We start from the raw sequence: 55,626 nt of genomic DNA on the forward strand, positions 1-55,626 counted from the left end.
TCGGCGAAGTCGTCGACGGACACCCGGGCGCCCAGCGGGCTGGGCACACCGACCACGAAGCCGACCTCGGCCTCGATGTCGAGGCGTACCGACGGGCCGGTGACCGGACCCTCGGCGGACGCCCGCTGGCCGGTGGGCCGGGTCACCGGCGTGCCGGAGACGACGACGGTGCCGGCCCGTCCGTGGTAGCCGATCGGCAGGTGCTTCCAGTTGGGCAGCAGCGGCGGCTGACCGGGGCGGAAGATCTGCCCGACGTTCGAGGCGTGGTGCTCCGAGGAGTAGAAGTCGACGTAGTCGGCCACCTCGAACGGAAGCAGCAGCTCCACGTCGGCCAGGGGCACCAGCAGCGGTTCGACCGCCGGCCGGTGCGTCGGGTCGGTCAGCAGCTCGACGATCCGCTGACGCACCGCCGTCCACTGCGGACGGCCCAGCGCCATGAAGTCGTTGAGGGTCGGCCGGCACAGCGCGCCAGCGGCCAGCACCAGCTCGGCGGTCTCGGCACCGGCCAGGTCGAACACCCACGACCCGATCCGTACGCCGATCCGTGGCCGGCCCCCACCCGAGGAGAACACCCCGTACGGCAGGTTCGTCACCCCGTACGGCGAACCGTCAACGCCGGTCACCCAGGTCATGCGTCGTGCCCCCGTTCACCAGCCCCAGCCGGATCAGATCGGTAAGTGGTTCCAGGATGCTGCACGAGCCGAAGCCGACCCAGAGTGGGCGCGGCGCGTCCAGCCGTTCGTTGGCGCGTTCGAGCAGCGGGCGCGGGTCGAGCGCGGTCAGCAGCTCGGCGACCACCCGCGCGCTCGCGCCGTCGGCGGCGGCGAGCGTCGCGGCCAGCACGTTGGCGTACCCGTGGTGGGTGAACCCGGTCTCCGGGTCGAGGTGACGCACGGCCTGGTGCAGCCCGGCGGTGAGCTTGAACGGCAGGTCCCGGTCCCGGCACGCGCAGATCACGGCGGCCAGCTCGGCCGGGGTGGGGAACAGCTCGGCGGCCAACCCGCCGGTGCGGAACTTCGCGGCGATCGGGACACCGTCGGCGCGGGAGGCGGCGATCGCGTCCAGCGCGCCCATCAGCCCGAAGGTCAACGGAAGCTCGGCGTACACGGCCTCGACGTCCGGCAGGTCCTCGGTCAGCCGCAGCAGCTCGGCGATGCCGGGCAGCGGGTTCTCGCCCCGCTTGGCGACGGCCACCTCGACCTGGCGTGCGGTCACGCCGTCGGGTGCCAGGAACGACAGCGCGAAGGGCAGAGGACCGATCCCGGTGTCACCGATCAGCCCGATCACCAGGCCCTCGGCCGGGTCGACGAGACCGTTCAGCTCGCCGGCCGCGACGGTCGAGGCGGGAACGAGCAGCGGGCCCACCAGGTCGGCGTACCAGGCGGCGCGGTGCCGGCGGTGGGCGGTCAGGGCGTCGGGCAGCGCGGCGCTGCCCGGAGGGAAGACGGCGGCGTCGTCCACCAGGCCGTCGAGGAGCGCGGGCACCTGCGTTGACACGGAACAAGAATGTACGGGACGCTACAAGGAACGGACAACAGCGTCCGATTATCGGACGCCTTCGGCCGGTGAACGGGATATATCGGGAGGCGAGATGCCGTACTACCGCAGCGTCGGCGAGGTGCCGCGCAAGCGCCACACCCAGTTCCGCCAGCCCGACGGCAGCCTCTACGCCGAGGAGCTGATGGGTCAGGAGGGCTTCTCCTCCGACTCGTCGCTGCTCTACCACCGGCACGCCCCCACGGCGATCCTGGCCGCCGACGAGTTCACCCCGCCGACGTTCACCCGGGCGCCGAACCTGCCGCTCAAGCCGCGCCACCTGCGCACCCACAAGCTCGACGCGGGCGGTGCCGACCCGATCCTCGGCCGGCAGTACCTGCTCGCCAACGACGACGTCCGCATCGGGTACGTCCTCGCCGACCGGCCCTCCCCGCTGTTCCGCGACGCCACCGGTGACCACTGCCTCTACGTCGAGGCGGGCACCCTGCGGGTCGAGTCGCCCTTCGGGGCGCTGGACGCGGTCGCCGGCGACTACGTCATCATCCCCACCTCGACCATCCACCGGCTGGTGGCCACCGGCGACCAGCCCGTGCGGCTGCTCACCGTCGAGGCGGCCGGGCACATCGGCCCGCCCAAGCGCTACCTCTCCGTCCGCGGCCAGTTCCTGGAGCACTCGCCGTACTGCGAGCGCGACGTCCGCGGCCCGGACGCCCCGCTGCTCGTCGACGGCGAGGAGGTCGAGGTGCTGGTCCGCCACCGTCGTGGCTGGACCCGCTACGTGTACGCCAACCACCCGTTCGACGTGGTCGGCTGGGACGGGCACCTCTACCCGTGGGCGTTCTCCATCCACGACTTCGAGCCGATCACCGGCCGCATCCACCAGCCCCCGCCCGTGCACCAGACCTTCCAGGGCCCCAACTTCGTCATCTGCTCGTTCGTGCCCCGCAAGGTCGACTACCACCCGGACTCGATCCCGGTGCCGTACAACCACCACAACGTCGACTCCGACGAGATGCTCTTCTACACCGGCGGGAACTACGAGGCCCGACGCGGCTCCGGCATCGAGCAGGGCTCCATCTCACTGCACCCGTCCGGCTTCACCCACGGCCCCCAGCCGGGCGCCGCCGAACGCTCCATCGGCGCGGACTACTTCGACGAGTTGGCCGTCATGGTGGACACCTTCCGGCCCCTCGACCTGTGCGACGGGGCGCGCGCCTGCGAGGACGAGGGGTACGCCTGGACTTGGGCGCGTTCTGTCTAGTCGCTGTTGTGGTGTTGCCGGAGGTTGGGTCAGCGGAAAGCTGTTCTGGTGAAGATGGCGAACTCGGCTATCGCGGTGGCGACGATCGCCAGCACCAGCGGCCACGGCGAGCCGACCACCGCGTACACGAGCAGCAGCGCCGGCGCGGCGGCCACCGCGTAGATCGCCAGGGCCATCGTGCGGTCCGCGTGCAGCATGGCGGGCAGGACGGTCCGGGTGAGCCCCGGCAGCCGCGCCGCGAGCTGCCAGACCACGACGCCGCCGGTAAGGGCCGCGAGCACCGCCAGGACACGGGAGAACCCGTCGCTCGTCGAGGCCGCGAACGCCACCACCACCGCGGCGACCAGTGACCAGCCCGCGCCATAGAGCACCAGGCGGTGCAGGCCGTACGCGAGGGTCCGCGGGGAGTCGATCCGGCTCGAGCCGATCGCCACCGCTTCCGCCACGTGCTCCAACGCCTCGGACCAGCGGCGCTGCTCCAGGTGCAGGACACCGACGTCGTGCCCGACCTCGGTGAGGCGCGGATCGAGCCGTAGCGCCTCCCGGTAGGCCCGCTCGGCCAGGTCGAACAGCTCCAGTCGGGCCGCGACCAGGCTGAGCACCAGGTGCGCCTGCGCCTCCTGCGGGGCCAGCTCAACCCCACGCCAGGCCGCGTTCAGCGCCGGCTGCCCGTTGCGCGAGTCGGCCAGGATCGCCGCCGCGCTGCGCTGGGCGTACGCGTCGGTCGGCCCGAGCGCCAGCAGCCGGTCGGCGGTGGTCGCCGCATCGGCGTAGCGCCCCAGGTCGACCAGTGCCATGGCCCGGACGACGAGCGCCGGCAGTGCCTCCGGCGCGGCGGCCACGGCCGCGTCGGCGGCGGCGAGCGCGTCGACCGGCCGGTCGGCGACGAGATGCACCCGGGCCAGCATGGTGAGGGCTTGCGAATCCGCGGGCTTCAGCGCGAGCCCTTCGGTCAGCTCACCGGCCGCCTCGTCGTGGCGTCCCAGCTCGGCGAGGAGCTGGGCGCGTTCGAGATAGCCGTCGCCGGCGAACTGGTCGGGAGCGGGTTCGGTGGACATCGCGGCGAGCCTAGGCGGCCGGCGCGTCGTACACCAGGGCCACCGCGATGCCCGCCAGACCTTCCTCCCGGCCGGTGAAACCGAGCCCGTCGGTGGTCGCGGCGGAGACGGTGACCGGGGCGCCGACGGCTTCGGAGAGCACCTGCTGGGCCTCGTCCCGACGGCGGCCGATCTTGGGACGGTTGCCGACGATCTGCACGGAGACGTTGCCGATCTCCAGGCCGGCCGCCCGCACCCGGCGGGCCGTCTCGGCCAGCAGCGCCACGCCGGACGCCCCGGACCACTCCGGCTGGTCCACCCCGAAGGCGGCGCCGAGATCACCGAGGCCGGCGGCGGAGAGCAGCGCGTTGCAGGCGGCGTGGGCGGCGACGTCGGCGTCCGAGTGCCCGGCGAGACCGTCCTGGTCGGGCCAGAGCAGCCCGGCGACCCAGCAGGGTCGGCCCGGCTCGAACGCGTGCACATCGGTGCCGATGGCGACCCGAGGAACGATCATGAACAGAGGTTACGCGTCAGCCGTCGGCGGCGAGCAGGTGCTCCGCCAACGCCAGGTCGAACGGACGGGTGATCTTCAGGGCGTACTCCGAGCCGGGCACGCAGCTCACGGCGATGCCCTGCTTCTCGACCAGGCCGGCGTCGTCGGTGAGCGGATCGCCGGCCGCGGCGTGCGCGGCGGTCAGGACGGACCGGCGGAAGCCCTGCGGGGTCTGCACCGCCCGGAGGGCAGCTCGGTCGACGGTGCCCAGCACCACCTCGTCGGCGCCGACTTCCTTGATCGTGTCGACGACCGGCAGGACGGGAATCACCGCGGCCCGGCCACCCCGGACCGCGGCGGCGACCGATTCGACCAATTCGGGCGGGGTCAACGCACGGGCGGCATCGTGCACCAGGATGATCGTCGGGCCGGCCGGCACCGCTGCCAGCGCGGCGGCGACCGAAGCCTGCCGCTCGGCGCCACCGGGCACCACGATCACCGGCGCCACCGGAGCCAGCAGCTCACGGACGCCCGCCACCTCGGCCGCGGGCGCGGCCACCACGATCGTGTGCACCGACGCGGCGGCGGCGAGCCGGCGTACGGCGTGCACCAGCAGCGGCTCGCCAGCGAGCAGGCGCAGCGCCTTGGGTCGGCCGGGACCGAGCCGTACGCCGGCACCCGCCGCAGGCACGAGGACCGCGACGTCACCGCGCGGGTTGAGCTGCGCGGTCACGTCGCGGTCCTCGGTGGTTTCTTCGCTACGAAGTGGGTACGACGATGCTGTGCGGACTAGGCCTCGGTGAGGACCTTGTCGAGCAGCGTCTCCGCCTCGTCCTTGGTGCTCTTCTCAGCCAGCGCGACCTCGCCGACGAGAATGTCGCGGGCCTTGGCCAGCATCCGCTTCTCGCCTGCGGAGAGGCCCCGCTCCCGCTCCCGGCGCCACAGGTCACGCACGACCTCGGCGACCTTCAGCGGGTTGCCGGAGGCCAGCTTTTCCAGGTTGGCCTTGTAACGCCGCGACCAGTTGGTCGGCTCCTCGGTGTGCGGAGCCCGGAGAACGTCGAAGACCTTACCGAGGCCCTCTTCGCCGACCACCTCACGGACGCCCACGATCTCGGCGTTCTCGGCGGGCACCCGGACCGTCAGGTCACCCTGCGCAACCCTCAGGACGAGGTATTTCTTAGGCTCGCCCTTGATGATCCGAGTCTCGATTGCCTCGATGAGTGCGGCCCCGTGGTGGGGGTAAACAACGGTCTCGCCGACACTGAAAACCATAGGTTCGAAACCCCTTTCGCTGTGTCTAGGGTAACACGCTCAGGCAACGATGTCTCACCGATGTCCTGACCGTTGGCGCAGCTCAGGGGCCCTGTGAGAGGTCTTTCTTCAGCTTGACAGGCGGTCAAACCGATGGTTTGAACACGCTCCGTAACGCACGGATTACTTCCCGATGCGGGTGAACAGAACGTCGAGATCAAGGGCTATGCGCTCCCCCATGGTATCCCGCCCAGCGGAAACGCGCCCAGGTGTAGCGGGAGCTGCCCCCGGTGCGGGACGCTGGAGTCCGAGTCACACGCCGCTCTCGAGACGCTTCCTGGGGGTCCGATGGGCAAGCCGGACGCAGAGGGCCACGGGCCGCCCGACGGCCTGCCCGACCTGCCACCCGAGTGGGGCCGCATCGTCGTCCCCGACGACGCCTCGACCCTGGCGAGTGAGGCCGCCGAGGTGCGCCGCGAGCTGCGCCGGGCGGCCGGCCACCACACCGGGCACCGCGCCCTCACCCTGCCGCTGCTGGTCCTGTTGGTGGCGGTGCTCACCACCCTGACCGGCCTGGTCGCCGTGACCTGGCCCCGCGCCGGCCGGGGCACCGACCGACCCACCCCGGCGCCCTCCACGCCACCCGTGGCGCTCGCCGGTCAGGCGCTGCCCGCGCTGGACCTGGTCGATGCCGGGCAGGCGCCGGTGCCGCTGCGCGGCCTGCTGCCCGCCATGATCATCCTCGTGGACGACTGCGGCTGCCCGGACGTCGTCACGGAGGCCGTGGCGGCGGCGCCCGCCGGCGTCACCGTCGTCACCGTGACCGAAGGACGGTCTGTCGCGACCGCACCGCCGGTCAACGGCGTTCGGGCACTGGCCGATCCCGCTGGTGGGCTGCGCTCGTTTCTCGGGCCCGGCGCCGCGAACGCGCTGCTTGTCGACCGCACCGGCGTGGTGACCCGGGTACTACCGGACCCGGGATCGGTCGAGGCGTACCAGGACGACCTGAGCGCCCTGGCCGGCTGAGCGGTCGTCCTACGACGGGGGCAGCGCGACGAGCTGCGCCTGGACGTCAATGGGCTTGTCACCGACGGCCGACAGGGACACCCGGAACGGCCCGTCGGTGGGCACCACCTCAGCGGAGGCGAGCGTGCCGTCGCAATCGATGCGCGGCGGGCCGGCGAGCTCGGCCCCGGTGCTCGTCACCGCCAGCGTGCCCGGCCGGGTGCACCGGTACTGCAGCAGATAGCGGGAGCCGTCGCCGGACGACTGACGCGTCAGCCCCTGGCCGGGGGTCAACTCCCGCTGCTCCCGCCAGATCGTGGCCCGGAACGAGGGCAGGTCACTCCCAGGAGAGAGCACGCCCTGATCGTCGCCGAGGTCGACGACCGTGCCCGTCTCCGGGTCGACCAGCGGGGGGCGGCCCTCCACCCGGACGGCCTCGCCCGTCTCGGGATCCACCCGCAGCGTCACCCGTCCCTCGGGCACGCCACGGGCCAGGACACGCTCCAGCTCGGTGCTGACGCTCGGCTCGGCGCTCGGTACGCCCACCGGCCCGGCCGCCGGGGTTGGCGCGGCGGCACGCCACCACCAACCGCCGACCGCCAGCGCGGCCAGGGTCACCCCGGCCAGCACCGCCGACCGCAGCCGGTCGTCCGCCGCATCCATGTGGTGAGCGTACCGGTCGGGTCGAGAGGCGCTCAGTCCTGTCGATCGAGCAGGGCGGCGTACAGGGTGAGGCCCGGACCGAACGCCAGCATGACGACCCGTCGGGGCGCCGGCGTCGAACGACTCAACCCGTCCAGGATCAACAGGACGGTCGGCGACGAGCAGTTGCCGTGCTCGTCGAGCGTCGCCCGGGACGCGGCCAACGCCTCCGGCGGCAGGGCCAACTCCCGCTCGACCACGTTGAGAATGCGCGGCCCACCCGGATGCACCGCCCAGCCGTCCACGTCGGAGCTGACGCCGCCGTGCCGGGCCAACAGGTCGTCCACCAACCCGCGAACGTGCCGGGAGAGGACCTGCGGCACCTTCGGCGACAGCCCCATCCGGAACCCCGCGTCGGTGACGTCCCAGGTCATGTGGTCGGCGGTCGAGGTGTCGGTGACCGACGTGACCTCGCGCAACGCGTACCCCCGGCCGTCGGGCACCACCACGGCGGCGACCGCGGCGTCCGAGAAGAGCGCGTGCGACACGATCTGCTGGGTGTCCACCCGGGCGGTGGACGGCTGGATGTGCAGGCTGGTCAGCTCCGCGCAGAGCAGCAGCGCCGGCCGGCCCCGGGCGGTCACGAAGTCACTCGCCGCCCCCAACCCCGGAAGCGCCGCGTAGCAGCCCATGTGGCCGACGAACATCCGCTGCGTGTCCGGTGCCATGCCCAGGTCGCGGGCGAGCAGGATGTCCAGCCCCGGGGTGGCGTACCCGGTGCAGGAGCAGACGATGAACAGCCCGATGTCGCTGGCGTCCAGACCGGCCGCCGTCAGCGCACGCCCCACCGCCTCCTTGCCGAGCGGCAGCGCCTCCACCTGGTAGCGACGCATCCGGCGCTCGGTCGGCCAGTCCGAGACGTCCTCGATCAGCGGGTTGACCGCGGCCTGGCGGCGGGTCACCCCCGAGTTCGCGAAGATCCGCTGAGCCAACGACCGGGTGGTGCCGGAGAAGTGCCGGGAGAAGAAGCCCTCCCACAACTCGTCCTGCGAAGCGGACGGCGGCTGCGCTGTCCCGAGCCCCGCGATCACTGGTACGGACACGATCCCCACCTCTCGTCAGACGCTGTCCTCCCCCTGGCCGTCCCACCAGCCACCTCGGCCGGCCCCTCCCCCGTACGTGTGCCGCCGCGCGGGCTCACCAACGCGGTGCCGATCCGTCGCGGTCCGGGTCCCCGCCCAGAGCGGCGATCCCCAGCCAGTCGGCGCAGACGTCCGAGGTGGCCGGGTGCAGTGAGCCGCAGCGGGCGTCCCGGTAGAGCCGCTCCAACGGATGACCGCGCCGGGTCGCCGACGTCCCCGCCGCCTCCAGCATCGACGCCGCCACCTCGGCGGCCGTGGTGCCGGCCAGCAGCTTCGCCCGCCACACCCAGCGGTTGGTCTCCGCGTCCCCCGGGGCGTCGTCGACCCGGCGGGCCGCCTCGGCCACCACCAGCTCGGCCGCCGCGGTCGCCGCGTCCGCCCGGCCCAGCCGCGCCCGCACCGCCGGCAGGCCGGCCAGGTTGCGGGCGTTGAGATGCTCGGCCGCCGCGTCGATCGCCGCCCGGGCCACCCCCACGTAGACGGCCGCGTAACTGGCCACCAGCCAGTGCGGCATCAGCTGGGCGACCACCAGCGCCAGCCCCTCCACCCCGCCGAGCAGCCGGTCGGCCGGGACGGTGACGTCCAGGTGCAGGTCGTGCGACGAGGTGGCGCGCATGCCGAGGGCGTCCCAGGTCGGCTCGACGCTCAGACCGTCACCGGCCGGCACCAGGAACTGCGACACCACCGACTGGTCGGCGGAGCTGCGCGCGGCCACCAGGTAGCCGTCGGCGTGCCCCGCCCCGGAGCAGAAGGTCTTGCTGCCCTTGAGGTGCCACCCCTCGTCGGTCGGCTCGTAGACCGTGCTCAACTGGGAGAGTCGGGCACCGGCGCCGCGCTCGCTCATCGCGACGGCGTACCAGGAGCCCTGCGCGGCGGCGGTGAGCAGGCGGTCCCGGGCGGCCAGTGCCTCGTCCGGCACACCCAGGGCCTCGGCCAACTCCTCGGTGACCGCGCCCAGCGCGCCGGTCACCGAGGCGTGCATGTTGAACACCAGCGCGGTCGCGCCGTTGCCCCGAGCAAGTTCGGTGGCCACCGCGGCGTACTCGGCGAAGCTGGCGCCCAGGCCACCCAGCGCGCGGGGCACCATCAGCCCGAACAGGCCGGCCTCCCGCAGGTCACGGAAGTCGTCGACCGGAAAGGAGCCGTCCCGGTCGTGCTCCGCCGCCCGCGCGGCGAACCGCGGCGCCAACCGGCGGGCCGCCTCAAGCGCATGCACCGTCATATCGCTCCCTTCTCGGCGTCCCATACCCCGCCACGAGCCGACTATCCTCTGCGGACCCCCTGGCCCTGGTACAGCACGGCGGTGGACCGGGTCGGCACGATGCGCGGGGCACGGCCCGTCGACGTCGCGCCCGGCGTCCGCGTCGCGCGCGCCCGGCGCACCAGCCAGGCGACCAGACCGCCGACCTGCGGACGGATGCCGCGCAGGCGCAGCTCGACACCGTGCCGGGCACACTCGGCCACCAGTGCGCGAGCGTCCACGAACAACCGTGGATCGTGGATGCCACGCGGCACCGTCGGCAGCCGCTCGGCGATCCGTACCGCGACCAGCCGGGCCAGCGCCGTGTCGTTGAGCGTGTCCAGCACCAGCAGGCCGCCCGGACGCAGCAGCCGGCACGCCTCCGCCACCGCGCGCGGCCAATCCGGCACATGTTCCAGCAGCTCACCGGCCGAGACGACGTCGGCACACCCGTCCGGCAGCGGCACCGCGGTGACGTCACCCTGGACCACGCGCACCCCGTGCCCGGCGGCCTGGGCCAGCGCCGAGCGGGTCAGGTCGACACCGACGTGCCGGTATCCCTTACCGGCGAGGTGCGGCGCGAGCAGTCCGGCGCCGCAGCCCAGATCGACCAGGACCGCATCCGGGCGGGTCGCCGGCGGCACGAGCGCCGCGCGGGCCTCGGCCAGCCAGTGCAGCATCGCGAACGCGCCATCGGGCCGCCACCACTCGCCGGCCAGGTCGTCGTACTGGCGCGGGTCGTTGCGCGGCAGCACCCGGGGACCGGTGGACGCCGCGGCCGCAGCCACGTCTCGCATGGCACCGAGCGTGGCACGACTGCTCGGTAACGACCAGACTTCCCTTATGTCGTCCAGGGTGTTAGGGCTGGTCAGAGCGAGCCATCCGGAACCGGCCGCCGCAGTGACCACGGTGTCCGGTCTGCTGGCCTGGGGGGTGGGGCACCGGGCGTCGGGAATCGTCTCGGTGGTGCTCGCCGTACTCGCCAGCCAGCTCGCCGTCGGCTGGACCAACGATGCGTTGGACGCCGAGCGGGACGCCACTGTGGGGCGTACCGACAAGCCGGTCGCCGCCGGCGCGGTGGGCCGGCGCGTCACGGCCTGGGCCGCGGCGGCGGCCGCGTTGGCCTGCCCGCTGCTGGCGCTGACCACGAACCCTCCGGCGGCGCTCTGGCTCACGGTCGCCCTGGTCTCCGCGCTGCTCTACGACTGGCCGCTCAAGGCCACCGTCCTCTCGGTGCTGCCGTACGCGGTGTCCTTCGGCGCGCTGCCCGCCTTCGTGGTGCTGGCGCTGCCCGGCGAGCCGACCCCGCCGGCCTGGCTGCTGGCGGCGGCGGCCTGCCTGGGGGCCGGCGCGCACTTCGCCAACGTGCTGCCCGACCTGGCCGACGACGCCCGGACGGGGGTACGCGGCCTGCCGCACCGCCTCGGCGCGGCGGGCAGCCGGGCGGCCGCGGCGGGGCTGCTCCTCGCCGCGACCGCCATCCTGGTCCTGGGGCCGCCCGGGCCGCCGTCGGCCCTCGGGCTGGCGGCGGTCGGCACGGCCGCCGTCGTGCCGCCACTGAGCTGGTACGCCGGGCGCTCGGCGGCCCGGGCCGGCCGGCGGCCGGTGTCCGCCTTCCGGGCGGTCATGCTGGTGGCCCTCATCGACGTCGTTCTGCTGGTGGCGAGCGGTCGGGTGATGTGAGGGGCACCCGGGACGGTGGCATTGCCGGGTCCCCGTGCGGGCCTCGATCAGCTCCAACTACCCTGGAGCGCGGTCTGCGCGGGTATGGCCACCGTGCCCGGCGTACGGCCGGGTGGGGATCGTAACGAGGAGGACCGACGTGACGCGCTCGATCAGGGGATCCCGGCGGGCGGCCCTGCTGCTGTCCGGGATGGCGGCGGCTACCAGCCTGCTCGCGTCCGGATGCGGCGCCGGTCAGGTCGCCGAGACGGCTTTGAAGGAGCCGTCGGTCCAGGGCGTCAACCTCACGACCCCCAACGGCGCCTACTCGGTGCGTGGTCTGCTGGTCACCTACCCGGGCACCGAGGGTTACCGGGCCGGCCAGGACGCCCCGCTCAACGCCGTGATCTACAACGACTCGAAGAGCACCGTGACGGTCACCGTCACCACCCAGAGCGCGCGCGAGGTGTTGATCTCGGGTGGCTCGGCGAGCCCGACGCCGTCGGCCTCCGAGTCGGCGTCCGCCACCCCGTCGGCGCCCGAGTCCCGCTCGGCCAGCCCGTCGGCGACCCCGTCCGAGACCGGTTCGTCGTCGGCGACGCCGTCCGCCCCGGAGTCGGCGCGCGCGTCGGGTTCGGCGAGCGCGGCCGCGCCGGGCCAGCCCGCCCGGATCGAGCTGGCTCCGCTGAGCTACCTCCAGCTCAACTCGGAGGCCACCACGCAGCTGCGGCTGATCGGCCTGACCGAGGCGCTGCGCTCCGGCCAGAACGTCGTCGTGACCTTCGACTTCGGCAACGGCAACACGGTCACCGGCCAGGCACCGATCGCCGTCCCGCTCACCCCGGCCGCGCCCCCCTCGCCGATCATCGAGCGTGAGGGCGGCTACGAGGGCGACGAGGGCGGCGCCACCCACGGCTGACCCGACCCCGACATCGACGAACACCCCGGCGTGGGAACCACCACGCCGGGGTGTTTTCGTCGTACGAGAGGGCTAGCGTCCTGATGTGACCACCTCCCGATCGACCTCTGGCCGTGCCGGCACGGCCGGTGCCGCCCGCGGCCGGTCCGCCACCCGCGAGCCGCGTCCGGCGTACGAGTGTGACGCCTGCGGGCACCAGCCGCCCAAGTGGGTGGGTCGCTGCCCGGAGTGCGGCGAGTGGGGCTCGGTGGTCGAGTCCACGGTGACCGGCCCGACCGTCTCCGGTCGGGTGGTGAGCTCACGGCTGCCGGCCGAGCCGGCCCGGCCGATCGCCACCATCAGCGCCGCTCCGGCCCGCGCCCGGCCCACCGGCGTGAGTGAGCTCGACCGGGTGCTCGGCGGTGGGCTGGTGCCCGGGGCGGTGGTGCTGCTCGCCGGCGAGCCCGGCGTGGGCAAGTCGACCCTGCTGCTCGATGTGGCGCAGCAGTGGGCGGTGGGCGCCGGCAGCCCTTCCCTGGTGGTCAGCGGGGAAGAGTCGGTCAGCCAGGTCCGGCTGCGTGCCGAGCGGATGGGCACCCTGCACGACCAGCTCTACCTGGCGGCCGAGAGCGACCTGGCCTCGGTGCTCGGGCACCTCGACGCGGTCAAGCCCGGCCTGCTGGTGCTCGACTCGGTGCAGACCATCTCGACCACCGGCACCGAGGGCGTGCCCGGTGGCGTGACGCAGGTACGCGCGGTCACCGCCGCGCTGGTCTCGGTCGCCAAGGAGCGGGGCATCGCCACCGTGCTGGTCGGCCACGTCACCAAGGACGGCCAGGTGGCCGGGCCCCGGGTGCTGGAGCACCTGGTCGACGTGGTGCTGCACTTCGAGGGCGACAAGCACTCCTCGCTGCGGCTGGTGCGCGGCGTCAAGAACCGGTTCGGCGCGGCCGACGAGGTCGGCTGCTTCGAGATGCACGAGGGCGGCATCAGCAGCCTGGCCGATCCGTCCGGGCTGTTCCTCACCCGCTACTCGGAACCCGTGCCCGGCACCTGCGTGACCGTGGCCATGGAGGGACGGCGGGCCCTCGTCACCGAGGTGCAGGCCCTGATCGGCGCGACGGTGGCCGGCTCACCCCGCCGTACGGTCTCCGGCCTCGACTCCGCGCGCCTGGCGATGGTGCTCGCGGTCCTGCAACGGCGCACCGAGCGGTTGACCCTGCACGATCGCGAGGTCTTCGCGGCCACCGTCGGCGGCATCCGGGTGGTGGAGCCGGCGGCCGACCTGGCCGTGGCGCTGGCGGTCGCCTCCGGCGGGCTCAACCTGGCGATCGCGCCGCACCTCGTGGCGATCGGTGAGGTGGGGTTGACCGGCGAGGTGCGCCGGGTCGGAGCGGTGCCGCGCCGGCTGGCCGAGGCGGCCCGCCTGGGGTTCAAGGTGGCGCTGGTCCCGCCGGGCTGTGGCCCGGCCAGCACTGGCGCCGGGCCCGACGGGATGCGGGTGACCGAGGTCACTGACGTCCGCTCGGCGCTGCACCATGCGGCCCGCGCGTCCGCCGAGTGACCCAGCGTGCCGACGCGGGCGGCGATACCGGACAGCATCGGCGCAAGTGGAAACGGTTGGAAGGGCGGCATCGTGACACATCACAGTAACCACGACAGCACCCACCGCACGGCAGTCCGTAGACTGTGCCCGTGCCGATCGACCGCGATACCACCAAGCCTGCCGGCGCGCCGCCCCAGGCCCGCACCGGCGCCGTGGGCTCGCCAGCCCGCCCGATCAGCGTGAGCGTGACCACCGCTGCCGGGAGCGCCGGCGATCCGCTGCGGGCGAACCTCGCCCTGATGGCACCCGGCACCGCGCTGCGGGACGGGTTGGAGCGCATCCTGCGGGGGCGCACCGGCGCGCTCATCGTGCTCGGCTACGACAAGGTCGTCGAGGGTCTCTGCACCGGCGGCTTCCCGCTGGACGTCGAGTTCTCCGCGACCCGGGTCCGGGAGCTGTGCAAGATGGACGGGGCCGTGGTGCTCTCCAGCGACGGCACCCGCATCGTCCGGGCGGCCGTGCACCTGATGCCCGACCCGTCCATCCCGACGGAGGAGTCGGGCACCCGGCACCGCACCGCCGAGCGGGTCGCCCGGCAGACCGGTTACCCGGTGATCTCGGTCAGCCAGTCGATGCGGATCATCAGCCTCTACGTCAACGGCCAGCGGCACGTGCTGGACGACTCGGCGGCGATCCTGTCCCGGGCCAACCAGGCGCTGGCCACCCTGGAGCGGTACAAGCTGCGGCTGGACGAGGTTTCCGGCACGCTCTCCGCGCTCGAGATCGAGGATCTGGTCACCGTACGGGACGCGGTGGCCGTGGTGCAGCGGCTGGAGATGGTCCGCCGGATCGCCGACGAGATCGCCGGTTACGTCGTCGAACTGGGCACCGACGGGCGACTGCTCGCCCTCCAGCTCGACGAGCTGATGGCCGGCGTCGACGCCGACCGCACCCTGGTCATCCGGGACTACCTCCCGGTCGGCCGCAAGTCCCGCACGCTGGACGAGGCGCTGGTCGAGCTGGACCTGCTCGGCGCCACCGAGCTGATCGACCTGGTGTCGGTCGCCAAGGCCATCGGCTACCCGGCCGCATCGGACGCGCTGGACGCCGCCGTCAGCCCGCGTGGCTTCCGACTGCTGGCCAAGGTGCCGCGCCTGCCGGTGGCCGTGGTCGACCGCCTGGTGCTGCACTTCGGCAGCCTCCAGCGGCTGCTGGGCGCGACGGTGGAGGACCTGCAGGCCGTCGAGGGCGTGGGCGACGCCCGGGCCCGGGGCGTCCGGGAGGGCCTGTCCCGGCTCGCCGAGGCGTCCATCCTGGAGCGGTACGTCTGACCCGGCTCAGCCGGTGATGGTGATCTTCACGGGTGCGCTGTACTTGGTGCCGACCCGCGCGAACACCTGATACGTCCCGGCCGGCGGGAAGGGGCCGGCGGCCAGCCCGGCGCCATCGCAGCGGGTGGTGTCCCGCCCGTTCCAGCCCACCTGGTAGGAGCGCTCGAACCCGGGCGTGAAGGACTGCACATCCGAGCCCTGGACCTTGCCGCAGGTGTCCGAGGACCACACCTTCTCGGCACCGGCCTTGATGAAGATCTCCTGCAGGTCGGCGCCGACGTTGCGGCTGCACGTCCGCTCCGAGGTGTTCTTGATCTTCAGTTGCAGGTCGACCACCGCGCCGCGCTGTACCGAGGTGGGCCGCGCCACCGAGGTCACGCTGATCTCCGCGTCGGTGCAGGTGCCGTCGTCGACCGACCCGGCCGAGCCCAGCGACGGGTCGTTGCTGGTGGTCTCGGGGCTCGGGTCCGTGGCGTTCGGACCGGCCGACCGGTCCGCATTCGGATCGGCGGACCCGGACGCCGACGGCACCCCGGTCTGCGGGCTCAACACCGGACCACCCGGCCCGGGACTCGCCGTGGACGTCGGAGTCGACGTCGGGCTCGCCCCCGCATTCGGTCGAGCGCCGGAGCGGCCCGAGCCGGTGCAGGAGTAGAGCAGGACAATCAGGAAGAGAAGCCCCGCTCCGAGTACGACGGCGCGACGCCGCCAGTACACGGCGGGTGGCAGGGGGCCGACCGTCAGACGCATGATGCCCCCCACCGTAGCCGCGCGGCGCCCACCCGCACGTCACGACGCGCCGGAACGCCACCGGCGCAGCGCGGCGAAACTCCACTGAGGACGGACGCGCCGACCTTCCGCCATCCGCTCAGAGGTAGACCTTGCGCTGGTAGACGGCGTGCGCGCCGGCCACCCGATCCAGGAAGAGCAGCCCCGCGCAGTGGTCGATCTCGTGCTGCAACGCCCGCGCCTCAAAGCCGTCCGTCACCAAGCGGACCGCCGCGCCGGTGCCCGGCAGGTCACCCTCCACCACCAGCCGACTGGCCCGCTTCACATCCCCGGTCAGGTCCGGCACCGACATGCAGCCCTCCCGACCCGGCTTCCAGCGGGTCGCCTCGACCACCCGGGCGTTGCAGAGCACGAAGGTGCCGTGCACGGTGACCGCCTTCGGATGCCCGGTCACGTCGACGGCGAAGACCCGGGCAGCCACACCGACCTGCGGCGCCGCCAACCCCACGCAGCCCGGCGAGACCCGCATCGTGGCGACCAGGTCGGCGGCCAGCCGGACCGTCTCCTCGGCCGTCGGATCGACATCGTCCCCGGCCCGGCTCAACACCGGATGCGGGGCCGAGACGACGGCCCGCACCTCGCCCACCACGGCCAGCGACTCCGGCGTCCAGTCCCCCAGACCGGCGTACGCCTCGACGTCCCGGCCGGCGTCCGCCCCGCCCCGCCCGTCACTCACAGCAGATCCGGGTCTGCCGGCCGGAGGGTGACCTCGACCCCCAACTCGGCGGCCGTCCGGTGCAGCCGTGCGGTCACCGCCTCGGCGACCCCCGCCGGCAACTCGACCTCGGCCAACACCACATAGAGCGAACCCGCCAACCGGGTGCTCAGGTCCGTCACGTTTCCGCCAGCGTCCACCAGCACCCGGGTCATCGCCGCGACGATGCCCATCCGGTCCGACCCGTGCACCGCCAGCACGTACGGCTCGCCGGCCGGGGCCACCTCACCGTCGGGCGTGACCGCGCGTACGGTCGCCAGCAGTTGACCAGCGGCGGCCAGCGGCGCCAACGCCGCCTCCACCCCGGCGGCGTCCGGGCCGGTGCAGATGAGGGTCATCGCAAAATGCCCCCGCAGCCGGGTCATCGTGCTGTCGGTGAGGTTCGCGCCCAGTCGGGCCAGCACCTCGGCGACGTCGGCCACGATGCCCGGCCGGTCCCGACCGATGACGGTGATCGCGAGCTCGTTCATCCGCGCATTCTGCCCGATCCGCCCACCGCCACCGCGACACCCCGCCCGAGCCGCCCATCCAGCGGGACCGGACCGCGTGACATCATCGACGTCGCCATGACTCAACCCGATTTCGCCACCCTGGTCAGCCGGTGGTTCCAGCAGCACGCCCGTGACCTGCCGTGGCGGGAACCCGGGGTCAGCCCGTGGGCCATCCTGGTCAGCGAGGTCATGCTCCAGCAGACCCCGGTCGTCCGGGTGGTGCCGGCCTGGCACGCCTGGCTGGCCCGCTGGCCCGACCCGGCCGCGCTGGCGGCCGACACCCCGGCCGAGGCGATCCGGATGTGGGGGCGCCTCGGCTATCCCCGCCGGGCGGTCCGACTGCGGGAGTGCGCGGTCGCGATCGTGGACCGGCACGGCGGTCAGGTGCCGGACCGGCTGGAGCAGTTGCTGGCGCTGCCCGGCGTGGGCACCTACACGGCGCGTGCGGTGGCCGCCTTCGCGTACGGGCAGCGGCATCCGGTGGTCGACACCAACGTACGGCGGGTGGTCTGTCGCGCCGTGGCCGGTGAACCGGACGCCGGACCGGTCACCCGACCCGCCGACCTGGTCGCCACCGAGGAGCTGCTGCCGGCCGAGCCCGCCGCCGCGGCACTGGCCAGCGCCGCGTTCATGGAGCTGGGCGCGGTGCTCTGCACGGCCCGGTCACCACGCTGCACGGCCTGCCCGGTCGAGTCGGTCTGCGCCTGGCGGGCCTCCGGGCAGGAGCCGGCAACCGGCCCGACCCGCCGTCCCCAGCGGTACGCGGGCACCGACCGGCAGGTACGCGGACTGCTGCTCGGGGTGCTCCGGGAGACCACCGGGCCGGTCCCGCACCAGCGCCTCGACCAGGTCTGGACCGACGACGTGCAGCGCGCCCGGGCGTTGGCCGGCCTCGTACAGGACGGGCTGGTGGAACCGGTCGGCACCGACTCGTTCCGGCTCGCCGGTGACGGCCCGTCCGCACCAACCGCCGACCTGAACGCCTGACACCCCTGCGAACCGGCCGCCGGTTCGCAGGGGTGCTCCCGTCACCTTTGCTCTGCTTCAACCCACGCAACACTCGGTGTCCGGATAACGGACACATGGTGTTGCGTCCGCTGAAGCAGAGCAAAGCCTGCGACACAGAGATGCCTGCCTGTCGTCCGGCACCTAGCGGACCAGTGCCCCCGACGACGAAAAGGCGGGGCCCCGGTGGCTTGCGCCACCGGGGCCCCGCCCCTTGCTGCTGGTCGTGCTACTCGTCGGCACTCGCCGCGGCGGTGCCGGCGGCGGTGCCACCGAGGTCGGCGGGGACGGCGTCCGGAACCTCGACCGGCTTGTCCGCACCGTGGAACACGAGCTTGGACTTGTCGATGTCGTTCGGGTCGCCCTCGCAGTCCACCACGACGATCTGACCGGGGGTCAGCTCGTTGAAGAGGATCCGCTCGGAGAGGTTGTCCTCGATGTCGCGCTGAATCGTGCGACGAAGCGGACGGGCACCAAGCACCGGGTCGAAGCCCTTCGCCGCCAGGTACTTCTTGGCGTTGTCGGTCAGCTCCAGACCCATGTCCTTGTTGCGCAGCTGCGACTCGATCCGCTGGATCATGATGTCCACGATCGAGAGGATCTCGGTCTGGCGCAGCTGGTGGAAGACGATGGTGTCGTCGATCCGGTTGAGGAACTCAGGCCGGAAGTGCTGCTTGAGCTCGTCGTTGACCTTCTGCTTCATCCGGTCGTAGTTGGACTCGGAGTCCTCCGACGCCTGGAAGCCCAGCGACACCGCCTTGGCCACGTCGCGGGTGCCCAGGTTGGTGGTCAGGATGATGACCGTGTTCTTGAAGTCCACGATCCGGCCCTGACCGTCGGTGAGCCGACCGTCCTCCAGGATCTGCAGGAGCGTGTTGAACACGTCCGGGTGGGCCTTCTCGATCTCGTCGAAGAGGACCACCGAGAACGGCCGACGCCGCACCTTCTCGGTCAGCTGCCCGCCCTCGTCGTAGCCGACGTAGCCGGGAGGAGCACCCACGAGGCGGGACACCGTGTACCGGTCGTGGAACTCGGACATGTCCAGCTGGATGAGGGCGTCCTCGCTGCCGAAGAGGAACTCGGCGAGCGCCTTGGACAGCTCGGTCTTACCGACACCGGACGGGCCGGCGAAGATGAACGAGCCCGACGGGCGCTTCGGGTCCTTCAGGCCGGCCCGGGTACGCCGGATCGCCTTCGAGACCGCCTTGACCGCGTCCTCCTGGCCGATGACGCGCTTGTGCAGCTCGTCCTCCATGCGCAGCAGGCGCGAGGTCTCCTCCTCGGTCAGCTTGTAGACCGGGATGCCCGTCCAGTTGCCGAGCACCTCGGCGATCTGCTCGTCGTCAACCTCGCTGACGACGTCCAGGTCACCGGCCTTCCACTCCTTCTCCCGCTGAGCCTTCTGGCCGAGGAGCTGCTTCTCCTTGTCGCGCAGCTGGGCGGCGCGCTCGAAGTCCTGCGCGTCGATCGCGGACTCCTTGTCGCGACGCACCTGGGCGATGCGCTCGTCGAAGTCACGCAGGTCTGGCGGCGCGGTCATCCGACGGATCCGCATCCGGGCGCCGGCCTCGTCGATCAGGTCGATCGCCTTGTCCGGCAGGAAGCGGTCGGAGATGTACCGGTCGGCCAGCGTCGCCGCAGCCACCAGAGCGGCGTCGGTGATGCTCACCCGGTGGTGCGCCTCGTACCGGTCGCGCAGGCCCTTGAGGATCTCGATGGTGTGCGCCAGCGACGGCTCACCCACCTGGATCGGCTGGAAGCGGCGCTCGAGAGCGGCGTCCTTCTCCAGGTGCTTGCGGTACTCGTCCAGGGTGGTGGCGCCGATGGTCTGCAGCTCACCACGGGCCAGCATCGGCTTGAGGATGCTCGCGGCGTCGATCGCGCCCTCGGCGGCACCCGCACCCACCAGGGTGTGGATCTCGTCGATGAACAGGATGATGTCGCCGCGGGTGCGGATCTCCTTGAGCACCTTCTTGAGGCGCTCCTCGAAGTCACCGCGGTAGCGGGAACCGGCGACCAGCGCACCGAGGTCGAGCGTGTAGAGCTGCTTGTCCTTGAGAGTCTCGGGCACCTCGCCCTTGATGATCTTCTGGGAAAGCCCCTCCACCACGGCGGTCTTACCGACGCCGGGCTCACCGATCAGGACCGGGTTGTTCTTGGTACGGCGGGAGAGCACCTGCATGACCCGCTCGATTTCCTTCTCGCGCCCGATGACCGGGTCGAGCTTGCCCTCACGGGCGGCCTGGGTCAGGTTGCGGCCGAACTGGTCCAGCACGAGGCTGGTCGACGGCGCGGCCTCACCCGGCGCGGCACCCGCCGCGGCGGGCTCCTTGCCCTGGTAGCCGGAGAGCAGCTGGATCACCTGCTGGCGGACCCGGTTGAGGTCGGCGCCGAGCTTGACCAGCACCTGGGCGGCGACGCCCTCACCCTCGCGGATCAGCCCGAGCAGGATGTGCTCCGTGCCGATGTAGTTGTGGCCGAGCTGCAGCGCCTCGCGCAGCGACAGCTCCAGCACCTTCTTGGCCCGCGGCGTGAACGGGATGTGCCCGCTCGGCGCCTGCTGGCCCTGGCCGATGATCTCCTCGACCTGCTGGCGGACGCCCTCCAGGGAGATGCCGAGGCTCTCCAGGGCCTTTGCCGCGACGCCTTCACCTTCGTGGATCAGGCCCAGCAGGATGTGTTCCGTACCGATGTAGTTGTGGTTGAGCATCCGGGCCTCTTCTTGGGCCAGGACGACAACCCGTCGCGCTCGGTCGGTGAACCGCTCGAACATGCCCTCGTGCTCCTCACGTGCCGTGCGCCTTGATGGTCTAGATCTCGGCGGGGCCGGTGCACGAACGTCCAGGACGGGCGTCCGTGCCTCCTTACTCTATCGTCGCTGACCGACTCGGCTGAGGTCGTGTCTCTCCGGTCTGGGTCAGTTCCACGTCGTTTTGCACAACCGTCCGCGCTCAGGAGGTGTTCCGGTACCCCTGGCGCTACGCGCAGAGCGAAATCCGACCGACCCCACGGAAGGCTCCGCAGGGGCCGGGGAGGGTCTGCGACGGCCTCCAGGGGCTCTCGACGGGCGGATCGCGGAAGGCGAGCGCCGAGCCGAGGCCCTGTGGGTGGCCGCACCCGACCCTTTCGGGAAGTTGTCCACAGGTTGTGGATAGTTACTCCACTGCCTGTGGACAACGCCGGTCGGCCCGGGAAACATTCCGACCGGCCCGTCCGGGCGCGGATACGGCGACGCCGGCCCGGAAAATGCTCCGGCCCGGCGTCGGTGTCGCCCTGCGGTGGCGGCTGCCACCGGTCAGCTGAACGGATCAGCGCTTGGCGTGGTACTCGTCGACGATCTCCTGCGGGATACGGCCCCGGTCCGAGATGTCCTTGCCGGCCTTCTTGGCCCACTCCCGGATCGCCTTGTTCTGCTCCCGGTCGGCGGTGGCGCCACCGCGACCGCGGGCGGCCCGCCCACCGATCACCACGCCACCGCGACCCACCTTGGTGCCGGCACCGACGTACGGCGCGAATACGTCGCGCAATTTCGCGGCGTTGGCGCCGGACAGGTCGATCTCATACTGAACACCGTCGAGCGCGAACTTGACGGTCTCGTCAGCGTCCCCACCGTCCAGGTCATCGACCAGCTTGTGAATGATCTGCTTGGCCACGTCCCACATTCCTTTCGAGCAGGGCGCTCCTGCTAACGAGAGCACAATAACCCCCGTGCTGCTCGCCCCGTCAATAGGATGCCGTTACGACTCGCTGGGAGTCGGCGGACGACTACTCCGGGCGGACCAACGGGAAGAGGATCGTTTCCCGAATTCCGAGGCCGGTCAGGGCCATCAACAGCCGGTCGATTCCCATTCCCATACCCCCGGCCGGCGGCATTCCGTACTCCATGGCCCGGAGAAAGTCCTCGTCGAGACGCATCGCCTCGTCGTCGCCACGGGCGGCCAGCTGCGCCTGGGCCACCAGCCGTTCCCGCTGCACCACCGGGTCGACCAGCTCGGAGTACGCGGTGCCCAGCTCGAAGCCGAGAACGTAGAGGTCCCACTTTTCGGCCAGCCCCGGCTCGCTGCGGTGCGCCCGGGTGAGCGGGCTGGTCTCCTCCGGGTAGTCGCGTACGAAGGTGGGCGCCTGCAGGCCGGGGACGACCAGTTCCTCGAACAGTTCCTCGGCGAGCTTGCCCGGGCCCCACTTCGGGTCCACGGCCAATCCCACCTTGTCCGCGTACTCCACCAGCCGGGAACGTTCGGTGCGGACCGTGACCTCCTCGCCGAGCGCCTCGGAAAGGACCCCGAACAGGGTCACCGATCGCCACTCGCCGCCCAGGTCGAACTCCCGCCCGTCGGCATGGGTCACCACCGTCGAGCCGCTGACCGCGATCGCCGCCTGTTGCACGAGATTGCGGGTCAACTCGGCCATCGTGTCGTAGTCGCCGTACGCCTGGTACGTCTCCAGCATCGCGAACTCCGGTGAGTGCGAGGAGTCGACGCCCTCATTACGGAAGTTGCGGTTGATCTCGAAGACGCGGTCCACACCACCAACGACCGCGCGCTTCAGAAACAGTTCCGGAGCGATTCGCAGATACAGATCGGTGCTCAACGCATTGCTGTGGGTCACGAAAGGTCGGGCCGCCGCGCCACCGTGCAGGAGTTGCAGCATCGGAGTTTCCACCTCGATGAAGCCCTGGCCGTGCAGTGAATCGCGCAGGCTACGCACCGCCGCCGCCCGGGTGCGGACCATCTGCCGGGCCTGCGGCCGGACGATCAGATCGACGTAGCGCTGCCGGACCCGAGCCTCCTCGGAGAGCGGCTTGTGGGCCACCGGCAGCGGCCGCAGGGCCTTGGCGGTCATCTCCCACCGCTGCGCGAGCACGGACAGCTCGCCCCGGCGGCTGGTGATCACCTCACCGGTCACGCCGACGTGGTCGCCCAGGTCGACGAGGCGCTTCCAGGCCTCCAGCCGCTCCGGACCGACCCGGTCCAGGGAGAGCATGGCCTGCAACTCGGTGCCGTCGCCGTCGCGCAGGGTGGCGAAGCAGAGCTTGCCGGTGTTGCGTACGAAGATCACCCGGCCGGTGACCGAGACCTCGTCGCCGGTGGCGGTGTCGGTGGGCAGATCCGCGTACTTCGCGCGGATCTCGGCGAGCGTGCTGGTCCGGGGGAAACCGACCGGGTACGGCTCCACGCCCTCGGCGAGCATCCGGTCCCGCTTCTCCCGGCGGACCTTCATCTGCTCGGGAAGGTCGTCGGCGGGGTCAACTGGCACGGCGTTCTGCTCGGTCACGGCACGCTTCCTCAACGAAGGATTGTCGGCGGGGTCAGGCCCGAGCGTACTCAAGCCCTCAGGGGGTCGTTACCGGATAACCTGCCCGCCATGGCGGATCACACTCAGGCCCTCTCGTTCGGGGCGGCGGCGGCCGACTACGACCGGTTTCGACCCCGCTATCCGGTGGCAGCCGTGCGGTGGGCGCTCGACGGGCTGGGCGATTCCGCCCAGGTCGTCGACCTGGGCGCCGGCACCGGCATTCTCACCCGGGGAGTGCTCGCCCTCGACCACCAGGTGACCCCGGTGGAGCCGGACCCCAAGATGCGCGCCCAACTGGACGCCGCCACCCCCGGCGTCACCGCGCTGGCCGGCGGCGCCGAGTCGGTGCCGCTGCCCGACGGGGTCGCGGACGCCGTGGTGGTGGGGCAGGCGTACCACTGGTTCGACCGGGAGCGGGCGCACGCCGAGATCGCGCGGGTGCTCCGGCCGGGCGGGACGTTCGCCCCGATCTGGAACATGCGGGACGAGCGGGTCGCGTGGGTGGCCGAGCTGGGTCGGATCGCCCACCTCGGTGACAACGCCGGCGACGTCGTCGGACGGTACGAGGACTTCGGCTCCGCGTTCACACCTGTCGAGCTGGGCGAGTTCACGCACCACACGACGCTCGCACCCGACGAGGTGGTCGCGATGCTGCACACCCGTTCGTACTGGCTCACCGCCCCACCCGAGCGGCGCGCGCGCATCGACCGGGAGCTGCGCGACCTGTTCGCGGGCCATCCCGAGCTGGCCGGGCGGGAAACCGTCGACCTGCCGTACCGCACGATCGTGCTGCGGGCCCGGCGGCGCTGAAGGCCCGCACGGAGGCCGGTCTCGACGGCGGCCGGGGTTCACAGGTTGCGGTCGTAGACCATCCGCAGGCCGATCAGCGTGATCATCGGCTCGTGGTGGGTGATGGTGCTGCATTCGTTGATCACCAGGGAGGCGAGACCGCCGGTGGCGATCACCGCCTTCACCTCGCCCAACTCCTCGGTCATCCGCTCGACGATCCGGTCCACCTGCCCGGCGAACCCGAAGTAGAGACCGGCCTGGAGGCACTCCACGGTGTTCTTGCCGATCACCGAGCGGGGCTTGGTGGCCTCGACCTTGCGCAGCTGGGCCGCGCGGGCGGCCAGCGCGTCGAAGGAGATCTCGATGCCCGGGGCGAACGCCCCACCCAGGAACTCGCCCCGGCCGCTGATCACGTCGAAGTTGGTGGTGGTGCCGAAGTCCACCACGATCGACGGCCCGCCGTAGAGGGTGAACGCGGCCAGTGTGTTCACCACCCGGTCGGCGCCCACCTCCTTCGGATTGTCGATCGCCAGCTGCACCCCGGTCCGCACGCCCGGCTCGACGATCACGCTCGGCAGGTCGGCGTAGTAGCGACCGAGCATGGTCCGCAGCGACCGCAGCGCGGCCGGCACCGTGGAGCAGGCGGCCACGCCGGTGATCTCGACGTTGTCCCCGGCGAGCAGACCCCGGAACATCAGGCCCAACTCGTCCGCCGTCGAGCGGGCATCGGTCTTGATCCGCCAGGAGTGCACCAGCTTGTCGCCGTCGAAGGTCGCCAGCACGGTGTTGGTGTTTCCGATGTCGATGCAGAGCAGCACGCACGCAGCCTAGACAACTACTCCGTACGCAGGTCCAGCGCGATGTCCAGGATCGGCGACGAGTGGGTCAACGCGCCCACCGAGAGGAAGTCGACGCCGGTGGCCGCGTACCGGCCCGCCACCTCCAGGGTCAGACCGCCGGTCGCCTCCAGCTCCGCCCGGTCGCCCACCGCGGTCACCGCCTCGGCCAACACCTCCGGGGTCATGTTGTCGCAGAGCAGGAAGTCGGCGCCCGCCTCCACCGCCTCCACCGCCTCGGCGACAGTGGTCACCTCGACCTGCACCGGGACCTCCGGAAACGCCTCCCGGACCCGCCGGTACGCCGCCGTGATGCCTCCGGCCGCCAGCTTGTGGTTGTCCTTGATCATGGCCACGTCGTAGAGGCCCATCCGCTTGTTGGTGCCCCCGCCGGCCCGCACCGCGTACTTCTCCAGCGCCCGCAGGCCCGGCGTCGTCTTGCGGGTGTCCAGCACCATCGCCTTCGTGCCGGCCAGGGCGTCCGCCCAGGCACGCGTGTGGGTGGCCACCCCGGACATCCGGCAGAGCAGGTTGAGCGCCGTCCGCTCGGCCGTCAGCAGCAGCCGGGTCGGGCCGGTCACCGTCGCCAGCACGTCGCCGCGGGCCACCCGCTCACCGTCGCGGGCCAGCACCGACACCTCGACGGTACGACCGAAGCCGGTCACCTCGCCCACCAGCTCGAACACGGCGGCGGCCACGGCCAGCCCGGCCACCACGCCGTCGGCGCGGGCCACGAGGTCGGCGGTGTCGGTCTGCTCGGCCGGAATGGTCGCCACGCTGGTGACGTCCAGGAAATCCGGCCCCAGATCCTCGACCAGCGCGGTCTCGATCACTCGCCGCACCTGCTCCGGGTCCAGCCCGGTCGCCCGCAACGCCGCCTCTGTCGACCCCGTCATGGCTTCCCCTCCCACTGCTCCGTCACCCGGCCCTGCGCCCCGACCGACCCGACCAGGTGGCCCAGCCACCGTTCGTCGGCCGTCGGGAAGTCCTCCCGCCAGTGGCAACCCCGGGTCTCACCGCGGGCGTACGCCGCCGCGACCAGCGTCGACGCCACCGTGAGCAGGTTGGTCGCCTCCCAGTCGGCGGTTCGCGGTCGGCCCCGGGCCGCGCCCAGCTCGGTCAGCGTCCCGGCCGTCTCCGCCAGCGTCGCCGCGGACCGGAGCACCCCGGCGCCCCGGGTCATCGCCTGCTGGAGCGTCGGCGTCACCCCGGCCGGCAGGACCCAGCCCGCACCGCCGCGCCACGCGCCGACGTCCGCCGGTTGGGCCTGCTCGGGCAGGCCGGCCGCGATGTCGTCGGCGATCCGCCGGGAGAACACCAGCCCCTCCAGCAGCGAGTTGCTGGCCAGCCGGTTCGCGCCGTGCACACCCGTGCAGGCGACCTCGCCACAGGCGTACAGGCCGGGGATCGACGTGCGGCCGCGCAGGTCGGTGCGGACGCCACCGGAGGCGTAGTGCGCGGCCGGGGCGACCGGGATCAGATCGGTGGCCGGGTCCACGCCGATCGCCAGGCAGGACGCCACGATGGTCGGGAACCGCCCGGCCAGGAAATCGCCGCCCAGATGGCGGGCGTCGAGAAAGACATGGTCCGCACCGCTGGCCAGCAGCACCCGGTGGATGCCCTTGGCCACCACGTCCCGGGGGGCCAACTCGGCCAGCTCGTGCTGGCCCACCATGAACCGCTTGCCGTCGGAGTCCACCAGGTACGCGCCCTCGCCGCGCAGCGCCTCGGAGACCAGCGGCTGCTGCGCGTGCCCGGCGCCGGGCACCCCCGCGCCCGGCGGAGTGATCAGGGCGGTCGGGTGGAACTGGACAAACTCCACGTCGGTCACCGCCGCGCCGGCCCGCATCGCCAGCGCCACCCCGTCGCCGGTGGACACCGCCGGGTTGGTGGTGGCCGCGAAGATCTGGCCCATCCCGCCGGTGGCCAGCACCACCGCCCGGGCCAGCAGCGCGCCGACGCCGTCCTCGCTGCCCTCACCGAGCACGTGCAGGGTGATCCCGCAGGCCGGACCCAGCCCGTCCGGGCCGTCGCCGGGCGCCCGCAGCAGGTCCAGCACCAGGGCGTGCTCGACCAGCCGGATCCACGGGTCGCGCTGCACGGCGGCGTGCAGGGCGCGCTGCACCTCGGCGCCGGTCGCGTCCCCGCCCGCGTGCACGATCCGGTCCGCGCGGTGCCCACCCTCGCGGGTCAGCATCAACGAACCGTCGGGGTGGCGATCGAACTCGGCGCCGATCCGCATCAGCTCCCGCAGCCGGGTCGGCCCCTCCTCGACGAGCACCCGGACCGCCGCCGGGTCGCAGATCCCCACTCCGGCGATCTCGGTGTCCCGGGCGTGCGCCGCCGGAGTGTCCGTCGGGTCGAGCACGGCGGCGATGCCGCCCTGCGCCCACCGGGTCGAGCCGTCGTCAATGTTGACCTTGGTGACGACCGTGACGTGCAGGCCCGCCTCGCGCAGGTGCAACGCAGCGGTCAACCCCGCCACCCCGGAGCCCACCACGATCACGTCGGTGGTCTCCACCCAGCCGGGCTCGGGCGCGGCCAGCAGTCTGGGCAGGGCCGGCAGGTCGACCGTCGGAACGTCCATCCCACCAGTCAACCCGAACGATCCTCGCCGAGGGAGGCGGGGGCTCAACGAGTGGTTTGGGCTACCACGTCCGGCGCGGACCGCGCCGCGCCGAGCGGTCGGCCGCGGTCACTTCGTCCGCACCGGCAGGCCGGCCGGGCCCGCGCCCTTCAACGACGCGCTCACCGTACGGTCGCTCAGCCACAGGTAACAGCGGACCCCCCGGTCACCGACCCGCCAACGCCCCGCACCGGGCGGGCGCACCACCACGCCGCTGCGGAACCGCAGGTCGGAGTCGTCCGGTACGCCGACATAGCGGCCGAGGACGCTGCGGCAGCCGGTGTAGAGGGGCGCCCAGTCGGCATCCTTGGCCGGGTACGGCTTGTCCGGCGCACGCCACACCCCGACGAACTCGGCGTCGTGCCGGCCGCCGCACTCCACCGGGACCAGCGTCTGCACGCCCCGGCCCGCCCCGGCGCGGGTCTGCTGGCAGCCCAACCGCAGCCCGGAGGCCCCCTTCAACGCGTCCCGCAGGCTGCCCGACCGGACCACCACCGTGGCTGCCGCCTCGACAGTCGTCAGCTCGGTCAGGTCGCACCGGTACCAGCGGGAACCGGCTGCCCAGCCCGGCCCGGAGGGCAGCGCCACCGACAGCCGCAGTCGCCCGGCCCGCCAGTCGTCGCCCACGTACGCCGAGGCCCTCGTGTCGCACTCCGTGAACGCGCCGCGCAGCTCCACCGACCCGTTGGCCGGGGCGGCAGCCCGCTGGGCCGGGAACGTCCCCACGTGCACGGTCTCCACCCGGTGCGGGCCGGCGCAGTCCATGGGTTGGTAGGCGGCCAGCGTGACCACCTCGACGAAGTCGGCGGCCTGACACACCCCGACGGCCGGCGTGAACGCCGTGGCCGGTGGCAGCGCCGCCCAGTCGTCGGTCAGGTCACCGTCCAGACCACCGGACCCGGCGCAGCCGACCAGCAACACTGCCGTGACGGCAGTGGCGAACAGGGTCGTCATGGCACGGCGCATCGCGGCCTCCCCCAGCCACCTACCGGCTTCCGCCAGCGTGCCCAGGGTAACCGCAAATGACCTTCCGGTGACAGACCGGAATCGGCTCGCGCGAGATCAGACTCCGGACACGGCGAACGGGTTGGGCATCGGGTCGCCGGCCGTGCCCGGGGCCGCCACCGCCGGATTCGCCCCCAGCTCGACGACCCGGTTGTCGGTGTCGACGTGCACCACCCGCGGCCGGTACGACCGGGCCTCGGCGTCGTCCATCTGCCCGTACGAGATCAGGATGACCAGGTCACCGGGGTGTACGAGGTGCGCGGCGGCGCCGTTGATGCCGATCACGCCGCTGCCCCGCTCGCCCGGGATGACGTACGTCTCCAGCCGGGCGCCGTTGGTGATGTCCACGATCGCGACCTGCTCGCCGGGGAGCAGATCGGCGGCGTCGAGCAGGTCCTCGTCCACCGTCACCGAACCGACGTAGTGCAGGTCGGCCTGGGTCACGGTGGCCCGGTGGATCTTCGACTTGAGCATGGTCCGCAGCATCGGGCTCGCCTTTCGCAAAAGAGTGGTGGTGGGTGCGGCCGGGTCAGGGACGAGGGGCGAGGTGGATCGCCGCGTTGTCGATCAACCGGGTGGCGCCGACCCAGGCGGCGATCACCAGCCGGGCCGGCCCGGACACCGGCCCCGGCTCCAGCTCGGGGTCGGTGAGCACCAGGTAGTCGAGCTGAGCGCCGGGCGTACCGGCGCCGAACGCGGCGTGCGCGGCGGACAGCACCTCCCCCGCGTCCAGGCCGTCGTCGGCGGCCCGGGCCCCGGCCCGCAGCGCGGCGGACAGGCTCAGCGCCGCCGCCCGCTCGGGCTCGCTCAGGTAACGGTTGCGGCTGGACAGCGCCAACCCATCCGGCTCCCGAACGGTCGGTACGCCGATCACCTCGACCGGGACGTCCAGGTCCCGGGCCATCCGCCGCACCAGGGTGAGCTGCTGATAGTCCTTCTCGCCGAAGAAGGCAAGGTCGGGACGGGTGAGTTGGAGCAGCTTCAGGACCGCGGTGAGCACGCCGTGGAAGAAGCCGGGGCGGCTCGCGCCCTCCAGCTCCCCGCCGAGCGGACCCGGGTCGAGGCGCACCCGGGGTTGTCCGTCCGGATACATGTCGGCCACCGACGGCGCGAAGACGAGGTCGGCGCCGGCCCGCCGGCACACCTCCAGGTCGGCGTCGAGGGTGCGCGGATAGCGGTCGAAGTCCTCGTTCGGCCCGAACTGCAGCGGGTTCACGAAGATCGTCACCAGCACGTGGTCGGACTGGTCCCGGGCCGCGCGCAGCAGCGTCTCGTGCCCGGAGTGCAGGGCGCCCATGGTCATCACCACGCCGACGGTGCCCTTCAACGCGGCCCGGGCCTCGGCCAACTCGGCGCGCGTGTGGACAAGCTGCGTCATGCCGCCACCTCCCGGCTCGTCCCGGCGAGCACACCGAGCAGCGGCTGGGCGTCCACCGGTCGCAGACGGCCCGCGGCGATCGCCCGGTCGGCGGTACGTCGGGCCAACGCCAGGTACGCGGGGACCGACTCCGGCGCGGTGGCGGCCAGCCGGGCCAGGTGCCGCTCGACCGTGCCCGCGTCGCCCCGGGAGACCGGACCGGTCAGCGCGTCGTCGCCGAGGCGTAGCGCGTTCTCCAGGGCGGCCCGCAGCAGTGGGGCGAGCACCTTCTCCGGGCGGGCCACGCCGGCGTCCCGCAGCCGGTCGGTCGCCTCGTTCACCAGGGTCACCAGGTGGTTCGCGCCGTGCGCGAGCGCGGCGTGGTACAGCGGGCGGTCCGCCTCGGCCACCCACTCGGGCACGCCACCGAGGTCGGTGACCAGCCGGGCGGCCAGCGGGCGCAGGTCCGCCGGGGCGGTCACCCCGTACGAGATGCCGGCCAGCCGGGGCAGATCGTCCGGCGTACCGGTGAAGGTCATGGCGGGGTGCAGGGCCAGCGGCCGGGCACCGACCGCGGCGGCCGGCGCCAGCACGGCGAGACCGTGCGCGCCCGAGGTGTGCGCGACCACCTGGCCCGGGTGCAGGGCACCCCGGTCGGCGAGGTCGGCGATCACTCCGGCAAGCGCGTCGTCCGGCACCGCGATCAGCAGCAGGTCGGCGGCGGCGCGGGCGACGGAGGTGACCGGGCGGCGGGGCACCTCGGGCAGCAGCAGGGCGAGCCGCGCGCGGCTGGTCCCGGAGTCACCGGCGACAGCCACCACCCGGTGGCCGGCGGCGGCGAGCGCGGCGCCCAGCACGGCCCCGACCCGACCGGCGCCGACGACGCCGACCGTGAGCAGACGGGAGGTTGGGGCGCCGGTGACGGCGGAATCCCGCGGTGCGGCAGGCCCAAGCTGGGCGGCCGGACGCGGGCGCAGCGGTGCGCTCATGACGACGATCCAGTCCTCGAGAAGGGGTACCGGTCGATCGCAAGTATGCGCCCGGCTCGCCGAACCGAGACAAGCATGTGTGAAAACCTTCACCACCACCGGCCCCGTGTGCAGATCTTGGACAGTTTCCGTTAGCAGCTAACGGAAACTGTCCAAGATCTGCTGACCCGAGCCCGAAGGGCGACGGTGACCGCGGCCACCCGCGGACCGCGCGACGGGGATCGGGAGTCGCCACCGGACCGGTGGCCGTAGGGTCGGCACGGTGACGTCTCCTGCGCTCCGAACGCCGATCCCGTGGCGGGACGCGATGAGCCAGGCCCTCTACGGGCCGGACGGCTTCTTCGTGGCCGGCGCCGGGCCGGCCGGCCACTTCCGGACCAGCGTGCACGCCTCCCCCGCCTTCGCCGCCGCGCTCCTGCGCCTTGTCGCGGAGGTGGACTCTGCCCTCGGCCATCCATCACGGCTGGACGTGGTCGACGTTGGGGCTGGGCGGGGGGAACTGCTGCTGGCCCTGCGCCGCCTTCTCGCGTCTGAAGATGCCGTCGGGCTCGCGGTGGGGGTTTCCGGGGAGCCCGCCCACTCTGGCAGGGTTGCGGTGGGGGTTTCGGGGGAGCCCACCCACTCCGGGCGGTCAGGCTTGATCCCTGCGTGGGCGGGCTCCCCCGAAACCCTGACTCCAACGACCGCCGTCCGTCAGTCACCCGGCGAGCGGTCGTCGATCACCGCCCGTTCGCTGGCGGAACGGGTGCGGTTCACCGCTGTCGAGTTGGCGCCCCGACCCGACGACCTCCCAGAGGAGATCCACTGGACCGCCGAGATCCCCGGTGAGATCACGGGGGTGCTGCTGGCTACCGAGTGGTTGGACAACGTGCCGTTGGACGTGGCACTGCACACCACCGGTGGCTGGCGGTATGTACTTGTCGAACCCGAGAGCGGTGTGGAGACGATAGGCGGGCCAGTCGACCCTGCTGATCTTGATTGGCTGACCACCTGGTGGCCCGGTCCCGCGAGCCCGCGCGGTGCGGACCGTGCCGTGACCGGTGGTTCAACCTCGACTGATGCGACTGGCGGAAGCGAGTCGGGTCTCCGGGCAGCCCGGCCGGCGCAGGGATCAAGCCTGACCGCCCGGAGCCGGCCGGGCTGCCCGGAGACCCCCCAACGCGACCAACCGAACCCCCACAGCAACCGGGCAGAAATAGGAAGGCCGAGGGACGAAGCCTGGGCACACGCGGTGGGCAGGATCAGCCGAGGGCTGGCGGTGGCGGTCGACTACGGACACCTGCGCGACGGCAGACCGGTGGACGGGACGTTGACCGGGTATCGGGGTGGGCGGCAGGTGCCTCCGGTGCCGGACGGGTCGAGTGATGTGACCGCGCACGTGGCCATGGACTCGGTCGCCTCCGCCGGCGCGGCGGTCGCCCGGTGTGCGTACTCCCTGGTCTCGCAGGCCGAGGCGCTGCGGGCGCTCGGGGCCGACGGTGGACGACCGCCGCTCAGCCTGGCCGGCACCGACCCGGTCGGCTACGTGCGGGCGCTGGCCGCCGCGTCGGCGGTGGCCGAGCTGACCGACCCGGCCGGGCTCGGCGGCCACTGGTGGCTGCGCCAACCGGTCGGCATCGCCGACGTCGTTCAGTCCAGCCCGACGAGTTCCGAGCGCCGGTAACGCAGGGAGGCCGGGACCGCCGCGTCGACCGCGCGGACCGCCCGCTCGGCACCGCGGAACATGTCCGGATCGACCAGGACGTGGCAGCCGTTGCGGCCGAAGACGGTACGCGCGGCGCCGTCCTCCTCGACGCCGACCACCTCGTCGAAGCGGACCAGGTGCACGTCGCCGTCCGGGTCGCGGAGCGCTACCCCGTCGTCGGTGAGGATCAGCCGGAGGCCGCGCGCCTCACGGGCGAGCACCTTCGCCAGCATCGGCGGGTGGAACACTCGACCTTCGGGCTGCTCGGGAAGACGAGGACAGCCGCCCTCGGTCAGCCCGGGGAGCGAGAGGGTCACTCCGCACGGTACGACGAGGTGCGCGCTGGGCAGCGCGGCCTGGAACCGCACGCGGACATCCTCCGGCGTGACCGCCAGGAAGTCGGCCAGCCGCTGCTCGGGGGTGATCTGCGGCAGGCCCAGCAGTTCCCGGAAGCCGGACCGGTGGAGATAAGCCTCGACGGCGCGCGGGTCCTCGATCATCTCGCGGGCGGCGGCGCACTCCTCGGCCAGTTCGGCAGCCGTCGGTCCCTCCGTGGCCAGGCGATTCAGCTCCTCCCAGAGCAGGGCGGCCACCTGCGGCTCCTGGCCCTCACGGGCGTCCACCGTGACCGTCACCAACTGCTGTCCGTTGCCCAGCAGGACGACGTCACCGCCCACCTCGTAGCTCAGGCCGTGCGTGCGCCGGGCGATCTGCTCCAGCCGCTGGGAGAGCACCTGGGAGCCCAGCGCCATCGCCGCGTCGTCGTCGCCGACCAGGGACACCCCCACCGACGGCACGAGGTGCTCACACCAGATCGGTTCGGCGGTCGCCACGGGCGTCGGCGCGAGATGATCCGGTCGGGGCCCGGCCGGCAGCGGCAGCCGCAGGCCCTCCGGCGGTGGGCCGGTGAGCAGCAGCACCGCGTTGCCGGCCACGAACCAACGTGCGGCGTACTCGCGGATCTGTTCCGGCGTCAGCCGGTCGTAGCCCGGACCGGTCCACGGCGCGAGCCCCGCGCCCTGCACGCCGAGCCGCTGGGTGAGCAGCGCAGCCGTCGTCGGATCGGTGCAGTGGCCGCCCTCCGCGGCCAGCACACCCGCCTCCTTCTCGAGACCGTCGAGCGGAAGGGCCCGGAGACCGTCGCAGACGGCGGCGAGGAAGGCCACGATCTGCTCCGGCCGGCCGGTCGCCGTGAACTCGGTGACGTGCAGGTCCACCGAGGCGTTGTGCTCGTGGTGCAGGCGGGGCAGGGTGCTCATCACCAGGTGCTCGATCAGGTGGGTGACCCCGATGGTGCGGAACGTCTCGTCCCGCGCGCCGCAGCCGAACAGCAGGGTGGCGCTCAGCGGCGCCGGCCCCTGCTTCCACCGAACCGGCACTCCGTCGATCTCCGTCCGCTCCATGGATCGGGATGCTACGGCGGGGGTCCGACGACCACATGAGCCGATTGGCCGACGCGGTGGCGCTGAGCGGTCGCCATGACCCGGGGCACCGCCGCCGTGGCACGATGACGGGCATGACCACCGACGCCGGGGCCCTCCGTGAACTGACCGTCGGCACCGGGGCCGGTCTGGTCGCCGGCACCGGCGATCAGCAGCTCGGCACCGACATGGTGCTCAACATCGGCCCGCAGCATCCCTCGACGCACGGCGTGCTGCGCCTGAAGCTGGTGCTCGACGGCGAGCGGGTCATCGCCTGCGAACCGATCGTCGGCTACATGCACCGGGGCGCGGAGAAGCTCTTCGAGGTGCGCGACTACCGGCAGATCATCGTGCTGGCCAACCGGCACGACTGGCTCTCGGCGTTCTCGAACGAGCTGGGTGTGGTGCTCGCGGTGGAACGCCTGATGGGCATGGAGGTGCCGGAGCGGGCCACCTGGCTGCGGATGGCTCTCGCCGAGCTGAACCGGGTGCTCAACCACCTGATGTTCCTCGGCTCCTACCCGCTGGAGATCGGGGCCATCACACCGGTCTTCTACGCCTTCCGGGAACGGGAGACCATCCAGGCCGTGATGGAGGAGGTCTCCGGCGGCCGCATCCACTACATGTTCAACCGGGTGGGCGGGCTGAAGGAGGAGGTCCCGTACGGCTGGACCGGGCGGGCCCGCGCGGCGATCGGCGAGGTCCGTCGGCGGCTGCCCGACCTCGACCACCTGATCCGGCGTAACGAGATCTTCCTGGCCCGCACGGTGGGCGTGGGCGTGCTGTCCGCCGCCGACGCCGCCGCGTTCGGCGCGTCCGGGCCGGTGGCCCGAGCCTCCGGACTCGACCTGGACCTGCGCCGCGACGACCCCTATCTGGCGTACGACGAGCTGGACGTGCCGGTGGTGACCAAGACCGCCGGGGACTGCCACGCCCGCTTCGAGGTGCTGCTCGACCAGGTGTACGTCTCGCTGGATCTCGCCGAGCAGTGCCTGGACCGGGTGGACCGGCTGACCGGGCCGATCAACACCCGCCTGCCGAAGGTGCTCAAGGCGCCCGAGGGGCACACGTACGCCTGGACGGAGAACCCGCTCGGCATCAACGGCTACTACCTGGTGTCGCGCGGCGAGAAGACCCCCTGGCGGTTGAAGCTGCGCACCGCCTCGTACGCGAACGTGCAGGCGCTGGCCACCCTGCTTCCGGGCTGCCTCGTGCCGGACCTGATCGCCATCCTCGGCTCGATGTTCTTCGTGGTCGGCGACATCGACAAGTGACGCGTCAGCGCCAGCGGTCGGTGACCGGGGCGCCGCCGGCACGCGGCACGTCGTCCTGCGGCGGGTAGCCGTACCGCTCCTCGACCCGGCGGCGGCCGGCCCGCTCGGGGGCGGGCTCCGGCTCGTGACCGCGCTGGCGCGGCGGGCGCCACTCGTCCGGCACGGGCACGCCGCCGACCGGCAGCGCCGGCCGGCCGCCCGGCTCGGACCGGTGGTACGACTCGCGCTCGTCCTGCCAGCGTGAGTCCTCGTGGCGGCGCGCGTCGTCGTGGCGGCGTGGCTCGTCGTGGCGGCGCGGGTCCTCGTGGCGGCGTGGGTCCTCCTGGCGGACGGACGCCCAGCGGTCCGCCATCCGGTACTCGGTCCCCGTGGCGTCGGCGTGCACCTCGGCCCGGCGCTCACCGACGTGCAGCTCACGGCCGTTCCCGTCGTCCCGGACGGCCGCCCACCGGTCGCCGGCCCGCAACTGCGACCAGTACTCGCCGGTGTCGTCCGCCCGCAGGGCGGGACCGGGCTGCGGCGCACCGGCGTGGTCGGGCTCGGCCTGCTCCGACCAGCCACGGTCGTCGTGCTGCGATCGGCCGCCCCAGGCGGGCTCGTCGGCTTGGGCGTACACGTCGCGCTGGCCGGTCCACTCCGGCTCGTCGCGGCGAGCCGTCCAGCCCGGCTCCTCGTCGCCGCGGTCGGGCCCGTTCCGGTCGGAGCCCGAGCCGTCCCGTGCGCCCTTCCAACCGGACTCACCCCGGGCGGCGGGCTGTTGACCCCAGGACCGGTCGTCGACGGGCCGAGCGCGGTCGTCGGCAGAGCGGGCCCGGTCGTCGGCTGGGCGGGCACGGTCGTCGGCGTACGTGGACCGGGGGTTCTCCGGCTCGCCCCACGAACGGTCGGCCGGCCGGGCACGTCCCTCCGGGCCGCCCCGGGTCCATTCCTGGGCCGGCGGGGTCCACTGGCCGGCGTACCCGCCGCCGTAGCGCCCGCCCGGCTCGGCCGGTCCGCCGTCGACGACGGTGTGCCGGGTGGTGACGTGCACGGTCTCGGTGTGCCGGACCACGCCCACCGGCCGGTGCGCCGGCTCCGAGCGGTCGTGCTCACGGGGGCGGTCGTGCTCACGCGGGCGGGGAGCGGCGGCGTATCCGGCCGCGGACCGCTCGGCGCCGTACACACCGCCGGCGGCTGGCTCGGGGGGCGCGTCGGCGGCGGCACGGTGGCGGTACGCCGGTTCGTCGTCGGCGCGCTCGTCGCGACCCCACCGATCGGCGGCCTCGTCCGGCACCCGAACCCGACCAGCCACCTCGCCCGGACCCGGGCTCCGAACCCGGCCGACGGCCTCCTCCGGAGCGGGCACCCGGACCCGGGCGACCGGGGCGTCGCCGGGGACCGGTACCCGGCTGCGGGCGGGCGGAGTCTCGTCCACCGGGTCGGCGGCCGGCACCCGCACCCGCCCGGCGCCTGCCGGCTCGGCCGGCGGGGCGGCGCCGGCGAGGGCCGCTCCGGTGGCATCGAGGCGGCGGCGGACCGCCGCGATCCCCTCCTGGGCTCGCTGCGCCTGGTCGAGCGCCTGGTTGCCGCGTTGCGCGGCGGCCACGATCTCGGCGCGCAACTCCCGGCGCAGCTCCTCGATCTCGTCCAGCAGCTCATCGGCCCGACCGTCGTCACCGTCGGGACGCAACGCGATGGAGAGGCCGATCAGGACCACCGCCACGATGGCGAGCACCGCCGCGAAGCGCAGCGGGCCGTTACCGTCAGCGACCAGAAGGATCAGCGCCGCCACCGGGGCCAGGGCCACGCCGCCCCAGAAGAGCACGGTCAGCAACAGCGGTTGACGCCGGGCGTCGGGGGTGACCGGGGCTGGCATGGCTGTGCAGCCTACCGACGATCCCCAGCGGAGGGAACGGGTCCCCGGACGCGTGGACGCCCCCGCCCCGAGATGGGGAGGGGGCGTCCACGGCACACCCGAAAGGAACCTCAGCTGGTGGCGAAGGCACCGTCCGAGGAGAAGACCAGACCAACGCTGATCTTGCCCTCACGCAGCCCGTTCTTGGTCAGCGGCCCGCCCTGGTCCAGCGAGGAGAACGAGCCCACCGAGAGCCCGTACGTCTTCTCCAGGCCCGGCTTGCAGAACGTACGCTGCTGGCACTCCGGCGGGCCGCCCAGCACCGTCGCGCTGCCGGAGCACTTCGCGGCCAGCTCGGAGAGGGTCCGCACGCCGTACTTGTCGGCGAACTGCTGGGTGACCGCGAACGCGTTCTGGTCCTGCGCGGCGGCCGGGGTGCCGAAGGTGATGCCCACCTTGTCGCCCTCGGCCTTGAGCTTGGTCACCGTCGTGTTGATGTCGGGCGAGGACACCGGCTGGGCGTTCTTGCCGTTGGCCTTGGTGTTGAGGAACTCGGCCATGGTCGACGCGTACTCCGGGACGACCTGGATCTCGCCCTTCTCCAGCGCCGGCTCGTACAGCTCCCGGTTGCCGATCTGCTGCACCTTGACCTGGTAACCGGCGGCGGTGAGCACGATCCGGTACAGCTCGCCCAGGGTCTGACTCTCGCTGAAGTTGCCGGCGCCCACCACGATGTCGCCACCCGGGCCCTTGGCGATGCCCGCGGTGATGTTGTTGGCGCTGGCGAACTCCTCGGCGGCCACCTTGGGGGTCTTGCGGTCGGCGTCGACGGCCTTGTTGAGCTGGATCAGCTTCGGCGTGTCGAGCGCCGCGGAGACCTTGTCCAGCGCGGCGATCAGCTGCGGGTTGGCCACCTTGCTGTTGACCGCCGGAATGACGTTGTCGGAGTTCTGGAGCTTCTTGTCGTCCGTCAGAGCGATGAGCTGCTGACCGGCGACCGGAGCGCACCCGGCGCCGGAGGCGCTCGTCTGGGGGGCGTCGGTGCCGGACGAGCCGGCGTCGCCACACCCGGTGAGGAGTGCTGCTCCGGCGATGGCGCCGATGGCGCCCATCGCCAGACGTGTACGTGCGCGCATGTGTGCCGCCCGCCTTCCGTGTCCCGGCGCGACCCGTCCCGGGCCGGCCGCGTGTCCGACGGGCGATCCCGGCTGTCGGCCGCCCGCGACTTCCACCCAACATGGTCCGCGAGCGACCGACAACCCGGGATGGGCTTCGTCACCGCATCGTCACCGACCGGCCCGCCGCTGGTCGCCGCTTCGGCGTCCGCTCACCCGGACGGATCGCGACGGCGCGTCAGGCGCGGCCGGTGGCGTCGGCGGGCCGGGCGCGGCCCGCGCGCTGCCGTCCGCGTCGCAGCGGACGGGGGGTGACCAGGCGTTCGACGATCCCGAGGAGCAGCTCGGCCAGCAGTGCCAGCCCGGCCACCAGCACACCACCGGCCACGATCTGCCCGCCACCGGCGGCGATGCTCAGACCGAATCCGGTACGGATGATCTCACCGAGACCGCCACCGTTGACGAACGAGGCCAGCGCGGTCGTGGCGATGACCTGCACGGCGGCGGTCCGGAAGCCGGCCGCCAGGTACGGCACCGCGAGCGGCAGCTCCACCCGGCGCAGCAACTGCCCGCCGGACAGGCCCATCCCGCGGGCCGCGTCGCGCGCCTCCGGGTCCGCCTGACGTACGCCGGTGTAGGCGTTGGCCAGCAGCGGCGGAATGGCGAAGACGGCGAGCGCCACCACCACCGGCGTACGCCCGAAGCCGAGGAAGGTCAGCGGCAGGATGGTCAGCAGCGCCAGGGTGGGAATGGCCAGGGTGGCGTTGGACACCAGCACCACCAGACCGCCGCCGCGGCCGGTGTGCCCGAGCCACAGCCCGACCGGCCAGGCCACCAGGCAGCCCAGCGCCACCGCCAGGGCGGAGATCGTCAGGTGCTCGCCGAGCCGGTCCAGGATGCCGCCCGGGTTGCTCCAGTTCAGGGGGTCGTTGAGCCAGAGCACCGCCTGGTGCACGGGGTTGGCCGCGGCGCTCACCGGACGCCCCGGGCGGACCAGGGGGTGACCAGCCGGCCGACGAGGACCAGCAGCAGGTCCAGCAGCACCGCGAGCGCCACGCAGAGCACCGTACCGGTCATGATCTCGGCCTTGTAGAGGTTGTTCTGGAAGCCCGCGAAGATCAGTTGACCGAGGCCGCCGTGCCCCACCAGCACGCCGACGGTGACCAGCGCGACCGTCGACACGGTGGCCAGGCGCAACCCGGTCAGGATGCCGGGGATCGCCAGCGGCAGGTCGATCCGGAAGAGCCGCCGCCAGCGGCCGTAGCCCATGCCCTCGGCGGCCTCGCCGACCTCCGGCGGCACCTGGTTGAGCCCCGCCACCACGTTGCGGACGATCAGCAGCAGCGCGTACAGGACCAACCCGACCAGCACGGTGGTGGCGCCGGTGCCCAGGTACGGCGCGATGAACGCGAACAGCGCCAGTGACGGGATGGTGTAGATCACGCCGGTGACGCCGAGGATCGGGCCGGCCAGCGGGCGGACCCAGTACGCGAGCACGGACAACGGCAGGGCGATCAGCACCGCGATCAGCACCGCGCGTCCCGTGAGGGAGGCGTGTTCGCGCATGGCGGCGAGGATCGTGTCAGAGTTGTCCCGCACGTACTGCCAGGAGAACCAGGGGTTACCCGGGTCGGCCCGGTAGCTCAGGCGGAAGGACATACGTGGACGTTACCCCGGAGGCCGCCAGCGTGGCCGAATCCCCTCGCGCGGCGTCGATCTCCCTGCAGGGCATCCAGAAGCGCTACCCGAACGGCACCGAGGCCGTGCGGGACCTGAGCCTGGACGTCAAGGCCGGCGAGCTGGTGGTGCTGATCGGCCCGTCCGGCTGCGGCAAGTCGACAGTGCTCCGCATGGTCAACCGTCTGATCGAGCCGACGGCCGGGCGGATCATGCTCGGCGACGAGGACGTCACCGACGTCGACCCGGTGCGGCTACGCCGCCGGATCGGCTACGTGATCCAGAACGTCGGCCTCTTTCCACACCAGACGGTCCGGGCGAACGTGGCGACCGTCCCGGGTCTGCTGCGCTGGTCCCGGGATCGGACCCGGGCCCGCGTCGACGAGCTGCTCGACCTGGTCGGTCTGGACCCGGCCCAGTTCGGCCGCCGCTATCCGCACGAGCTGTCGGGTGGGCAGCGGCAGCGGGTCGGCGTGGCCCGCGCGCTCGCCGCGGACCCGGTGGTGCTGCTGATGGACGAGCCGTTCTCGGCCGTCGACCCGATCGTCCGGGCCCGCCTGCAGGAGGAGTTCCTCCGCCTCCAGGCCGAGGTCCGCAAGACGATCGTGCTGGTCACCCACGACCTCGACGAAGCCGTCCGGCTCGGTGACCGGATCGCCGTGCTCTCTCAGGGCGGGCACCTTGAGCAGTACGACACGCCGGCCGCCCTGCTCGGCGCACCGGCCACCCCGTTCGTCCGCGAATTCGTCGGAGCCGACCGGGGCATCCGCCGGCTGGCGGTCACCCCGCTCGACCGGGAGTCCCTGGAGCCGGTGCCCCCAGGCGCCGCCGCGGATCTGCCCACCGTGGCGCTGGACGGCACGGCGTACGACGCGCTGGCGGTACTGCTCACGTCGGGGCGGGACCAGCTCGTCGTGACCGACGACGGCCGCCCGGTGGGCGCGCTCAGCCGCCAGCGTCTGCTCGACCTGGGCCGCTCGACGGGCTGACCCGGCCGCTGACCGGCCCGGCGGCGGCACCCGTTCCACATGGGTCGCGCGGGTCAGGCGCGACCACCGAGGCTCGCGGTGCCGATGATCCAGCCGGTGAGGAAGCCGTAGCCGGCGCCGCTGCTGGCGTCTCGCAGTGCTGCCAGCAGCGACGGGTCCGGGCCGAGCAGCGCCGCCAGCACGGCGGCGAGCCCGCCGGCCAGCACGTACGCGGCCCAGCCGGAGAAGAACTGGCTGACCGGGCCGGGCACCCGGGCCACCTGCGCGGCGGGCAGCAGATAGAGCAGCGCCACCGCGAGGACCACAAGCGCGACGGCCCGCAGGTCGGCGGCGAACAGACCGCCGGCCTGCCCGTCCGCGTCCAACCGCCAGGCCGGCCAGGCGAGCAGGCGCAGGTAGAAGCCGCCGGCCGAGTCCGGGTCGGTAAGCGTCGCGGCGGCCCAGCCGGTGTACGCCGGGCTGCCACAGATGCCGACCAGCAGCAGTACGGCGAGCGCGCCGGTGCCGGCGGCCGTCCCGTAGCCGCTGACCGGGCCCGTACGGACGAGTCCCATGATCCGCCCAGGTCCCGTGCCGGCCGGCCGGGCGGACCTGGGCTGCCCCGAACGGCTCAGTGCTTCAGCAGGTAGTCGATGAAGGCGGCCCGCAGCAGCGGCGCCGACTCCTCGTAGCCGTGCCCGGTCAGCTCCCGCCACAAGGCGTTCGCCTCGTCGATGGTCGGGCCGATCGAGTTCGGCGCGCCGTCCAGCACCGTGGCCTCGTCCGCGTTCGGCAGGTGCCGCAGCACCGACCAGTAGAACCCCACGTCGCGACGCTCCCGGGCCCGGGCGAAGGCCCGCTCCCGCAGCTCCTCCGTGGACAACGCGTCGAGTTCCTCGAACGAGGTTCCGCCGGGGGTGGCGGCAGGTGTGTCGGTCATGCGGCGAGCCTAACGGTCGAGATCAGCGCCGGCTCGGCGGACGGGACACGGCTCACCGGTCGTCGGCGTCCCAGTGCCGCGGGCCGGTCTCCCAGCGGGGGTCACGCCACGGGTCGGCCGGTTCCGGCGCGAGGGGTGTCGGCAGCGTCGGAGGCCAGTTGTCGGCCGACTGTTGCCGGGGCACGTTCCATCCCGTGCTGATCGTGCCGTCGCCGACCGGCTCGATCTTCTCCACGTGGCCCGGCCGGGGCCGCCCGAACGTCTCGACCAGCCGGGTCACCAGCAGCCCGACGCCGAGCGCCACGCCACCGAGCGCCCAGTGACTCACCGTCCAGTCGCGCTCCGGCGCGTACGCCTGGAAGACGGTGACCAGGCCGACCGCCAGCACCGTGCCGAACACCCCGCCACGGCGGCCGTACGCGCTGGTGCCGCCGAGCAGGGACACGCCGATGGCCAGGACGGTCCAGTCCAGCCCGGAGGTGGGCGTGACCGCCCCGGGGCCGTTGGCGGCGAGCAGGACACCGGCGAGCGCGGCCAGCACCGTGGAACCGACCAGCGCGATGGCGGCGACCACGGCGGCCAGCGCGCCCCGGCGCCGGGCCGGGTCGGCCACCGGCCGGTACCGACCCACCAGCCGGCGGATCGACCTGATCGTGCCGAACAGACCGCCGAGAACCGCGACGGCGGCGAACCCGGCGAAGAGGTAGCCGGCCGTACGCCTCGGGTCGTAGTCCCCCTGCACCAGAATCGACGTCGAACGACGTTCGATGTACACCACGACTCCGGCCGCTGCGGCCAGGCTCGCCGCCCAGGCGGGCACCTGTAACACCACCACGGCCAGCGCCAACACGAGACCGCCCACCGCGGCGACCACGACGGCCGACCCCACGGACGTCGCCAGCCCTCGATCGCCCTGTTCCGCGTAGTGCAGCGCGGCGGCGACCGCGACCGGCCCGACGGCCAGGTTGGGGACGGCGGTGCGCAGGCTCAGCCCGGCGGCGAGAGCGAGCAGCCCGAGGCCGACCGCGCCGACCAGCAACGTACGCAGACCGGCGCCGCGCAGCGTGTCCGGGTCGGCCCGCCAGAGCAGCCAGCCCAGGGCGGCGAGACCGACCAGCAGCAGGAATTCCCACAACATGTGCACACCGACGCGGTCCCGGCCCGGCTCGCCGTGGGTGGGATCGTCGAAGACGTTCTCCAGGACGGCGACAGGAACCCCGGACGAGGGTTCGACCGACCGGTCCCGGCCCGTGTCCTCGTACCCCATGGCACCGCCTCCCCAGTGGCCGGCCGTCCCGGTCCGGCGCACGGACGGATCGGGGGCGGCCGTTGCTCTCCGATCGGAGGCACCGTACCCGCGCCCGGAGCCAGGCGTAACCCCCTGCTCAGCGCTGGCCGGGACGGCTCTGGCGCTGGTCGGGCTCGTGCTCGTCGTCGGGGCGCTCCGGGACCCGGCAGGACCGCTCCAGCCAGAGCGCGGCCCCCACCAGCGCCAGGGACGCCAGCAGCCCGCCCCCGGCGGCCGGCCGGTCGTCGATGGCGGCCCGGGTGGTCTCGACGAAGAGCCACCCGCTGAGCCCGGCGTAGAAACCGGCGAAGATGGCCCCGGCCAGCGCCGACGCCTTGGCCAGCACCACGAACCGGGCGACCATCAACGGGTTCACCGGATCCCGGCCGGGCTTGCGCTCGATGCGACCGCGGGTGTTGACGGCCGCGTACGCCTCCAGCACCGCGAGCGCGGCAAGCGTCACCACCGGCAGCCACGGCAGACGGGGGATGCCGCTGTAGTAGAGGCTGCTGATCAGCAGCCAGGCCACCGCCGCCGCGCCCAGGGCGGCCACGACCAGGGTCGAGATCCGGGTGGGACCCATCCGCGACCGGTCCGGGCCCGGCCCGCCCGGTGGTGGGGACTTCGCCTGCGTCATGCCGGCCGGCTCCACTGGGTCATGCCGTCGACTCTAACGCCAGTTCCGGCCGGGGACGCAGTTCCAGCGCGTCGTCGGCGACCGGGCCGGCGGTAAGCAGGTCGGTCAACCAGCCGTGGCCGGGCAGCCGCCCGTACGGCTGGATGTCGATCCACGGTCGCAGCACGAACGCGCGCAGGTGCGCGCGGGGGTGCGGCAGGGTCAGCTCCTCCTCGTCGCTGAGCACCGGCTCGTCGTCGTCGCCCCAGACCGCGATCACGTCCACGTCGAGGGTGCGCGGCCCGAACCGCCGCTGCGGGTCACGGACCCGGCCGGCCGCGCGCTCCGCGGCCCGGGCCCGCTCCAGCCAGTCGCGGGGCGTGGCGGCGGCGTCCTGGGCCAGCAGCACCGCGTTGAGGTACGCGGGCTGGTCGGCGTCCCCCCACGGTGGAGTCTCGTACACGCCGGAGACCACCAGCACGGTGTCACCGAGCGTGGTGACGGCCGTCCGCAGGTGCTCCAGGCGGTCGCCGAGGTTGCTGCCGAGCGAGAGCACGGCCCGGGTCATCGGGTACGCGTCCGGGTCATCGTGACGGCCACGTCGGTGAACGTGTGCGGCACCGGCGCCTCCGGCTTGTGCACGGTGACCGTGGCGGTGCGGACCCGCTCGTCGGCCAGGCAGACGGCGATCAGCCGGCCGGCGAGGGTCTCGATCAGGTTGACCGGCTCGCCGGTCACCACCGCCACCAGACGTTCGGCCAGCTCGCCGTAGTGGACCGTCGCGGTGACGTCGTCGCTGGCCGCCGCCGGGGCGAGGTCCAACTCCAGGACGGCGTCGACCACGAAGTCCTGCCCCTGGGCCCGCTCGAAGTCGTACACCCCGTGCCGGCCGCGGGCGCGCAGGCCGGTCAACTGGATCCGGTCGCTCATCGGTCTCCCTCTCGCCGGCCGGCGGCCGCTCGTACGGGCCGCCCAGCCGGGCTGGCTGGCACCAGGCGCGGGCTGCCGGTGGCGGCCCAGACGGCGAGCGCGTCCACGGTGGCGCGCACGTCGTGTACGCGTACGCCCCAGGCGCCCGCCGCGACGGCGAGCACGCTGGTGGCCACGGTGGCGGCCTCCCGCTGAGCGGTGGGTCGCGGTGTGCCGTCGGCGCCGGCGAGGAGTCGACCGAGGTAGGACTTGCGGCTGGCGCCGAAGAGCAGCGGGTACCCGAGGTCCAGCAGCTCCGGCAGGCGAGCGCTGAGCTCCCAGTTGTGGGCGGCCGTCTTGGCGAAGCCGAGGCCGGGGTCGATGACGATGCGGTCCGCCGGGACCCCGGCGGCCAGCGCCTCGTCGATCCGCTGGGCCAGCTCGCCCCGCACATCGGTCACCACGTCGGTGTAGCTGGCCAGGTCGCGCATCTGCCGGGAGTGGCCCCGCCAGTGCATCAGGACCCAGGGGCAGCCGGCGTCGCGGACGACGCGGGCCATGTCGGGGTCGGCCAACCCGCCGGAGACGTCGTTGACCACCGCCGCGCCGGCGCCCAACGCGGCCTCGGCCACGCGCGCCCGGCTGGTGTCGATGCTGACCGGCACACCGGCGGCGGTCAGCTCGCGGATGACCGGCAGCACCCGCTCGGCCTCCGTCACCGCGTCGATCCGCTCGGCGCCGGGACGGGTCGACTCACCGCCGATGTCGATCAGGTGCGCCCCGGCCTCGCGCAGACGGACGCCGTGTCCGACGGCCGCGTCGAGGTCGGCGTACCGTCCGCCGTCGGAGAAGGAGTCCGGCGTGACGTTGAGGACGCCCATCACCACCGGGCCCGGAGCCCGTACCAGATCGGTCACGACTAGACGGTACCGGTCGTGGTGGCGGTACCCGGCGGCCCGGGTCGACCACCCCTGACGTGCTCGTTAGAACAGGTGTACGATCGGTCATCCGGGCAGCAGCAGGCAGTCCCTTCGCGGCTTGTCGCAATCCGGGGCGGCCCGTACGCTTTGGAATTGGCCAGCATCGAGATGGCGAAGCTTGGAGGGAGGGCCGAAGCGGGGGAAAACGCCCAAACCTCGCCACCCTCCGTGGTGAGTAACGAACGCAGGGTCAAGAACGCTGCGCCCTGTGGAGCACATTTCCCGCCAGGCTCGTCCATTGCACCGCTGCGGCACCGCCGGCCGCGCTATGGGGAGGTTCCAGTGATCGCCTTCGAGCTCATGGAGACGGCGTCTTCCGGCGTCGCCCACGCGCTCTCCACCCTGGCGTCGGCTCCACTCGCGGAGCCGGCACCGAAGGGGATCGACACCAACAGTGTCGTCACCTTCTTCGCCAGCAAGATCGCGCCGATCCTGCTCGCCGTCCTGGGCGTCATCTTCATCGGTCGCGCCAGCCGCGGCGAGATCTCCAAGGTCCTGACCAGCTCCGCGATCGCCATCGTCGGGCTGGCCTTCATCGCCGGCGCGGCCACACTCTTCTTCGTCGGCGATTACCTGATCGACCTGATCTTCGAATAGGCGCGTTCACCAGATGCGGCTACGCACCGACGACGACATCTACCGGGCCCGCCTGGTCTACCTCGGGCCGCCCGGCTACACCCTTCCGGTCCACCTGCCCTACGCCCAGTACGGGCTCTTCATGCTGCTCGTCCCCCTCTACATGTTCATCCACTGGCTGTTCACGTTGACTGTCGAACTCTTCCCAGCCTGGGAGATCGCGCTCGCCATCGTGACCACGTCGTTCATCTTCCGGCACGTCGACCCCGACCGGCCGGCGCGGGTGGTCATCCGCACCGCGCTGACCGACTGGCGACGTACCCGGGAGCCGGCGATCGAGCAGCGCGACCCGCGTCTGGTCGGCAGCCGGATCAGGATCCGGGAGGAGCTGGCATGACCGGGCGTACGCCGAGCGGTCTGTTGCACGACGCGGGTGAGGCGGTCGCATGAGTCGCTCTTCCACGCCGGGTTCCCCGGCCGGCCGCCCGGCCGTGCCGGCCAGTCACCGTGCGCAGTCATTCGATTACCCCGAGGCCGAGGACGAGGTGGCGCTCGACCCCGCGCTGGTGACCTCGCCCGGCCACGGCGCGGTCGGTGTGTTCCAGGCACCTCGGCCGGTCACCCGCCGGACGCCGCCCGCCGAGCCCAGCGCGGTCTCGGCAGGCGAGAACGCCGACATCGACTCGCCGTTTCTGGACCTGTTCGGTGGCGCGCGACCTGGTGGTCCACGGGCCGTGACGGCTGGCCCCGCGACCCGGAGCCAGCCAACGGTCCCGCAGCAGCCGCCACCGGTCGCCCCGACCCCGGCCCGACCGGCGCCCGAGTTGGAGCCACCGTGGACGCCCGACGACCGGTCCACCAGCGACCGACAGGCCGTCGAGCCACGACGGGCGGACGCCTACCCGGCCGGTGAATCCCGGGTGCCGCATCAGGCGGGCGACCGACGCCCGATGCGGTACCCCTCGGACGACCCCGAGCCGACCGCCGCAGGCGCGTCCGCGTCGATGGCCACCGGCCCGGCACCCCGGACGTCCAGCGCCGCACCCGTCGTCCCACCGACGGCATCGGTGCAGCGTCACATCGCGCCGGCGGAACGGCCGGCCACCGCCGCCCCGAGCGACCGGCCGGCCCTGGAGCGGGCGCCGCGCCGCCCCGGGTCGGAGCGACCCAAGGGGGCCGGGAAAGAGGTCGCGCCACCCCGCCAGCGGGCCGCGAGCAACCAGGACCGGCCGATCAAGCCGGCCCGGGTCCGCGCCCCGAAGATCAAATTCGGAGACCGGGATCCGTCGGTCGAGCTGGCCATCACCGAGATCGCCGGCCACCTGACCTTCACCCCCAACACGGTCACCGCCTGGTACTGGCTGCCCGAGGTCCGCTGGGCCTTCCGCCCGGACGCCGAGCGTGAGGCGCTGCTGTCGGCGATCTCCGAGCAATACGCGGGCCTGGCCGGTTTCCGGCTGCACCTGCGCCGGACCACCCGACCGTTCCCCGCCGACGAGTGGGCGCGCACCATCGACGCGCACACGCCGGCACCGCTGCCCGACGTCGCCGGCACCACCGGCTGGGCGGACCACCTGGTCGCCGCCCAGCGGCACCTCATGGCCGTCAACCACGCCGAGGGGCAGACCTACCTGGGCGTCACCTTCGCCCGCCGCTCCCTCGGCGACTCCATGACCGAACGCCTGCTCCGCACCTTCGGCCGGGGCACCGCCGATGGTGAGCGCCGCAAACTGGGCCGCACCGTGGAACAGTTCGACGAGGTTCTCGGCGCGTTCGGCATGCGCGGCCGACGTGTCACCGCCCAGGAGCTGGAGTGGCTGCTCTACCGCTCGGTGGCGCTGTGCATGGCGCCCCCGGGCCGGCTCTCCCCGGTGACCGACGGCCGCTGGGAGCGCGGTGACCTGCTCGCCCTGACCGAGCAGGTCGAGCGCTACCGCACCCCGTACGGCTCGACCGTGAAACTGGTCAACCGGATGACCGGCGAGGAACGGCACGTGGCAGTGCTCGCCGTCGGCCGGATGGAGCCGCTGGAGATCCCGGAACGGCACGAGCCCTGGCTGCACTTCCACGAGCGACTGCCCTGGCCGATGGAGATCTCCACCCGGGTCGACATCCTCGGTTCCGGCGACTCGTTCCGCAATCTCGAACACCGGCTGCGGATGATCCGCTCCCAGCAGCTCGACTACGCCGAGCACGGCATCGACGCGCCACCGGAGCTGGAACGCCTCGCCAAGCGGGCGCTGGTGATCGGCGACGAGATGACCACCGGGCTGCCCGTCGACTCGGCCCGCGCCCACGGCTGGCACCGGATCGCGGTCGGCGGCCGGACCAGGGAGGAGTGCCTGGAGCGGGCCCGGCGGCTCATCCAGCTCTACTCCCGGGAGCTGCGCATCTCCCTGCAGCACCCGAAGAACCAGGACTGGCTGGCTCGCGAGTTCATCCCCGGCGAGCCCATCGCCAACACCGGCTACGTCCGCCGGATGCCGGTCCCGCTGCTCGCTGCCGCGCTTCCCCAGGCCGCGTCCACCGTCGGTGACCGCCGGGGCGACCTCATCGGGCGTACCGCCGGCACCTGCCGCCGCCCGGTCTTCCTCGACCTGCACTTCCCCATGGAGGTACGCGAACGCTCCGGGCTCGCGGTCTTCGTGGCCGAGCCGGGCGGTGGCAAGTCCACCCTGCTCGGCGCGCTGGGCTATCTCGCCGCCCGACGAGGGGTCCAGGTGACCCTGCTCGACCCGTCCGGGCCGCTGGCCCGGCTCTGCGCCATGCCCGAGCTGCGGCCGTACTCCCGGGTGTTGAACCTGACCGGGTCGGAGCACGGCACCCTGGCGCCCTACTCGCTCATCCCGACGCCACTGCGCAGTGAGTTCGCCACCGGCGCCCCCGGTGACCGCGAGTTCGAGATCGCGGTCTCCAACGCCCGGGCCGAGCGGCGCATGCTGGTCCAGGACATCTGCATGATGCTCGTGCCGCCGCAGGTGGCCCGCGAGGCGTCGACCGCCACCCTGTTCCGGCACGCCGTCCGGCAGGTCCCCGCCGAGGAGACGTCCACCCTGGACGACGTGGTGAGCTGCCTCGGCCGGCTCGACGACGACGCCGGCAAGGAGCTGGCGAACCTGCTCCTGGACACCGCCGAGATGCCGCTGGCCATGCTCTTCTTCGGTCGGCCGCCGGAGGGTCTGCTCGGTGCCGACGCGGCGCTCACCGTGATCACGATGGCCGGGCTCCGATTGCCCGACCTGAAGATCGAACGAGAGTACTGGTCGGCCGAGGAGGCCCTCGCCCTGCCGATGCTGCACACCGCGCACCGGCTCGCCGTCCGCCGCTGCTACGGCGGGTCGATGTCGTCCCGAAAGCTCGTCGGCCTCGACGAGGCGCACTTCATGGAGGGCTGGCGGTCGGGCCGCTCGTTCCTGGTCCGGCTCGCCCGGGACTCCCGAAAGTGGAACCTCGCGGCGCTGGTCGCCTCGCAGAACCCCCGCGACATCCTCGGCCTCGACGTGCAGAACCTGGTCTCCACCGTCTTCGTCGGCCGGATCGCCGAGGACGCCGAGATCGCCTCCGAAGCGCTTCGGCTGCTGCGGGTGCCGGTCAACGACGGGTACGAGGCCACCCTGGCCTCGCTCTCCGCCGCCGACACCAACTCGGCCGACCGCCTCGGCTTCCGGGAGTTCGTGATGCGCGACGTCGACGGTCGGGTGCAGAAGGTCCGCGTCGACGTCTCGTACGTCGACGGCCTGCTGGACCACCTCGACACGACGCCCGCCGCGATCGCCGCGGCGGCCGGAGTCCTGCCGAGCATCTCCCTGCCGGATCTGGAGGCGTGACATGGCTGGGCCCCGGGCACGGATCGCGTCGTTCCTGCTCGCGCTCGGCGTGCTGGCCGGGGCCACCCTCAGCTGGCCGCTGCTCGGCGCGGAGGCGGCCGCAGCCGCGCCACCGGTCGCCCAGGCCCGAGCCGACCTCTGCACGACGGCCGAATGGCAAGCGGACTTCCGGGCCTGCGTAGGGAAGCTCCAGGCGGTCAGCGAGGACGAGGTCAAGTGCCGTAACGCGCCGACCCCGGGCACGCCGGACTCCGGCCTCGCCGGCTGGTTCGCCGCCGCGCCCCCGGCTGAGGCGGCGAACGGAGTAGCCGGTCGGTACAGCCTCTACGGATACGCGGGTTACAGCTACAACACCTACGACATCGACGGCGGATGCGCGTCGAGCGTGCTGCATCCGGATTACAAGTTCACCACGACTGTCGCAAACGGCGAGTTCATGGTCGCCACGGCGATCATCGGTGCGTCGAACGCGCTCAGAGAACGCGCCTGGGATCCCGGCTCGATGTGGGGCTGGGCCGACCCGCTGGTCGAGAAGGCGACCAAGGCCGTCTACGAGAAGGTGTTCAGCGTCTTCGGGATCGTCACCCTGTGCGTGGTGGGGCTCTATCTGCTCTGGCGATCTCGCCAGTCCGACATGAGCAACGCCATGACCACCGCCGGCTGGGCCTTGTTGGTGATGGTCGCGGTCACCGCGCTCGCCGCCTGGCCGGTGAAATCAGCGAACATCGCGGACGGCGCGCTTGTCACCAGCCTCGGGGTGGTGCACGACGCGGTGGGCCCGCAAGCGAAGGAACCCGCACCCGGACGATGCATCGATCCAGATCGCTGCAAAGACCTCAGAACTCCGGCCGTCCGCGCGAGCGACACCGCTACCGAGACCATGCTCTATCGGAACTGGGTCCGGGGAGTCCTCGGATCAGCGGACAGCGAGACGGCCCGCAAGTACGGTCCGGCGCTGTACGACGCGCGATCTCTGACCTGGGGCGAAGCACAGTCCATGCGCGCCAACCCGGCCACCCGGGAGGCGACGATCAAGGCCAAGCAGCAGCAGTGGGCGCGGGTGGCCGAGCAGATCCAGACCGAGGACCCGGAGGCGTACGAATACCTCCAGGGTGTCCGGGACATGGACCGGGTCGGGGCCGGGTTCATCGCGGTGCTGGCCTCGGTCCTGTTCGCCATGTTCGACCTGACCGCGTCGCTGCTGGTCCTGCTGGGCTTCCTGATCTTCCGATGGGCGGTGATCGCGGCACCCATCCTGGGCACGGTGGGGTTGCTCCGTCCGGCCAGTGCCGGCCTGCGGCGGCTCGCGAACGCCGTGGTCGCCGCGATCTTCAACATCGCCATCTTCGGCACCGGCGCCGCTATCTACCTGTTCGCGGTCGATTTGATCATGAGTACGCCCACGCTGCCCGGCTGGCTCCAGGTGGTGCTGGTGTGGTTGTGCGGAGTGGTCGGCTGGCTGCTGCTGCGGCCGTACCGGCGGATCACCCAGCTCGGCGGTAAGGACAGCAGCGAGGCGGTCAGCTCGGCGGGGTCCTGGCACCGCCGGTTTTTCCGGGACATGCGGACGGCGGCTCGGCTCGACGTGGCCGAGCCCGGGGGCACGATGGAACCGGTGGGCGGACGCCGCCGGTCGCCGGACGCCGAGCAGACCCGGCTGCGCCCGGAGGCACGCCGGGAAGACCCGGCCCCGACGCCGACGCCAACCCCGGTCGCGGGCCGAGGCGCCAGCGACGGTCGACCGGACGGTCAGGAACGCGCCGATGAGGCGCCGACGAAGGAGACCGGCAACCGAGGTCGTCCGGTGCCACCGCAGCCCCGTCGACGGCAGCCGGCGACCTGGACCGAACCGGACGTGCCGTCGGAGAACCCGTCGTTCGTGGTCTACCGGCCCGGCTCCACCGAACGTGCGCCGGACCGCACCGGACCGCGGGTGCGCTCAGAGGCTCGGTGACCGCGATGCGACGGGCCCTGGAATTCCTCTTCACCCGGGCGCTGCGGTCCCGACTGGGAGTGGCGGTGGTGATCGCGGTACTGGTCTTCGGGGTGATCGGGGCGGCCCGCCTCGCGTCCGGCCCGATGGACCCGGCGGACGGCTTGAGCAGCCGACCGAACCGGCCGATCACCACCGTCGACCCGACGGCCGGTGACGACGGGGTGACCTCCACCGAGGCTCCGCCGTCGCCGGTCACCCGGCCCGGCGCCCGCACGCCGGAGCAGACCGCCGACCGGTTCGCCTCCGCCTGGCTCGGCCGACCCGGAATGACGGCAGAACAGTGGCAGGCCGGCCTGCGGCCGTTGTCGACGCCGGCGCTGACCGAGAAGCTGGCCGGCGCCGAGCCCGGCGGAGTGCCGGCCGAGGAGGTGACCGGCCCACCATCGGTGCGATCGCGTACCGACACGTTCGTCGAGGTGCTGCTACCGCTCGACACCGGGCGGCTCCGGTTGGAGCTGGTGGTGGCGGACGAGGGTTGGCTGGTCGACGTTGTGGACTGGGAGCGACAGTGACCGCCGGCCGAGCAGGCCGTGCTCTTCGCCGCCCGATTCGGGTCGGCGTGATCGCCTCCGTGCTCACCGGGGTGCTGCTCCTGCTCTGCTGCACCGGAGGCACCGCGGCGTTCTTTCTCAGCGGTCTCGGCGGCGACGCGCAGGACGGGGACGCCCTGGCAGGTTGGGGCTGCGGACCCGTGCGTCCGGTGGACATCGCCGGCGAACTGCCCCGGTTTGCCGAGTATGGCGACGCGCAGATCCGCAACGCGGCGATCATCATCAAGGTCGGTCAGGACATGGGGGTGCCCTCGCGTGGCTGGGTGATCGCCCTGGCCACCGCGATGCAGGAGTCCGCGCTGCGTAATCTGGCGAACACCGGGGTGCCCGCCTCTCTCGCCCTGCCGCACGAGGGCGTCGGCGCGGACCACGACTCATTGGGTCTGTTCCAGCAGCGGCCGGGATGGGGCTCGGTCGCCGAGCGGATGACTCCCGCGTACACGGCCCGGAAGTTCTACGAAAAGCTCGTGAAGGTACGCAGCTGGCAGCGCCGACCGCTGACCGTCGTGGCCCAGCAGGTGCAGATCAGCGCCTATCCGGACGCGTACGCCAAGCACGAGGAACTGGCCAGCAAGATCGTGGACGCGCTGGCCGGTGGCGCGGCCCGCACCGTCGAGATCAACGGCAAGGCGGTGTGCGACGCAGCCGAGCGCGGCCAGATCGCCGCCTCCGGCTGGACCGCGCCGATCTCCGGTGACGTCGGCTCCGGCTTCCGGACCGCCGAGCGACCCAGCCACAACGGTGTCGACATCGGAGCGGCCAAGGGCACCGAGATCCGCGCCGCGGCCGCCGGGCGGGTGCTGGTAGCCCGCTGCGACCCGGACAATCGTGGACGGCGAAGCTGCGACGTGGACGGGTACCCCGGCAAGGGCGGCTGTGGTTGGTTCGTCGACATCCTGCACGCCGGTGGCTACATCACCCGGTACTGCCACATGGTGGTCCATCCCCGGGTCGCACCCGATCAGATCGTGCCGGCCGGCGAGGTGATCGGGCAGGTGGGCAGCAGCGGTAACTCGTCCGGCCCGCACCTGCACTTCGAGGTGCACCTGCGCAACGACCGGTCCAGCCGGGGCGCGGTCGACCCGATTCCGTTCATGCGCGAGCGGGGCGCACCGCTGCGCGGCGCGGAGTGAGGCTGTCACGGGCATGACCGGACCGATGCCGGACCCGTTCGCCGACCAGCCCGACTGGGCACCCCGGCCGCCCCGCCCACTGACCATCGTGCCCGCGACCGGACGCGTGGAGCTACGCGGGCAGCGGGTGCTGGTCGGTCTGCCCGGGCTGGGCTGGCGAGGCGACCTGCGCGCGGACGACCGCGTCGTGCAGGGTGCCCGGACCTACGTGCCGGTCATCCCCGAGCACGAGTGGTACCGGGCCGAGGCCGACCAGGTCGAGGTGTTCGCGCCGCTGGTGCCGGTGGAGCGGGTCTGGGTGGAGACGGTCGGCGAACGGCCCGGATCGGGGGGCACCCGGGACACCGGAATCCGGCTGGTCTCGTTGGACGGGCCGTCCCATCGGTCCCCCACGCCCGTCTTCGAGGCGGACGCGGTCACCGGACGCCGGGTGGTGCACGTCGAGGGTGGGCTGGAACACCGGGACATGCGGGCCGTCACCGAGACCTACTCGGGCGCCGAAGGCGACATCTGCGTGCGGATCACGCCCGAAGTGGAGTGGTACCGCTGGGCCTGGCGCGGCCAGTCACCCACCACCCTGGAGGTACCAGTCCATCTGTTGTGGATCGAATGACGACTAGCTGACCTTCGTACCGGCGCATACACGCCAGCCATCTCTGTCTTGGACATCGAACCGCCAAGTGTCAGCCAGACTTTGTTGGACTCCGTCGATTGATGCGCTGCGGCGGATAACAGCGACGACCGAGGCGTCACTCGGACTGACTTTGGAGACCGCAACACCTTCGATGTTGATTGAAAATGACACGTCGAGCTCTTGTTCTCGGCGGACCACTTGTGCACCGAACTCATCCAGCTCCGGAACTACACCGTCACAGGTGAATAGCCTGGCCCTGTTGGGCTCGCGAGACACAAGCGCTGCCTGTAGGTAGTTGACGACGACGACGTCGGGGGCGCTGCGGTCGGGGGCGGCCGCGCGGTTGTACAGCACGTACCCCGTCGCCACAGCGCCGAGGCAGAGCAGGGCGAGCACCCCACCGACCACGGTGAGCACCGTACGCAGTCGGCGGCGGCGCGGTTGTGGCGCCGGCGCTGGCGGGGCCGGCGGCAGCTGCTCGGACGGGGTCCGTTGGGCCGGTACGCGGGAGACCTGGGAACCGGCGGGGGGCTGCACTGATTCCACCTCCTGAAGTTAACGGCTGGACGGCCCGGAGCCAATGCCTCAGATCCAGCGGATCGTGACGGACCCCTCCCCACCGGTGAGATCCGCGACAACACCGGCGCACCACCGCGGTACCTCCCGGAGGAGCGGCTCCGGCTGGGATACCGTCACTGCTCGGGGAGGGGTTGCCAACCTCGGGTGAGGGGGTGGACACGGTGGCCGGTCCGAAGGCACGCACGAACCGAGCGGCGGCGCTGCACCGCCGGGCCGCAGCTGTCGTGACCGCCGCCGCCGGCATCCTCGACGAGACTCGACCGGCCCCCGCGGATCAGCGCCGCCAGTACGAGTTGGCCGACCGACTGCGGGTGGTTGCCGCGCGGCTGGCCCCGGGCTGGTCGGGCGCCAATCTGGACTCGCTCACCGTGGATTCTCCGGCGGGTGACGGCCCGCCGCCCTTCGTGCGGGTGGGTACGGCGGCGCCGTTGGATGACGCCCGTTTCCCCGCACTCGTGCCGTTGATCGGGGCCGGGCACCTGAGTGTGGACACCGATGCGCGGGAGCCCCGGGTGGCGGGGCTGCTGAGGGCCGTGCTGCTGCGGTTGCTGGGCGGGGCGCCCGCCGGGGCGCTGCTGGTGCGCGCGGTGGACGCCACGGGTGCGGTGCTCACGCCGTTCGGCGCGCTGGCCGATGCCGGGCTGCTGCCGCCACCGGCGGTGGACGTGGCGGGTCTGCGGGCGGTGTTGACGGAGGCGGAGCAGTGGGTGACCCCGGGT

Annotated in this window: 55 protein-coding genes (2 of these 55 cut by a window edge); 19 read left to right on the forward strand and 36 right to left on the reverse strand. The window is 72.6% G+C overall.

The window, feature by feature from the left end; all coding sequences use genetic code 11:
* Nucleotides 1-632: the 5' portion of a fumarylacetoacetase gene (gene fahA, locus ABZT87_RS14040; protein WP_355135727.1), read on the reverse strand. Its footprint begins 565 nt before the window's first position; the window shows 632 of its 1,197 coding nt (coding positions 1-632); its start codon is at nt 630-632; the stop codon falls past the left edge of the window.
* Nucleotides 610-1,497 (reverse strand): hypothetical protein, encoded by an 888-nt coding sequence (locus ABZT87_RS14045; RefSeq protein ID WP_355135729.1) that lies wholly within the window; start codon nt 1,495-1,497, stop codon nt 610-612. The genes fahA and ABZT87_RS14045 overlap by 23 nt, the downstream gene beginning before the upstream one ends.
* 94 nt (nt 1,498-1,591) lie before the next feature.
* Between ABZT87_RS14045 and ABZT87_RS14050 the strand changes: the two genes are divergently transcribed.
* On the forward strand, nt 1,592-2,758 hold the full coding sequence (locus ABZT87_RS14050; RefSeq protein WP_355135731.1) for a cupin domain-containing protein: 1,167 nt from the start codon (nt 1,592-1,594) through the stop codon (nt 2,756-2,758).
* 29 nt (nt 2,759-2,787) lie between these two features.
* Here ABZT87_RS14050 and ABZT87_RS14055 read toward each other — a convergent pair whose 3' ends face one another.
* Genes ABZT87_RS14055 through ABZT87_RS14070 form a run of 4 tightly spaced genes read right to left on the reverse strand, consistent with a single transcriptional unit; the run spans nt 2,788 to nt 5,563 of the window.
* Nucleotides 2,788-3,816, reverse strand: coding sequence for a tetratricopeptide repeat protein (locus ABZT87_RS14055; protein ID WP_355135733.1), 1,029 nt, complete (start codon nt 3,814-3,816; stop codon nt 2,788-2,790).
* Between the two features lie 10 nt (nt 3,817-3,826).
* The gene (gene ispF / locus ABZT87_RS14060; RefSeq protein ID WP_355135735.1) at nt 3,827-4,309 is read right to left on the reverse strand and encodes a 2-C-methyl-D-erythritol 2,4-cyclodiphosphate synthase; all 483 of its coding nucleotides are present in this window, start codon (nt 4,307-4,309) and stop codon (nt 3,827-3,829) included.
* A gap of 16 nt (nt 4,310-4,325) precedes the next feature.
* Nucleotides 4,326-5,021, reverse strand: coding sequence for a 2-C-methyl-D-erythritol 4-phosphate cytidylyltransferase (gene ispD / locus ABZT87_RS14065; RefSeq protein ID WP_355135737.1), 696 nt, complete (start codon nt 5,019-5,021; stop codon nt 4,326-4,328).
* 56 nt (nt 5,022-5,077) lie between these two features.
* The gene (locus ABZT87_RS14070) at nt 5,078-5,563 is read right to left on the reverse strand and encodes a CarD family transcriptional regulator (RefSeq protein ID WP_088950500.1); all 486 of its coding nucleotides are present in this window, start codon (nt 5,561-5,563) and stop codon (nt 5,078-5,080) included.
* A gap of 327 nt (nt 5,564-5,890) precedes the next feature.
* Here ABZT87_RS14070 and ABZT87_RS14075 point away from each other — a divergent pair, with 327 nt between their 5' ends.
* Nucleotides 5,891-6,568: a hypothetical protein gene (locus ABZT87_RS14075; protein ID WP_355135739.1), complete on the forward strand. Its 678-nt coding sequence runs from the start codon at nt 5,891-5,893 to the stop codon at nt 6,566-6,568.
* Nucleotides 6,569-6,577: 9 nt separating this feature from the next.
* Here the strand turns inward: ABZT87_RS14075 and ABZT87_RS14080 are convergent, their stop codons facing one another.
* The 4 genes from ABZT87_RS14080 to ABZT87_RS14095 all read right to left on the reverse strand — a co-directional run bounded on the left by ABZT87_RS14080 (nt 6,578) and on the right by ABZT87_RS14095 (nt 10,368).
* A complete protein-coding gene (locus tag ABZT87_RS14080) occupies nt 6,578-7,210 on the reverse strand; it encodes a hypothetical protein (protein WP_355135741.1) in 633 nt (210 codons plus the stop codon).
* Between the two features lie 32 nt (nt 7,211-7,242).
* A complete protein-coding gene (locus ABZT87_RS14085) occupies nt 7,243-8,301 on the reverse strand; it encodes a type III polyketide synthase (RefSeq protein ID WP_355135743.1) in 1,059 nt (352 codons plus the stop codon).
* Nucleotides 8,302-8,386: 85 nt separating this feature from the next.
* Nucleotides 8,387-9,553, reverse strand: a complete 1,167-nt coding sequence (locus ABZT87_RS14090) for an acyl-CoA dehydrogenase family protein (protein ID WP_355135745.1) — start codon at nt 9,551-9,553, stop codon at nt 8,387-8,389.
* Between the two features lie 41 nt (nt 9,554-9,594).
* Nucleotides 9,595-10,368: a methyltransferase domain-containing protein gene (locus ABZT87_RS14095; RefSeq protein WP_355135747.1), complete on the reverse strand. Its 774-nt coding sequence runs from the start codon at nt 10,366-10,368 to the stop codon at nt 9,595-9,597.
* 46 nt (nt 10,369-10,414) lie between these two features.
* Between ABZT87_RS14095 and ABZT87_RS14100 the strand changes: the two genes are divergently transcribed.
* From ABZT87_RS14100 to disA, 4 genes are all read left to right on the forward strand, one after another.
* Nucleotides 10,415-11,254 (forward strand): UbiA family prenyltransferase, encoded by an 840-nt coding sequence (locus ABZT87_RS14100; RefSeq protein WP_355135749.1) that lies wholly within the window; start codon nt 10,415-10,417, stop codon nt 11,252-11,254.
* A 139-nt stretch (nt 11,255-11,393) separates the two neighbouring features.
* Complete coding sequence (locus ABZT87_RS14105) at nt 11,394-12,152, forward strand: hypothetical protein (protein ID WP_355135751.1); 759 nt, start codon at nt 11,394-11,396, stop codon at nt 12,150-12,152.
* Nucleotides 12,153-12,237: 85 nt separating this feature from the next.
* On the forward strand, nt 12,238-13,695 hold the full coding sequence (gene radA, locus ABZT87_RS14110; RefSeq protein ID WP_354857467.1) for a DNA repair protein RadA: 1,458 nt from the start codon (nt 12,238-12,240) through the stop codon (nt 13,693-13,695).
* Between the two features lie 131 nt (nt 13,696-13,826).
* Nucleotides 13,827-15,008 (forward strand): DNA integrity scanning diadenylate cyclase DisA, encoded by a 1,182-nt coding sequence (gene disA / locus ABZT87_RS14115; protein ID WP_354857469.1) that lies wholly within the window; start codon nt 13,827-13,829, stop codon nt 15,006-15,008.
* Between the two features lie 6 nt (nt 15,009-15,014).
* Here disA and ABZT87_RS14120 read toward each other — a convergent pair whose 3' ends face one another.
* The 3 genes from ABZT87_RS14120 to ABZT87_RS14130 form a co-directional block, all read right to left on the reverse strand.
* Nucleotides 15,015-15,758: a hypothetical protein gene (locus tag ABZT87_RS14120; RefSeq protein ID WP_355135753.1), complete on the reverse strand. Its 744-nt coding sequence runs from the start codon at nt 15,756-15,758 to the stop codon at nt 15,015-15,017.
* Between the two features lie 118 nt (nt 15,759-15,876).
* On the reverse strand, nt 15,877-16,473 hold the full coding sequence (locus ABZT87_RS14125; RefSeq protein WP_355135755.1) for a peptide deformylase: 597 nt from the start codon (nt 16,471-16,473) through the stop codon (nt 15,877-15,879).
* Entirely contained in the window at nt 16,470-16,982 is a 513-nt protein-coding gene (locus ABZT87_RS14130; RefSeq protein ID WP_355135757.1) for an ACT domain-containing protein, read from the reverse strand. Before ABZT87_RS14130 ends, ABZT87_RS14125 begins: the two co-directional genes overlap by 4 nt.
* Before the next feature lie 96 nt (nt 16,983-17,078).
* Between ABZT87_RS14130 and ABZT87_RS14135 the strand changes: the two genes are divergently transcribed.
* Nucleotides 17,079-17,990: an A/G-specific adenine glycosylase gene (locus tag ABZT87_RS14135; protein WP_354857475.1), complete on the forward strand. Its 912-nt coding sequence runs from the start codon at nt 17,079-17,081 to the stop codon at nt 17,988-17,990.
* Nucleotides 17,991-18,237: 247 nt separating this feature from the next.
* Here ABZT87_RS14135 and ABZT87_RS14140 read toward each other — a convergent pair whose 3' ends face one another.
* The 3 genes from ABZT87_RS14140 to lysS all read right to left on the reverse strand — a co-directional run bounded on the left by ABZT87_RS14140 (nt 18,238) and on the right by lysS (nt 23,282).
* Nucleotides 18,238-20,781 carry an ATP-dependent Clp protease ATP-binding subunit gene (locus ABZT87_RS14140; RefSeq protein WP_354861611.1) on the reverse strand — a complete coding sequence of 848 codons (2,544 nt, stop codon included), beginning with the start codon at nt 20,779-20,781 and terminating at the stop codon, nt 18,238-18,240.
* Nucleotides 20,782-21,316: 535 nt separating this feature from the next.
* Nucleotides 21,317-21,661 (reverse strand): Lsr2 family protein, encoded by a 345-nt coding sequence (locus tag ABZT87_RS14145; RefSeq protein WP_007466057.1) that lies wholly within the window; start codon nt 21,659-21,661, stop codon nt 21,317-21,319.
* 112 nt (nt 21,662-21,773) lie between these two features.
* Nucleotides 21,774-23,282, reverse strand: a complete 1,509-nt coding sequence (gene lysS / locus ABZT87_RS14150) for a lysine--tRNA ligase (RefSeq protein ID WP_354861609.1) — start codon at nt 23,280-23,282, stop codon at nt 21,774-21,776.
* A 90-nt stretch (nt 23,283-23,372) separates the two neighbouring features.
* Here lysS and ABZT87_RS14155 point away from each other — a divergent pair, with 90 nt between their 5' ends.
* A complete protein-coding gene (locus ABZT87_RS14155; protein ID WP_355135759.1) occupies nt 23,373-24,113 on the forward strand; it encodes a class I SAM-dependent methyltransferase in 741 nt (246 codons plus the stop codon).
* 38 nt (nt 24,114-24,151) lie between these two features.
* Here the strand turns inward: ABZT87_RS14155 and ABZT87_RS14160 are convergent, their stop codons facing one another.
* The 7 genes from ABZT87_RS14160 to ABZT87_RS14190 all read right to left on the reverse strand — a co-directional run bounded on the left by ABZT87_RS14160 (nt 24,152) and on the right by ABZT87_RS14190 (nt 30,905).
* Nucleotides 24,152-24,910 (reverse strand): type III pantothenate kinase, encoded by a 759-nt coding sequence (locus ABZT87_RS14160; RefSeq protein WP_234587497.1) that lies wholly within the window; start codon nt 24,908-24,910, stop codon nt 24,152-24,154.
* Between the two features lie 17 nt (nt 24,911-24,927).
* The gene (nadC, locus tag ABZT87_RS14165; RefSeq protein ID WP_355135761.1) at nt 24,928-25,824 is read right to left on the reverse strand and encodes a carboxylating nicotinate-nucleotide diphosphorylase; all 897 of its coding nucleotides are present in this window, start codon (nt 25,822-25,824) and stop codon (nt 24,928-24,930) included.
* On the reverse strand, nt 25,821-27,515 hold the full coding sequence (locus ABZT87_RS14170; RefSeq protein WP_355135763.1) for an L-aspartate oxidase: 1,695 nt from the start codon (nt 27,513-27,515) through the stop codon (nt 25,821-25,823). The genes nadC and ABZT87_RS14170 overlap by 4 nt, the downstream gene beginning before the upstream one ends.
* A 108-nt stretch (nt 27,516-27,623) precedes the next feature.
* Complete coding sequence (locus ABZT87_RS14175; RefSeq protein WP_355135765.1) at nt 27,624-28,520, reverse strand: septum formation family protein; 897 nt, start codon at nt 28,518-28,520, stop codon at nt 27,624-27,626.
* A 96-nt stretch (nt 28,521-28,616) separates the two neighbouring features.
* Complete coding sequence (gene panD / locus ABZT87_RS14180) at nt 28,617-29,045, reverse strand: aspartate 1-decarboxylase (protein ID WP_355064958.1); 429 nt, start codon at nt 29,043-29,045, stop codon at nt 28,617-28,619.
* A 43-nt stretch (nt 29,046-29,088) separates the two neighbouring features.
* Nucleotides 29,089-29,937, reverse strand: coding sequence for a pantoate--beta-alanine ligase (gene panC, locus ABZT87_RS14185; RefSeq protein WP_355135767.1), 849 nt, complete (start codon nt 29,935-29,937; stop codon nt 29,089-29,091).
* Nucleotides 29,934-30,905, reverse strand: coding sequence for a Rossmann-like and DUF2520 domain-containing protein (locus ABZT87_RS14190; RefSeq protein WP_355135769.1), 972 nt, complete (start codon nt 30,903-30,905; stop codon nt 29,934-29,936). Before ABZT87_RS14190 ends, panC begins: the two co-directional genes overlap by 4 nt.
* A 307-nt stretch (nt 30,906-31,212) precedes the next feature.
* On the opposite strand from ABZT87_RS14190, the gene ABZT87_RS14195 reads away from it, so the two are divergent.
* Nucleotides 31,213-32,568 carry an SAM-dependent methyltransferase gene (locus ABZT87_RS14195; RefSeq protein ID WP_355135927.1) on the forward strand — a complete coding sequence of 452 codons (1,356 nt, stop codon included), beginning with the start codon at nt 31,213-31,215 and terminating at the stop codon, nt 32,566-32,568.
* On the opposite strand, the gene ABZT87_RS14200 is transcribed toward ABZT87_RS14195, so the two are convergent.
* Nucleotides 32,535-33,992, reverse strand: coding sequence for an insulinase family protein (locus ABZT87_RS14200; RefSeq protein WP_355135771.1), 1,458 nt, complete (start codon nt 33,990-33,992; stop codon nt 32,535-32,537). The genes ABZT87_RS14195 and ABZT87_RS14200 overlap by 34 nt on opposite strands.
* A gap of 104 nt (nt 33,993-34,096) precedes the next feature.
* Here ABZT87_RS14200 and ABZT87_RS14205 point away from each other — a divergent pair, with 104 nt between their 5' ends.
* Entirely contained in the window at nt 34,097-35,284 is a 1,188-nt protein-coding gene (locus ABZT87_RS14205; protein ID WP_007466075.1) for an NADH-quinone oxidoreductase subunit D, read from the forward strand.
* A gap of 4 nt (nt 35,285-35,288) precedes the next feature.
* Here the strand turns inward: ABZT87_RS14205 and ABZT87_RS14210 are convergent, their stop codons facing one another.
* The 4 genes from ABZT87_RS14210 to ABZT87_RS14225 form a co-directional block, all read right to left on the reverse strand.
* Complete coding sequence (locus tag ABZT87_RS14210; protein ID WP_355135773.1) at nt 35,289-37,139, reverse strand: hypothetical protein; 1,851 nt, start codon at nt 37,137-37,139, stop codon at nt 35,289-35,291.
* Nucleotides 37,140-37,249: 110 nt separating this feature from the next.
* Nucleotides 37,250-38,230, reverse strand: coding sequence for a glycine betaine ABC transporter substrate-binding protein (locus ABZT87_RS14215; RefSeq protein ID WP_355135775.1), 981 nt, complete (start codon nt 38,228-38,230; stop codon nt 37,250-37,252).
* Nucleotides 38,231-38,471: 241 nt separating this feature from the next.
* A complete protein-coding gene (locus ABZT87_RS14220) occupies nt 38,472-39,209 on the reverse strand; it encodes an ABC transporter permease (RefSeq protein ID WP_355135777.1) in 738 nt (245 codons plus the stop codon).
* A complete protein-coding gene (locus ABZT87_RS14225; RefSeq protein WP_354861107.1) occupies nt 39,206-39,892 on the reverse strand; it encodes an ABC transporter permease in 687 nt (228 codons plus the stop codon). The genes ABZT87_RS14220 and ABZT87_RS14225 overlap by 4 nt, the downstream gene beginning before the upstream one ends.
* A gap of 2 nt (nt 39,893-39,894) precedes the next feature.
* Between ABZT87_RS14225 and ABZT87_RS14230 the strand changes: the two genes are divergently transcribed.
* Nucleotides 39,895-40,899 (forward strand): ABC transporter ATP-binding protein, encoded by a 1,005-nt coding sequence (locus tag ABZT87_RS14230; RefSeq protein WP_354861105.1) that lies wholly within the window; start codon nt 39,895-39,897, stop codon nt 40,897-40,899.
* Nucleotides 40,900-40,952: 53 nt separating this feature from the next.
* Here ABZT87_RS14230 and ABZT87_RS14235 read toward each other — a convergent pair whose 3' ends face one another.
* The 7 genes from ABZT87_RS14235 to folP form a co-directional block, all read right to left on the reverse strand.
* Complete coding sequence (locus ABZT87_RS14235) at nt 40,953-41,453, reverse strand: hypothetical protein (RefSeq protein ID WP_354861103.1); 501 nt, start codon at nt 41,451-41,453, stop codon at nt 40,953-40,955.
* A gap of 56 nt (nt 41,454-41,509) precedes the next feature.
* Entirely contained in the window at nt 41,510-41,818 is a 309-nt protein-coding gene (locus ABZT87_RS14240; protein WP_234587453.1) for a hypothetical protein, read from the reverse strand.
* 52 nt (nt 41,819-41,870) lie between these two features.
* Nucleotides 41,871-43,085, reverse strand: a complete 1,215-nt coding sequence (locus tag ABZT87_RS14245) for an ABC transporter permease (protein WP_355135779.1) — start codon at nt 43,083-43,085, stop codon at nt 41,871-41,873.
* A 118-nt stretch (nt 43,086-43,203) separates the two neighbouring features.
* Nucleotides 43,204-43,743 carry a DUF3180 domain-containing protein gene (locus tag ABZT87_RS14250; protein WP_355135781.1) on the reverse strand — a complete coding sequence of 180 codons (540 nt, stop codon included), beginning with the start codon at nt 43,741-43,743 and terminating at the stop codon, nt 43,204-43,206.
* 19 nt (nt 43,744-43,762) lie between these two features.
* Nucleotides 43,763-44,290, reverse strand: a complete 528-nt coding sequence (gene folK, locus ABZT87_RS14255) for a 2-amino-4-hydroxy-6-hydroxymethyldihydropteridine diphosphokinase (protein ID WP_355064943.1) — start codon at nt 44,288-44,290, stop codon at nt 43,763-43,765.
* On the reverse strand, nt 44,287-44,652 hold the full coding sequence (gene folB / locus ABZT87_RS14260; protein WP_355135783.1) for a dihydroneopterin aldolase: 366 nt from the start codon (nt 44,650-44,652) through the stop codon (nt 44,287-44,289). Before folB ends, folK begins: the two co-directional genes overlap by 4 nt.
* Nucleotides 44,649-45,548, reverse strand: coding sequence for a dihydropteroate synthase (folP, locus tag ABZT87_RS14265; protein WP_355135785.1), 900 nt, complete (start codon nt 45,546-45,548; stop codon nt 44,649-44,651). Before folP ends, folB begins: the two co-directional genes overlap by 4 nt.
* Nucleotides 45,549-45,893: 345 nt before the next feature.
* On the opposite strand from folP, the gene ABZT87_RS14270 reads away from it, so the two are divergent.
* Genes ABZT87_RS14270 through ABZT87_RS14300 form a run of 7 tightly spaced genes read left to right on the forward strand, consistent with a single transcriptional unit; the run spans nt 45,894 to nt 54,307 of the window.
* On the forward strand, nt 45,894-46,208 hold the full coding sequence (locus tag ABZT87_RS14270) for a hypothetical protein (protein ID WP_030327982.1): 315 nt from the start codon (nt 45,894-45,896) through the stop codon (nt 46,206-46,208).
* Nucleotides 46,209-46,221: 13 nt separating this feature from the next.
* Nucleotides 46,222-46,584, forward strand: a complete 363-nt coding sequence (locus ABZT87_RS14275) for a hypothetical protein (RefSeq protein WP_007466101.1) — start codon at nt 46,222-46,224, stop codon at nt 46,582-46,584.
* A gap of 49 nt (nt 46,585-46,633) precedes the next feature.
* On the forward strand, nt 46,634-50,014 hold the full coding sequence (locus tag ABZT87_RS14280; protein ID WP_355135787.1) for an ATP-binding protein: 3,381 nt from the start codon (nt 46,634-46,636) through the stop codon (nt 50,012-50,014).
* 1 nt (nt 50,015) lies between these two features.
* Complete coding sequence (locus ABZT87_RS14285) at nt 50,016-51,968, forward strand: MFS transporter (protein WP_355135789.1); 1,953 nt, start codon at nt 50,016-50,018, stop codon at nt 51,966-51,968.
* Nucleotides 51,965-52,522: a hypothetical protein gene (locus ABZT87_RS14290; RefSeq protein WP_355135791.1), complete on the forward strand. Its 558-nt coding sequence runs from the start codon at nt 51,965-51,967 to the stop codon at nt 52,520-52,522. The genes ABZT87_RS14285 and ABZT87_RS14290 overlap by 4 nt, the downstream gene beginning before the upstream one ends.
* Nucleotides 52,519-53,694 (forward strand): M23 family metallopeptidase, encoded by a 1,176-nt coding sequence (locus ABZT87_RS14295; protein ID WP_354861087.1) that lies wholly within the window; start codon nt 52,519-52,521, stop codon nt 53,692-53,694. The genes ABZT87_RS14290 and ABZT87_RS14295 overlap by 4 nt, the downstream gene beginning before the upstream one ends.
* A 13-nt stretch (nt 53,695-53,707) precedes the next feature.
* Nucleotides 53,708-54,307 (forward strand): hypothetical protein, encoded by a 600-nt coding sequence (locus ABZT87_RS14300; protein ID WP_355135793.1) that lies wholly within the window; start codon nt 53,708-53,710, stop codon nt 54,305-54,307.
* Between the two features lie 3 nt (nt 54,308-54,310).
* Here ABZT87_RS14300 and ABZT87_RS14305 read toward each other — a convergent pair whose 3' ends face one another.
* On the reverse strand, nt 54,311-54,865 hold the full coding sequence (locus ABZT87_RS14305) for a hypothetical protein (protein ID WP_355135929.1): 555 nt from the start codon (nt 54,863-54,865) through the stop codon (nt 54,311-54,313).
* Between the two features lie 194 nt (nt 54,866-55,059).
* Here ABZT87_RS14305 and ABZT87_RS14310 point away from each other — a divergent pair, with 194 nt between their 5' ends.
* Nucleotides 55,060-55,626, forward strand: the beginning of a protein-coding gene (locus ABZT87_RS14310; protein WP_355135795.1) for an FtsK/SpoIIIE domain-containing protein. 1,995 nt of this gene lie beyond the right edge of the window; 567 of the gene's 2,562 nt are visible here — the first part of the coding sequence; the start codon lies at nt 55,060-55,062; its stop codon lies beyond the right edge, outside the window.

The organism is Micromonospora sp. NPDC005237, from assembly GCF_040607775.1.
Taxonomy (GTDB): Bacteria; Actinomycetota; Actinomycetes; order Mycobacteriales; family Micromonosporaceae; genus Micromonospora.

Bases quoted from the DNA above. Each gene is read 5' to 3' on its own strand.
- ABZT87_RS14050 (WP_355135731.1), top strand. From the start codon at position 1,592: ATGCCGTACTACCGCAGCGTCGGCGAGGTGCCGCGCAAGCGCCACACC.
- ABZT87_RS14055 (WP_355135733.1), bottom strand. From the start codon at position 3,816: ATGTCCACCGAACCCGCTCCCGACCAGTTCGCCGGCGACGGCTATCTC.
- ispF (WP_355135735.1), bottom strand. From the start codon at position 4,309: ATGATCGTTCCTCGGGTCGCCATCGGCACCGATGTGCACGCGTTCGAG.
- ABZT87_RS14070 (WP_088950500.1), bottom strand. From the start codon at position 5,563: ATGGTTTTCAGTGTCGGCGAGACCGTTGTTTACCCCCACCACGGGGCC.
- ABZT87_RS14075 (WP_355135739.1), top strand. From the start codon at position 5,891: ATGGGCAAGCCGGACGCAGAGGGCCACGGGCCGCCCGACGGCCTGCCC.
- ABZT87_RS14080 (WP_355135741.1), bottom strand. From the start codon at position 7,210: ATGGATGCGGCGGACGACCGGCTGCGGTCGGCGGTGCTGGCCGGGGTG.
- ABZT87_RS14090 (WP_355135745.1), bottom strand. From the start codon at position 9,553: ATGACGGTGCATGCGCTTGAGGCGGCCCGCCGGTTGGCGCCGCGGTTC.
- ABZT87_RS14095 (WP_355135747.1), bottom strand. From the start codon at position 10,368: ATGCGAGACGTGGCTGCGGCCGCGGCGTCCACCGGTCCCCGGGTGCTG.
- ABZT87_RS14100 (WP_355135749.1), top strand. From the start codon at position 10,415: ATGTCGTCCAGGGTGTTAGGGCTGGTCAGAGCGAGCCATCCGGAACCG.
- ABZT87_RS14120 (WP_355135753.1), bottom strand. From the start codon at position 15,758: ATGCGTCTGACGGTCGGCCCCCTGCCACCCGCCGTGTACTGGCGGCGT.
- ABZT87_RS14130 (WP_355135757.1), bottom strand. From the start codon at position 16,982: ATGAACGAGCTCGCGATCACCGTCATCGGTCGGGACCGGCCGGGCATC.
- ABZT87_RS14135 (WP_354857475.1), top strand. From the start codon at position 17,079: ATGACTCAACCCGATTTCGCCACCCTGGTCAGCCGGTGGTTCCAGCAG.
- ABZT87_RS14140 (WP_354861611.1), bottom strand. From the start codon at position 20,781: ATGTTCGAGCGGTTCACCGACCGAGCGCGACGGGTTGTCGTCCTGGCC.
- ABZT87_RS14155 (WP_355135759.1), top strand. From the start codon at position 23,373: ATGGCGGATCACACTCAGGCCCTCTCGTTCGGGGCGGCGGCGGCCGAC.
- nadC (WP_355135761.1), bottom strand. From the start codon at position 25,824: ATGACGGGGTCGACAGAGGCGGCGTTGCGGGCGACCGGGCTGGACCCG.
- ABZT87_RS14170 (WP_355135763.1), bottom strand. From the start codon at position 27,515: ATGGACGTTCCGACGGTCGACCTGCCGGCCCTGCCCAGACTGCTGGCC.
- ABZT87_RS14175 (WP_355135765.1), bottom strand. From the start codon at position 28,520: ATGCGCCGTGCCATGACGACCCTGTTCGCCACTGCCGTCACGGCAGTG.
- panD (WP_355064958.1), bottom strand. From the start codon at position 29,045: ATGCTGCGGACCATGCTCAAGTCGAAGATCCACCGGGCCACCGTGACC.
- panC (WP_355135767.1), bottom strand. From the start codon at position 29,937: ATGACGCAGCTTGTCCACACGCGCGCCGAGTTGGCCGAGGCCCGGGCC.
- ABZT87_RS14190 (WP_355135769.1), bottom strand. From the start codon at position 30,905: ATGAGCGCACCGCTGCGCCCGCGTCCGGCCGCCCAGCTTGGGCCTGCC.
- ABZT87_RS14195 (WP_355135927.1), top strand. From the start codon at position 31,213: ATGAGCCAGGCCCTCTACGGGCCGGACGGCTTCTTCGTGGCCGGCGCC.
- ABZT87_RS14200 (WP_355135771.1), bottom strand. From the start codon at position 33,992: ATGGAGCGGACGGAGATCGACGGAGTGCCGGTTCGGTGGAAGCAGGGG.
- ABZT87_RS14205 (WP_007466075.1), top strand. From the start codon at position 34,097: ATGACGGGCATGACCACCGACGCCGGGGCCCTCCGTGAACTGACCGTC.
- ABZT87_RS14210 (WP_355135773.1), bottom strand. From the start codon at position 37,139: ATGCCAGCCCCGGTCACCCCCGACGCCCGGCGTCAACCGCTGTTGCTG.
- ABZT87_RS14215 (WP_355135775.1), bottom strand. From the start codon at position 38,230: ATGGGCGCCATCGGCGCCATCGCCGGAGCAGCACTCCTCACCGGGTGT.
- ABZT87_RS14225 (WP_354861107.1), bottom strand. From the start codon at position 39,892: ATGTCCTTCCGCCTGAGCTACCGGGCCGACCCGGGTAACCCCTGGTTC.
- ABZT87_RS14235 (WP_354861103.1), bottom strand. From the start codon at position 41,453: ATGGGACTCGTCCGTACGGGCCCGGTCAGCGGCTACGGGACGGCCGCC.
- ABZT87_RS14240 (WP_234587453.1), bottom strand. From the start codon at position 41,818: ATGACCGACACACCTGCCGCCACCCCCGGCGGAACCTCGTTCGAGGAA.
- ABZT87_RS14245 (WP_355135779.1), bottom strand. From the start codon at position 43,085: ATGGGGTACGAGGACACGGGCCGGGACCGGTCGGTCGAACCCTCGTCC.
- ABZT87_RS14250 (WP_355135781.1), bottom strand. From the start codon at position 43,743: ATGACGCAGGCGAAGTCCCCACCACCGGGCGGGCCGGGCCCGGACCGG.
- folK (WP_355064943.1), bottom strand. From the start codon at position 44,290: ATGACCCGGGCCGTGCTCTCGCTCGGCAGCAACCTCGGCGACCGCCTG.
- folB (WP_355135783.1), bottom strand. From the start codon at position 44,652: ATGAGCGACCGGATCCAGTTGACCGGCCTGCGCGCCCGCGGCCGGCAC.
- ABZT87_RS14275 (WP_007466101.1), top strand. From the start codon at position 46,222: ATGCGGCTACGCACCGACGACGACATCTACCGGGCCCGCCTGGTCTAC.
- ABZT87_RS14280 (WP_355135787.1), top strand. From the start codon at position 46,634: ATGAGTCGCTCTTCCACGCCGGGTTCCCCGGCCGGCCGCCCGGCCGTG.
- ABZT87_RS14285 (WP_355135789.1), top strand. From the start codon at position 50,016: ATGGCTGGGCCCCGGGCACGGATCGCGTCGTTCCTGCTCGCGCTCGGC.
- ABZT87_RS14300 (WP_355135793.1), top strand. From the start codon at position 53,708: ATGACCGGACCGATGCCGGACCCGTTCGCCGACCAGCCCGACTGGGCA.